Origin of the sequence: Streptomyces sp. TP-A0356 (assembly GCF_001417775.1) — a bacterium.
In the GTDB taxonomy this organism is placed as follows: domain Bacteria; phylum Actinomycetota; class Actinomycetes; order Streptomycetales; family Streptomycetaceae; genus Streptomyces.
The window spans coordinates 1-55654 of record NZ_BBZJ01000023.1 but is presented as its reverse complement, the minus strand read 5'-3'; the positions used below and the strand labels follow the sequence as shown (position 1 = coordinate 55654).

Sequence of the window (55654 nt, the reverse complement as noted above, 5' to 3'; positions counted from 1 at the left end):
GTCGTCCCCGTCACCGCCTATGCCGCGTCCGACGCGCATGCACGTCCCTCTGCACAACTGCTGGCGGCCCTATCTGCGGGCCTGAAGAGGAAGTGGCCCGATGCCATCGCCTACCCCCAGGCCGGGTGACCCGGCCGTGGTGCTGCGGCCGTCGTCGCGCCCGCGTACCGGTGCACCGACCGTGCTGAAGGTCGTGATCGCTGGCGGTTTCGGCGCGGGCAAGACCACCGCCGTGGGTGCCGTCAGTGAGATCACGCCGCTGAGCACGGAGGAGTACCTGACCGAGGCGAGCGCGGACGTGGACAGCCTGGCGGGCGTCGAGGCCAAGCAGACCACCACGGTCGCCTTCGACTTCGGTCGCCTCAACCTGCCCGACGCGCCCGTGCCCCTGGAATTGTTCCTGTTCGGCACGCCCGGCCAGGACCGGTTCGTCGACCTCTGGTACGACCTCTGTCGCGGAGCCGTCGGCGCGGTCGTCCTGGTCGACACCCGCCGCCTGGAAAGCAGCTTCACCCCCGTCGGCTTCTGCGAGGACATCGGCCTGCCCTTCGTCGTCGCGGTGAACCAGTTCGACGGAGCACATCGTTACCACCCCGATGAGGTCCGCACCGCCCTCGAACTGCCCGCCTCTGTGCCGGTGGTCACCTGCGACGCCCGCGATCCGAACCACGTCGCTGGCGTCCTGCTGACCCTCGTTGGCCACGCCTTGAAGAGCGCATCGGCAAGCCCCGCTCGCCCCGCATCCACTACCACCTTTCAGGACGCCTGATGTCGTATCAGCCCAACGACCCCTACCGCGCGCGGCAGACCGCCCCCCTCACGCAGTCGCTGCCGCGACGTACCATGCGGGACGTCACCCATGGGCCATCCCTCCCCGCCAGCGCCGCCGTCCCCGTCCCGCAGGCCCAGCAGGCGACCGAGCTCGCGCAGCGGTACGAGCTGCTGGATCGCCTAGGCGTGCCCACCGCTGCCAGCGAGGACTTCGACGAACTGGCCCGCGACATGGCCACACAAGCCGGGTTCCTGTACGGCTTCGTCAACCTCTTCCTGGAGGAGCAGACCTTCGTCGGGCTGCACCAGCCGCCCGCGGACAGCGGGTACGTCATCGTCGGCCGCACCATGAGCCGCGACCACGGCTGGTGCCCGGAGGTCATGGCCCGCAAGAAGGCCCTTCCGCTGCACGACGTGCACGCCAGCCCGCGCTTCAGCGGCAACCCCGTGGTCGACGCGGTCGGGATCCGCTCCTACTTCGGTGCCCCGCTCATCCACGACAGCGGCACCGTGCTGGGCACGGTGTGCGTCATCGACCCCGAGAAGCGGCCCCTGAGCGAGGCCCGACGGCTGAGAGACATCGTCATCAACGCCGGCGTCCGGGTGATGGACCACATCGCCCGCGCGCCCGTCCGCTAGTCCGTTGCACGACCCCCCACCCGGGAGCCGCAGGCGATCCCCGGCCGCTCCACCGTGCGACCTTCATCCAGGGAGAGGGAGAGGACCATGCCCGCCACACCCACCACGCCGCCGCCGGCGCTGCGCCCCTATTTCAACGCCCGCCACGAACTGCTGTGGGACGAGGCGGACGCCTTCGCGGCCGAGCACATCGCGCCGCGCGCCGCACGCATGGAGGCCGCCCCCGGCAGGGTGGAGCGCAAGGTCGCCGACCTGATGGCCGCACGACGGTGGTTCGCCGTCACCGTCCCGTCCTCCTTCGGCGGGCTGGACGCCGGACACGTGGCCAAGACAATCCTCGTCCACCGCATTGCCCGCGTCTCGGCAGCTGCGGCGGCCATCCTCCAGGCCACGCTGATCCCCGTCGGCGCCCTGCTGCACTTCGCCACCTACGAGCAGAAGGGCCGCTGGCTGCCCCGCGTAGCGGACGGTTCACTGCTCTTGTCGATCGCCGTGACCGAACCGCGAGCCGGCGGACACATCGGCGGCATCGAGACCATCGCCGAGCACGTCGGCAACCAATGGGTGATCACCGGCAGCAAGATCCACATCGGGAATAGCCACCTCGCGGGAGCCCACCTCGTGGTCGCCCGGACCGCCAAGGCAGGCGTGAGCACCTCCCAGGCGCTGACCGCGTTCATGGTCGAATCCAAGCGCCGAGGGCTCTCAGTCGCCGACCACCGTCCCGGCCTCGGCCTGCACGGCTTCTCCGCCGGCCGCCTCGACCTCGATCACGTCCGCGTCCCTGAGGAAAACGTGGTCGGAGAGATCGGCCAGGGGCTGGGCGTAGCGCAGAGCAGCAGCATCCTGTACGGCCGTCCCAACCTGACCGCAGTCAGCCTGGGAATACACGAGGCAGTCGTGGCCACCTCAACCGCTTACCTCAAGACGCGCTCCCGCTACCGGGGCGCCCTCTCCGATCTGCCGGTTCTGCGGGACCGCATCGGTGACATGGAGGCCCGCCTGCGCGCCGGGCGAATCCTTGCCTATCAGTCCGTGCACCTCCTCGACCAGGGCCTGCCCTGCGACACCGACCTGATCAACGCCAAGTACCTCGGCCACCAGTGGGCGATGCAGTCAACCCAGGATGCCATGGAGCTGCACGGCGCCCAGGCCCTCAACGGCGACTACATCCTCCAGCGCCTGTGGCGCGACATCCAGTTCACCTACCCACCGGCCGGAACCGGCGAAGTCCAGCGCATACGCCTCGCCGACGCCGCCTTCGACGAGGCCCACATCCAGTGGTCAGAACGTCTCGCCGCCGAAGCGGCGTGGGCCCGCCCCGACCCGACAGCCGCATGAGCCCCCGTGTGCGGCGCCCCGTGAATCCAGACCGCCGCGCACGGGCCCGTGTCGCCGGCCCCCGTCCCCCGCGGGGTCCGGCGACACCCCACCCGATATCCCTCAACCCAGCCGCGAAAGAGACACCCGTGACCCCGCGCATGACGACCAGCGCACCGATCACCCCCCTGACCCCGACCCAGCAGCGCGTCGCCCAGCACCTCGTGGACGGCCTCAGCTCTCAAGAGATCGTCACGAGGACCGGGCTGTCGGCCGTGACCGTCCGCCAGTACGTACGCGACATCCGGGAGAGCCTCCACTGCCCGCCCCGCTGCAAGCCCCCGGTGATCGTGCACTTCCTGTGCAACGCCCGGCAGGTCGCTCCGCCCACAACGGACAGGCCAATGCCGGAACTCAGTCCAGAGCAGCAACTGTTGCTGCGGGCGGTCGCTGAGCACAGCAATCCCAGCGACATTGCTGCCATAGCCAAGATCGCGCCCGCCGACGTGCGAGCCGCACATGACGAACTGCTCGACAAGACCGGGGCGGCCAACATCACCCAACTTGTCGTCTGGGCCCATGCGTGGGGCCTGCTGGGCGCCAGGCGGGCCACCACGATGGAGAGCGGAGCGAGCCAGTGAATGCCTCACCCGCTTCTGCGGCCATCGAGTCCTCCCCCGCGCCTCGAAGCCAGTGCGCGACAGGGTTACCGGCCGTGTACGAGATGCGGTCGTTGCGCACCGACGCCGAACGGGACGAGGCCGCGGCCCTCGTCCAGGGCCGTCAGCGCTGGCTCGCCATGCGCGGCGTGCCGACACCCGCCCGGTCCGATATCCCGGCCCTGTTCCGCGCCCCGCAGGTGAAGCCGGCTGGACTGTTCGAGGACGGGCTGCTGCTGGCCTGCATGATCCCGCAACGCGGGCCCGACCTCGGATGGGGCGAAGGCCCGTGCCTCTTCCTGGACTGCGTCCACACCCTGCCCGGTCACTCCGATGACACCGTCCGGCTGATCACTCTGTGGGCCTCCGACTTCGCCGCCCGGCTCGAAGTACCGCTTGTGCGGGCCGAGGCCATGGCCCGCCATCCTCTCGACGTCGATCCGATCGCCACATTCCTTCGTCGGCTCACCGACATGGGCTGGGACGTCCGTGGATCGGGCACCGGACAGCACCATGAGCGAGTCGCGCGCCTCGAACTCACCGCCGAGCTTCGGCCTGGGCTGAGCGCGCTCATCGGCTGCCAGGTCCACGAGCCGCAGTCCGCCGCCGACCAGCGGAGTATCGCGTGAGGACCGCGGAACCGCTGCGGCCGGACCTCGCCCGCGAACTCATCGCCCGCGCCGCACAGTCGGCAGCACGCCGGGCAAGACGCGTACGCAACCAGCTCGACGCCGTCCACCTCGGCCAGGACCGTCACGCTGAGCACGCCGACACCAAAGTGCTGCGCCGCATCCTGGCCGAACATGACTGGCCCGGCCACCGTCTCGTGGGCCCCGACGCAGCATGTGCCGCCTGGAGCATCGCTCTTCACGCCGACGACGAACCCGACTTCCAGCGGGCGGCCACCACCCTTTTGAAACGTGCGGTCCAGGACGGCGATGCGCGCATCCAGCACTGGGCCCACCTTCACGACCGCGCCCTGGTCAACAGCGGGCGACCCCAAGAGTTCGGGACGCAACTCGTCCTCAGCGCAGCAGGGGTGGAGCTGTGCCCACTGCGTGCGCCGCAGTTGCTGGACCAGCGAAGGGCCGCCGTCGGACTGCCGCCGATCGCCGTCGCTTTGGACACTGTGCGCCGCCGGTACGCCCTGGATCGCATTGACGGCGGCTCACCGGCCGTCGTGCTAGCGGGGGTCGCATGACGCAGCGAGCCCCGCAGGCTTCCACAGACCCGCCCTCGCCCCAGATCACTTTGCGTGAAAGGACCGTTAAAGCATGAAGCTCACCACCGCCGTCCTCGCTGCCGGCGCCGCGGTTTCCCTCGCCACCGTGGTGGTCGGAGCCGCCCGGCTGAGGCAGGACGCGCGGCACCAGGCCGAACGAAATGAGGCGACCGTAACGCGCAACCAACTCGACTGGCTGACGCAGATGTCCGCCAACCCTGACCTCGCCAAGCTCTGGACGCCCGAGGACCTGGATGTCGAGGAGTACATGCAGCTGCTGAAGGCCAACCAGCTCATCTGCATGCTCAGCCTGCGCGACCGCCTCGGCTTCGTCCGGGACGGGCGTCTGCCGTTCTACGCCTCGAAGCTGATGGAGAGGGACGTCTGCCGGCGGTACTGGGCCCGTTTCGGGGGCCTCCGCGCTCAGGAGGCCGAGGGCGACGAGCGCGCCAAGCACTTCACCAAGGTGCTCGACAAGGCCGCGAAGAACCACCTGGGGGCACAGCCCGTAGCCGCCTGAAGAGGCGGCTGCCCCACCCCGCCCGAATCAGCCACACCCTCACCTCTCGGAGAAATCGAATGGGCTTCACTGCTGTTCCACTACCGCCCGGCAATTTCACCATCGGTAAGAAGTTCGCCTTCGAGGCGGGCCATCGGCTTCCCCAGCTGCCGCATGAGCACAAGTGCTCCCGCCAGCACGGGCACAGCTACGAGGTTGAGGTCATCCTCACTGCATCCGCGCTGGAGGATCCCGGCTTTGTCACGGACTTCGGTGCGCTCGCCCCGTTCAAGTCGTTCCTGGACACCGAGCTCGACCACCACAACCTGCACGAGATCCTGCCCTTCGAGCCCACCTCGGAGCGCCTGGCCCAGTTCCTGGCCGGCTGGTTCGTTCAGAACCTCCAGTCGGAGATCCCCGGCCGCCTTGTCGCCGTCCTAGTCCGCGAGACCGCAAGCAGCTGGGCCCGCTTCGATGTGGTGGGCCAATGACCACAACCAAGCCGCTCAACCTCGAACCGGAAGCTGCCGAAGGCGAATCCCTGATCGTCGCGGAGTGCTTCGGTACCGAGGTGCCGACGTTTCAGGGCGAGGGCCCAAGCTGCGGACACCCGGCCCTGTTCATCCGCCTGTCCCGGTGCAACCTCACTTGCACCAGATGCGACACGAAGTACACCTGGGACTGGTCCCGTTTCGACCCACACGAGGAGTCGACGAGGCAATCCGTCGCGGGACTGGTGGCCTGGGCCACGTCTTCACCTGTCGAGCTGGTCGTGATCACCGGCGGCGAGCCGTTGATCCAGCAGGCGCGACTGGTGCCTCTCGTCCGGGGACTGATAGCAGCCGGCAAGCGGATCGAGTTCGAGACGAACGGCACCATCGCGCCCACTCCCGAGCTGGTGGCCGACGGGGTCCGGTTCAACGTCTCGCCCAAACTTGCCAGCTTCGGCGTGAAGGAGACCAAGAGCATCGTGCCAGCCGCGCTGGAGGCGTTTGTGGCCTCCGGGCGGGCGGCGTTCAAATTCGTCGCTTCCACGGTGGACGACCTCGACCGGATCGCCGAGCTGGCCGACGCCCACCGACTCGCGCCGGTGTGGGTGATGCCGGAGGGCACCACCCCCGAGGTGATCACCGCGACTACCCGGGCCCTCGCGGACGGGGTCGCGACCCGGCACTGGCACTTCACCACCCGCCTTCACGTGTTGGCCTTCGCGGACGCCCGAGGCCGCTGACCGCACGCGACTCCACGCCCCATCCGTTCCCCAGTCCCCGGAAACGAGAGACGCCCATGACGACCTCTATCACCAGCCCTGCGGCGGCGCCGACGGCTGCCGTCGCCGGGCCCGCTGCGGTCATCGACACCGGCCGGGTCGCCGGCCTGATCCACCAGCTCTTGGTCGAGCTGGGCGAGAACCCCGCCCGCGAGGGGCTGACCGGCACCCCGGACCGCGTCGCGGCCTGGTGGAGAGCCTTCCTGTCCCCGGACGGCGCCGAAACGGCCACCTGCTTCACCGAGTCCCAGCTGGGTGGTCAGCTGGTCATCGTGGGCGGCATGAGCGTGTGGTCGCTCTGCGAGCACCACATGCTGCCCATGAACTTGCAGGTCACGGCCGGATACGTGCCGGATGGCGAGGTGGTGGGCCTGTCGAAGTTCGGGCGGATCGCCCAGCACTTCGCCGGCCGACTGCAGGTCCAGGAACGCTTCACCCGCCAAGTCGCCGAATACCTCAACGGCGTGATCGGACACGAGAACATCGCCGTCGCCGTGCGCGGCGTGCACCTGTGCATGAGCATGCGGGGCGTACGGATGGAGGAGGCTCGCACCACCACGGTGCACTCGGGCGGGCGCTTCGGCACCGACCCCGTCCTTTCCCAGCAGTTCCTCACCCTCACCACCGGCCTGTGGGGGGCGTCGTGATCACCACCGCGGGCATCGACTTCTCCGTCATCGCTCCGCCTGCCTACCTGAAGAACTTCGTCGCCCAGGAGCCGGCCCGCGTCCACCACGTGGCCGCCCAGCACGTGCTGTCCGACGAGAGCTACCGGGCCTTCTTCGCTCACGAGGCCGAGCGCGGCGCCGAGATCATCATCGACAACGGGCTCTTCGACCTCGGCTACGCCCTGCCGGCGAAAAGCCTCGTCGAAGCCGCGCTGGCGGTGTCCGCGAGGGAGATCATCCTGCCGGACGTCATGCGGGACGGGACCGCGACCTTGAAGGTGAGCGAGAAGGCCGCGCGAGAGATCCGGAAGCTGTCCGGCGACGCATTCCGGCTGTGCGCGGTCCTGCACGCCGCTGACGACGACGAGTGGCTGCGCACCTACGACGCCTTCGTGACCAGCGGCTGGGCCGGGGCCATCGCCCTGCCGGCCTCGCGTCGACCGGATCCCGACGAGCAACTGTGCCGCACCCGCTGGTTGGCGACCGCCTACCTGCAGGATCGCGGCCTGGTCGACGATCTGCTCATCTACCGGCTGCTCGGTCTGGGCCGGACCGGGCACCTGGAGCTGATCGAACAGCGCGAGCACGAGTGGATCTCCTCCGTGGACGGCGCAGCCCCGGTCATCCTCGGCGCGATGGGCGTCGCCCTGCTGCCCGAAGGGCCATACGAGAAGCCCTCCACGCCCCGCATCGAGAAGCTCGGCCCGATCCCCGAAGACCGGTTCGACCTCATCCGGAAGAACATCTCCGTCGTTCGCGCGGCGGCCGGCAGCACCGTGACGATCGCCGAGGAGCACCGATGACGCCTTTACTCGCCGACCCGACCCCCGGACTCCTGCGCGCCGCCCCGATCGAGCCGGCCGGGCACACTATGACCCACGCGAGGCTGCTGCGCTACCTGGAGATCAAGGTCCACCACCTCATCCAGGACCAGGACTGGGACAGCATCCGCGTCATCGGCGGCTACGACCGCACGGCGGTGATCTCCCGGTACGAGAAGACCGGGAAGCTGTTCAACATCGAACGGCCCACCGCAGAGATCCACGGCCGTGACCTCATCGTCAAGGCGTTCCCCGGAGCCGACTACGTCCAGCACTACGCCCTGATCATCGCCACGTATCTGGCCATGACCGGCCGCCCCGTCGGCACCGTCACCTATCAGCCGCCCGAGCAGGAGGAGTGCCGAACGGCACTCGACGCGCTCGACCTGGAACTGGACGGCGACCTGGTGATCGTCGGCTGGGGCCTTCAGTACCTCGCTCCCGAGAACGGAGTGTGGACCCGCGGACCCGGCTACGCCTGGCAGCGCCTCGACGTCGCCGGCCGTCGCGTGGTCTACCTCGGGTTCCTCCACAGCATCTGGGGAGACGTGGCCGGACGGGTCGTCACGCGCCTTGCCGAACTCGGCGCAGGCGACGTCGTCTACGTCGGCAAGGTCGGCTCGCTGACCCCCGGCGTCGAACCGAACGCCTGGCTGGCGACCGGCAACACCAGCCTGGTACGCGGGGCGATGGTGAGCTGGGACGACTTCTTCGGCGACTACGCCGCCGCCCACGATGGGGTGCGCAGCGGCCTGCACGTGTCCTCCCCGTCGATCCTGCTGGAGAACCGCGACTGGCTGGCCCAGCACACCGCCTCGTACGCCTTCGTCGACCCGGAGATCGGCCCCATGGGGGCGGCGGCGCGCCAGGCGGGGATCAGATTCGGTTACCTCCACGTCATTTCCAACAACCTCGCCACGCACTATCCCGCCGACCTGTCCAATGAGCGTCACAGCGACGTCCTGCGCCAGCGCGCCGTCCTGGCGGACCGCATCCGCACCATCATCACCGGCCGCCTGACCGCCAGCCCGACCCACCCCCTGGGAGAATCCCGATGACGGCGAACACGCCGGCCACCACCGCAGCCGGGAAGCTGATCACCTTCGTCGGTGGTGACGGGGCCGGCAAGTCCACCCTCGCCGCCCGCCTGCACCAGGCCCTCAACGACGCCGGCCACACGGCAGTCCTCATCGGCAAGCACAGCACCGACGTCCCCCAGGACCCGGAGCTGTCCGGCTACCTCGACCGCCTCAACGAGCTGGTCTACCGGCGCGACGCCGGCGTCGCCCAGGCATGCGGCGACCACTACTGGCTACTTGCCCTGGCCTCCTGGTACACCCTGCAGGACCGGCTCGCCATCCAGCCGGCCCTCGCCGCGGGCACCCACGTGATCCTCGACAACGCGCACCACAAGATCCTCGCCCGCTATGCGGTCAACCCCGAGGTCTCTCCCCGCCTGTGCGAGCAGGTCTTCGCGCATCTGACAAAGCCGGACCTGGTGTTCTTCCTGGACATCGGGGCCCGCGAGGCTCTCGTCCGCAAGGGCTCTTTCACTTCCCTGGAGGCCGGCCACGCCGGCGGCGGTGACGAGGACTTCATCCGCTACCAGGACACCGTCCTGGACCAGATGCGCGAACAGGCGGAGCGCGGCGCCTGGCTGACGCTGGACGTCGCCCAGTTGGACCGCGACCAGGTCTTCAAGGCCGCCGCCGCTGCCCTGGCCGACCGTCTGCGCCTGACCGTCTAAACCGGCCCTCCCTCCCCGATCGACAAGGAACGCACCATGGACCAGGCCCTGCCCGCCAGCGGGACATACGTCTGTCACGGCATCACCTGGGCGAGCGCAGACCCCCGTCTTCTGCTCGCCCCCGTGACCGGCGGACCACTCGTCTACGCCCCGGTCATGGGCAGGCGCCTGAGTTACCAGGTGAGCGGTACCGGCCGGTGGTGCACCGGCCGGTACCGGTTCGCCGACCGCGTCCGCGTCGAGGCGGTCGCCTGCCCTGACCGGGCCCCGGCCGAGGCCGGCGGACAGTGCCCGGCCTGCGCTGGGCGGGACGACTTCCGCTTCGCCCACCGGTTCCACTCCGGCGGGCATGTTCCCGACGCCCTGGCGGCGTACATGGCCCAGCCGCACTGGCTGTACCTGGCGACGTTCGCCGACGGCACCACCAAGATCGGCACCGCGGCCGAACCCCGTAAGCGCTCCCGCCTCGACGAACAGGGTGCCCTGATCGCTACCTACCTCGCCCGGAGTGCTGACGGCCGCGCCGTGCGGTTCCTGGAGGATGCCCTCACCCGCCACCTCGGCCTGACGCAGACCGTGCGGGCCGCGGCCAAGCTGACGGCCCTGGCCGAGCTGCGCGACCTCGCCCCGGCCGGTGCCGCCCACCATCAGCACCTCAACCGCGCCACCACGGCCCTGAGCGGCCTGAACGTCCCGGCCACACCGGAGCCGTGGACGCCGCCCGGCGAAGGCGAACTGCTGCGGACGCCGAAGACCGGGCGCGCCTTGTACCCGCACGACCCACGCTCCGGTGAGCACGGGCTGACGGTGCTCTCCTGCCTCGGCTCCCAGGTCCTCGCCACCCTCGACGGTGACGGTGAACAACTGCCCTACCTGCTCGACCTCGGCACCCTCAAGGGCCGGCGCATCGTCCTCGGCGCACAGTTCTCCTCACCGCCCGCCGCCGTACAGTCCGTGCTCTTTTGACCCTGTCCGAATGCCCGGCCTGCACTGCCGGGCCGCTCTGAGAAGCGAGGCCACAGCAACATGGCACCCCAGGACGCCATCCTCGGCTGGGACGAGGACAGCAACGCCGAGGCGTACGACGCCTTCACCCGCGCCCACCCCATGTACGACGCGACCAGCCGCGACCTTGCCCGCCGAGGCCATCTGGCCAACGGCAGCCTGGTGGTCGACCTGTGCGGCGGCGCCGGCGCGACCGCCCGCGCGATCCTCGACCTGATCCCGGCCCGCGCTCGGGTCGTCTCCGTCGACAACGCCGCCGCGATGCAGCGTGTCGGTCGCCGCACCCTGACCGACGCCCGCCTGACCTGGATCACCTCCCCGGCCGAACGGCTCGCCGACCACCTGCACGCCAGCAGCGCCGACGCCGTAGTGTGCAACTCCGCGATCTGGAAGACCGACACCGCCGCAGTGTTCGCAGCCGTCGCCTACATCCTGCGCCCAGGCGGGCACTTCGTCTTCAACATCGGCGGCGGCTTCGCCGGCGTCCGGCACCCCGACGAACTGTCAACCCGCACCGAGCCTTCCCTAAACGCCCTCATCCGCCAAGTCGCCGCTGAGACCCACGGATACACCCCACCGCCGCGCGACGCGGACAGGCCACCGAAGCTGCCGCTGAAAACAGTCACCGAGCAGCTGACCGCAGCCGGACTGACGGTCGTCGGCACAGAGCTCACCGCCCAGCACAGCACCATGGCCGAGAAGAAGGCGTGGCTATCCATCCCCGTCTTCGCGCGGCCCGAAGGCGACTTCACCCACGCCCAGCGGATGCAGATCCTCGACACCGCCTACGCCATGACCACCCCCGATGCCCCGGCCGTGACGAGCTGGCTCGTCGTCGTCGCCCAACGGCCAAAGGCCGCCGCATGACTCCGGCCGCCCCGGCTCCCGGTGGCGGGGCCCGCCTCTGTGACCACGCAAGCGTCGGGGTACTGATCTCCTCCCCGAGCGGCCTGCTGGTGTTCGAGCGGGCGATTCCTCCGGCCGGAATCGCCCCGGTCGCCGGCCACGTCGACGAGCATGGCGGCCCCGAGCAGGCCGCGCGCGACGAAGTCACCGAAGAGGTCGGTCTCACCGTCACCCACCTGCACCTGCTGCTGGACCAGTGGCGGCCCAACCACTGCCACCGCGCGCCCAGCGGTCCGGTCGGCCACCACTGGTGGATCTTCCAGGCCGAGGTTTCCGGGTCGCTGTGCCCCTCGCCCCGGGAGGTCCGCGCCCCTCGGTGGATCCACCCGGCCCAGCTGCAGCAGCACGCGCTGCGGACCACCGCGCACGCCAACGGGTACCTGGACCGTGAGGAGTTCGAGCGCGAACCCGGCCTGGAGCCGGTGTGGTGCCGCTTCCTGCACGACCTTGAGCTCGTCAGCCTGCCCTCGGCCGACCTCGACCGGATCGAGGCCCTCCTGTGAACGGCGGCCAAGGGCCTACCTCAGTGGGAGCCGACCGCCCGGCCGGCTGCCAGACGGCGAGCGTGCGCACGGATCCGCTCGCGGTCCTCGGGGAAGACGCTGTCCCAGCTTGTATCCAGACGGAACCATGCCGCCGGCTGGTTCTGCTCCCCGGCGAACGGCACGTCGCGTCCCACGATCGCGGCGTAGGACAGGCCCAGCGTCGGAGACCAGTCGGCCCGGTAGGAACGCACCGCCACGGCCGCGGGCTCGGGCAGCAACTCGGTGCGCAGGCCGGTCTCCTCCAGCAGCTCTCGTGCCGCCGCCGCACGCGGCGCCTCGCCCGGCTCCACCTTGCCACCGGGCGGCACCCATCCGCGCACGCGGTGCTTGACCAGCAGGACGTGCTCGAAAGCAGGGTCGGTGACCCACACCTCGGCCGCCAGCGGCTCCATGGGATGCCGGCGGGCTTCCTCCAGCCAGGCCCGTGCACCGTCGAACTCCCATGCGGCGAGGCGGGCATCCGCAACAGCCTCGTCCAAGATCACCTGACCAACTTCACCATGACTCACCCGCCCCACCCTAGGCCGACGAACCGGGCGGACGTCGCAGCGACGAGCAGGCAGCCATACGGGGATGTCCGGCCGACCCGGTGGCCCCTTCGGGCTGCAGGGCGATCACCCGTGGCACCCGCTTCACACGAAGGAGACCAGCGTGCACGATGAGCAGCCCTCGTACCGGGGAGCCTGGGTCGTCCTCGGCGGCGTCCACCTCCTCAACCGCACCGCGCCACGGCGACCAGACGAGCCGATCGTGCTCGTACGGGTGCCACCGCAGGAGGTATGCCGGCCGGCCACCACCGTGATCGTCCGCTGGAACGCGCTGGGGCCCTGCCCGGCCGAAGCGCTGCAGCCCGGCGGCACCCGGCTCGGGGCGGCCAGGATCGACGGCGGCGAACTGTTCCCCGACGCCATCGCCGGCCCCGCCCTGCGCGGCCTGGTCGGTACCGAGGCCGCCCCCGGCCTGGTGCCGCTGTGCTACCTGGCCGAACACCCCGGCGGCGGCTACCACGCGTACGCTCAGATCCGCTTCCACCCCGAGGACGCCTGCTTCGTCCGCACCACCCGGGAACCAGTCGGCCACGGCCCGGTCGAGGAACTGCGCTGGTTCGACCCCGTGCTGACGGCGCACGCAGAGTCGAGTACGGCGCTCAACAACCATCTGCGGTACTTCCGCAAGCACTTCTCCGGCACTGAGCTGGAGATCAAGTACACCCTCGACCCGGCACCGGACATCTGGTCCGCGTCCATGGAACTGCTCAAGGCACTTCGCGACGGCAAGCTGGAAGGCTGCCGTCCGGAGTACCGGGAAGAGTTCCAGATCCACCACACCGAGAACCATCTGTTCGACGTCACCGGCCCCGAGCCCGAGATCGGCTACGCCTCCTTCATCCCCACCGTCACCGCCGGGCACGTGCTCAAGCGAAAGTGGTTCACCGAGGACGCCTTCGCCCGCCGCGAGGAACTCACCCCTGGCCTCGACATCACCCCCGACCGCTTCGAGACGTTCCTGCGCGAAGACCTGAACCTCCAGGTCCGGGCCATGCCGCCCTTCCAGCGCGTCCGCTACGACATCCAGTGCGAGTCGCTGCGCACCGGACACGTCTACGGCATCTTCCTCGACCGCTGCGCCCTCCTGGCGGCCCCCGACGTGGTGCTCTCCCAGTGCGAGCTGGAGTACCTCCGCTCACGCAGCATCCTCGACCACCACCAGGACGAGATCCTCATCGAGATGAAGCGGATCGACAGCTGGCTCTGCGAGTACCTCGCCAGTCACGGTTGGACCGCCGAGCCCACCTTCTACTCCAAGCGCAGCTTCCTTCGCGACGCCATCGCCCTCCGCCCGGACCTCGCCACGCCATGACCGACCAAGCGCCCCCCGGCAATCCCCCGCAGGAGGTACCGCAACCCACATGAGTGATCGAACACTGCATCACAGCCCGCCCCACCCGACCACACAAGGAGAGAGCCCGGTATTCGAAATCACGCTCTAGATTTCGCCCTCCTCCACCCGTTACGGCTACAGCAGGACCGCCGTTACCCGATCACCTGTCCGCATCTCGCCCCGAGGAGTCCCCATGCATCCCGTACGCCGCCCTGGACTCGTTCATCCTGCGTTCGAAAATGCCGCTACCTCCTCGGGCGGCGCCAGCCTTCGCCTCACCTCCGGTCGCGCAGCTCTGCTCGACGACGGGTCACGACCGGATACGAGGTACCTGGCATGACGCAGCCCGCACCTCTCCCGTCCTCCGTTCTCACCCATAGCTTTCGGCACGGCGGTGCCCTCGTGACCAACGGTCGGCACACCGTAGAACGCCTGGTACAGGAGGGCCGCCCGTGAGCGACTCGCCTCACCAGCTGATCGCCGACGTGGCACAGGTCCTGCTCCGTACGAACGGCGCCGCCCTGTGCGTACGCCGCGCACTGGACGCCGCCCTCGCACCGGGACAGCTCACTGTCGTGGGCGGTCACCTGGAAGTCGGTGAACCACTCGACCATGCTGCGCGACGCGAGGCCATGGAGGAGGTGGGGGTCCTTATCACTGCTGAGCAGCAGGAGTTCTGCGGGCTAATCCACCACCACGACACCGACGGTGGCCTGGACCGGATCACCGCCGTGTTCGTGGCGCAGTCGTGGACGGGTGAGCCGTACAACGCCGAGCCACACAAGCACGAAGGGCTCTTCTGGGTGCCGATGGAACGACCGTCGCCGGACTGTCACCCCTACACCGCCACCATCTTCCACATGCTCACCCACGGCCCGTCCTACCGGGCCATCAACTGGCCTGCGGGAGGCGCTCGGTGAAGAGATTCTTCGGCCCGGTCACGATGGCCGATCCGCAGGTCTCCGACGCCGAACACGAGCTGTTCGGAGGCCCCCTGCGCTACGACATGGGCTGGTCCCAGCACGAGCACGCGACCTTGGACCTGACCATGATGTCCGCGCTGCGCTCCATGCCCACACTCGTCGGCGCAACGCTGCGCATGGCGTGGCAGGCCGACCGGCGTGCTCTGCTCTCGGTCGGGGTCAGCGAGATCGGCCAAGGCATCGCCGCAGCCGCCGGCCTGCTCGCCGTCAACGCCGTCATGCACGCTCTGCTCGCCGGCAACGGCAGCGCTGCCGAGCGGCTGCACGCCCTGTTACCCGGCCTGTTGGCCGCTGCCGCTATCGGCGTCATCAACTCCGCCCTGTCCGCCTGGTCCACCTCCCGCGCAGGGCGGCTGGAGCCGAAGGTCGAGCGGATCGCGACCACGCAGTACCTGGCCGCCGCAGCCAGCGTCGAACTGGAGGCCATCGACGATCCCGATTTCCGGCGGCTCGTGGACATCGCCCAGCATGGCCCGGGTTCGGCCCGCCGCATGATCAGCGCCTGCGTCGCCGCGCTGAACGGCCTCATCTCGCTGATCACCACGGCTGGCGTCCTCGCCGTACTCCACCCCGTGCTGCTGCCCATGCTGATCCTCATCGCCGCCCCTCGCGGCTGGGGGGCCATGCGCGTGGCCCAGGAACGATACGTGTCGGTGATGAGCTGGATCGAGCACGTGCGGGCCAGCCGCCTGATCGGCAACCTGCTCACCGAACGCACCGCCGCCCAGGAAGTGCGCCTCCACGCCGTCGGCGACTTCCTCCTGAGCCGCTACGAGCAGATGGCCGAGAGCGCCGAGGCCGAACAGGAACGCCTCGCCTCCAACAAGGCCCTGACCGAGTGGGTCGCCTCCGCGCTGTCCGGTCTGGCGATGGCGGCGACCTACGGGGCCATGTTCTGGCTGATCATGGCCGGGCACATGAGCCTCGCCGTCGCCGGGACCGCCGTCATCGCGGTACGCACCGGCTCGGCGAGCCTGGGCGCGCTGGTCATGAACATCAACCAGCTCCACGAGGAGAGCCTCTACGTCCGCGACCACGGCCGCTTCCTCACCCAGGCCGCCCAGCGGACGCTGCCCGCTGGCGGTGCGCCCGTACCGGAACGCGTCAGGGAAATCGTTCTGGACCAGGTCACCTACCGCTACCCTGACCGGGACACCGCCGCCCTGGACAGCGTGTCACTGACCCTGCCCATGGGATCGGTCACCGCCGTGGTGGGTGAGAACGGCTCCGGCAAGAGCACCCTGATGAAGATCCTCTCGGGCATGCTGCTTCCCGAGGCCGGCACCCTGCGCTGGGGCGACGCGGACCTCACCGGTCTCGACCGCGCCCAGGTCTTCGAGCGCGTCTCCCTGCTCACCCAGGACTTCCAGCGCTGGCCCGTGACCGCCGCGATGAACATCCGCCTCGGCCGCCCCGACCACCCCGCTACAGACCAGGACCTCAAGCCCTCGGTCGACTACGCCGTTGCCGGCCCCGTCATCGCCAAACTCCCCGACGGCCTGCGCAGTCTGCTGGCCCGCATGTTCCGCGGCGCCATCGAACTGTCCGGCGGCGAATGGCAGAAAGTCGGCCTGGCCCGCACGCACTGGCGCAGTTCAACATCACAGGCAGACGGCGTCCTCATCGTCGACGAACCGACTTCCGCCCTCGACCCCGAAGCCGAAATCGAAGCCTTCGACCGCATCCGCCGCCTCGCCGCACCGAACCGAGCCGTCGTCCTGGTCACCCACCGCATGTCCGGCGTCCGCCACGCCGACCACATCTACGTCCTCAACAACGGACACCTCGCCGAGCACGGCACCCACGACGAACTCATCGCCGCCCGCGGTCGGTACGCCGCCATGTTCGACGCCCAGGCCGCCCAGTACGCCCCGACCGCGACCATCCCGAACCCTGCAACGCCCACCGTCTCGGACCAGGTATGACCCGCACGACCGAAAGGCCCGCCGTGACCACACGCCCCACCACGGACCTCGACGAAGCCACCGCTCTGCGCCACCAACTGGCCGACGAACTCGCCGCCGCCGGACACATCCGCACCCCCGCGGTCGACCGCGCCCTGCGCACCGTGCCCCGGCACGCCTTCGCCCCCGAAACGCCCCTCCATGCTGCGTACGCCAACGAGATCATCGCCACCCGCCACAGCGACGACGGCACCGTCATCAGCTCCATCTCCGCGCCCTGGCTGCAGGCCGACATGCTCGAAGCCGCCCGCGTCCAGCCCGGCCACCAGGCTTTGGAGATCGGCTCCGGCGGCTACAACGCTGCTCTCATCGCCGAACTCGCCGGCCCGACTGGCCACGTCACCACCCTCGACATCGACCCAGCCGTCACCGACCGGGCCACCCGCTTCCTGACCCAGGCCGGATACGGCCGCATCCGCGTGGTCACCGCGGACGCCGAGCACCTGCCTGCCGAGGTGGTGCCAGACGGCGGATTCGACGCCATCGTGGTCACCGTCGACACCTGGGATCTACCCTGGATCGACGCCCTGGCCGAGGGCGGCCGTCTCGTCGCGCCGGTGCGTCTGCACGGGTACCACTGGGCCATCAGCTTCACCAAGCACGACGGGGCCTTGCACAGCGACGAGCCGCTCATCGTCTGCGGCTTTGTCGCCATGCAGGGCGACGGCGCCTGGCACAGGAATCGCCGCACCGTCCCAGGCACCGGCGTCCACCTGTCCTGGGAAGACGGCAACCCGTTGCCCGTCGACGAACTCGCCTCAGCCCTCACCTGCGAGCCGACCGTGACGCACACCCACGTCACCGTAGGCGGCCAGGAACCCTTCGACGCCCTCACCCTCTACCTCGCCGGGGCCCTGCCGGGCTTTTGCCGCCTCTCGGCCGACTCCGACGGCGACAACGGGGTCCTGAACCCGCCGCCCAAGCACTGGCCCGGCGCCGCGATCGTCCGCGGCAACTCCCTCGCGCGACTGGCCACCGAGCGCATCGGCGACGGAGACGACGGCAAGGGCCTGTACGAGTTCGTTGTCCATGGCCACGGCACCCGAGGACACCTCGCTGCACAGGAGATGGCCGAGCAGGTCCGGCACTGGCAGCACAACCACCGCGGCGCCCTCTGCCCCCGCATCACCGCCCGACCGGTTGCCAGTTGCGCCCCGCCGACCAGAGACCACGAACTGCACGTATTTGCCAAGAAGCACACCCGCATCACCGTGGACTGGCCGATCGTTCCCGGCCCCGCTGCACTGTTCACCGGCCGAGGGAGCTGCAGCGCCGGATGAACGGCCGTACCTCCTGATCACCGCTCCCGGCCCGTGCCGAACCCATGCCCGCCCCACCGATAAGGAAGGCACCGCCAAGTGACCACTCCCGTCTCAGGTTCGGATGATGTCGCACCGCGTGCCGCCCTGTCCGCAGGGCAGCACGCCGTCCCCCGGCACACGGTGTGGGTCGGCGCCGCCGCGCTCGTCACTGACCAAGTCGGCCGCGTCCTGCTCGTTCACCCCACCTACCGCGAGGACGACCGGTGGCTGCTGCCCGGAGGAGTCGTCGAACCCGGCGAACACCCGCACGTCGCCTGCCGGCGCGAGATCACCGAGGAACTGGGCCTGACAAGCCTCCCCCTCTCGGGCGTGCTCGCCGTCCACTCCCTCTCCCCGCACCACCCGGACAGCCAGCACAGCACGCGTTTCCCCGGAGAGATCCGGTTCGTTTTCGATGGCGGAACGCTCACTCCTGACCAGGCGGAGGCCATCCGCCTCCCGCGCGAGGAGCTGTCCGAGTACGCCTTCCTGGAGACCCGGGACGCGGTGCAGCGGCTGCGCCCCGTGGACGGGCAGATCATGCTCGCCGCCTACCGTGCACGGCTCGGGAACACAGCCACCGCTCACCTCGCGGATGGCCGGCACATCCTCGACGTCCCGGTGCTGGACCGTCATGACGTGCACGTTCGCTACCGGCCTCTGTGGGAGAGCCCCTTCAACCGCGACCCCGTCCCCGAACGGCTCCCCGTGCAGCAAGCCTGGGCGTGGTGCTTCGTCCCGGACGGCCGGGTCGTCCTCTTGGCCGACCCCGGCCCGCAAGGCGCGCTGCCGATGCTGCCCGGCGGCACGGTGGAGAAGACCGACGCGACTCCCGAGGACACCCTCCGCCGGGAAGCCGCCGAGGAAGCGCAACTCGCTCTGACTGACCCGGTGCGACTGGGCTGGGTGCTGGACGAAACCGGTGAGGTCTACGGCGGGGTGGGGCCCAACGCCCGGCTCCGCTTGGCCGCCCGGGTCACCGCCGTCGGGCCGGCGGCCGTCGACCCTGCCACCGGCCACCCCTTCGCACGCCTGCTCGCCTCCCCCGCCCAAGCAGCCGCCCTGCTGGGATGGGGGCCGCCCGGAGCGCGGCAAGCCCTGCTTGCCGCTGAGACGGCCCGGGAGCGGTGGGGTCTGCCTGCCGCTCGGCCCGCTGCCATCGAGGAGATCCCTGCTGAGGGGATGCGGCTGAGCTGACACGAACGACTACCCCGCCTCCATCTGTCCCGCTTCACGCTCCTCTGAGGTAGCCGAATGCCGCTGTCACCCGACCACATCCGCACCACCGTCGAGACCTACCTCGCTCGCCACCCTCACGAGCTCGCGCAGCTTGCCTGCCTCCTGGGCGCCCTCGACCGTCCCACCGATATCGCCAGCCGCTCCACCTTCACCGGACACGTCACCTGCGGCGCGATCGTCATCGATCCGCTCGGCCGCGTCCTGCACGTGCTGCACCTGGCGAGCGGCAAAGTCCTCGCTCCCGGCGGACACACCGAGCCCGAGGACGAGTCCCTGGCAGGGGCGGCTCTTCGGGAGCTGCACGAGGAGACCGGGATCCCGCCCCAGGCCGTGGCACCGTGGCCCGGCTACGAGACTGTCCCGTTCGACATCGACATACACGACATCGACGCCCACCCGGGCAAGGGGGAACCCGGCCACCGGCACTTCGACCTCCGGTTCCTCTTCCGCCTGCAGACCGCGGCAGAGGTGCCGCTGGTACTGCAGGAAGAAGAGGTCGGCGGCATCGAATGGCGTCCCGCGCACAGGGTGGCCTCCCCCTCCCTGCGCCAAAAGCTGCTCAAGCTCCCGCCCGGAACCGGACCGGCGACCGCCAACGCCTCGGCCCTGATCTACAACGACCGTGGCGAGTACCTGCTCCACCTGCGCGACTACTTCCCCGGCCGGATCTGGGAGCCGGGGATGTGGTCACTGCTGGGTGGCGGCCGAGAGCCCCAGGACGCCACCCTGGAGCACACTGTGCGGCGCGAACTGGCCGAGGAAGCCGACCTCCACATCGCCGACCTGACCCCGTTCGGCATCGAGGAAGCAACCGACGACGCCGGCGTGACCGTACCCATCGCCATCTACGCCGGCCGCTGGAACGGTGACCCCCGCGAACTCCACCTGACGGAAGGGGTGATGCTGGCCTGGTTCGCCCCCGACGACCTCCACCGCCTCCGCATCGCAGACACCACCAGCGCCCTCGTACGGCGCCACGCCACCAGCCGCCCGGCCGGCGCATCCCGCACCACGTCGCAGAGCGGGCCCGCATCGCACGAGGGGTGCCGCCCGGCCGCTCCGCACGGCACGGTTCCCAACATCATCGGCGTTCACCTCTACCTGGAACGGCCTGACGGGACGGTGCTGCTCGGGCTGCGCCACCCCGACTCCAACTTCGCGCCTTCCACCTGGCACGTCCTGGCCGGCCACTGCGAGCAGGAGAGCGCCATTACCTGCCTGATCAGAGAGGCATGGGAGGAGGCCGGTCTGCGCATCGAACGACAGGACGTCGAACTCGTCCACGTCGTCCACCACATCGACCGGGCCGGGGGCCGGCCCCGCATGGGCCTGTTCTTCCGCGCTCGGACCTGGGGCGGCGAGCCGGAACTACGCGAGCCGGACAAGTGCACCCAGTGGAAGTTCTGGGATCCGGCCGCCCTCCCCGAGGACCTCGTCCCCTATACCAGGGTCGCCATCGAGGGCATCCGGGCCGACCGCTCCTACTCCGAAACGGGCTGGGTGTGAACATGGCCGCTTCCATGCACCCGGACCTCCCGCCCGAGGAAGTGCGGCAGCTCGCCGAAACAAGCAGTGGGCTACATCGCCAGCTGGTCGGACACCTCCGCGGCCCGCGAGAGCAGCCGGGTGTGACGGGCCGACGGAGCAGGGGGCGGGACATGGTCCACCCTGAAGATTCCGTCACGGAGCAACCCCCGTTCACCTTCCATGGGCCGCTGAACGCAACGAACCACACCGCATCTATCGGAGGCATGTGTGCCTGACGACACCCAACAGGCGATCCCAGCCGTACCGAGTCCGGCGGCCAGAGAGGAACGGCAAGAGCACCACATGCGCCTGCTCCCTCGGTACTACCGCCTAGTGGAAGCAGGCCGCAAGACGATCGAAGTGAGGGTGGCCACCCCGCGGAAGCGCGCCGTTGCCGTCGGCGACACGGTCGTCTTCCACGACCGCGACACCGGCCGCGAGCTCGACGTCATCGTGCAGCGGATCACCCCGTACCCCTCCTTCGAGGATCTGCTCAGTTCAGAGGACCCCGCGCGCATCGACCCGAACGGGCCGCCCGGAGAACTGCTCGCCAACCTGCGAAGCATCTACCCGCCAGCCAAGGAGGGCCTCGGCGTCCTCGCCTTCGCATTCGACCACCGCCCTGCGCGGCCAGGCCGACCGATGCCGATGACGCCCGCGCAGTACGCGCACACCGTCCCCCACCACACGGTGTACGGCTGCCTGTACATCCGCGACGAACACGACCGGCCGGTTCAACTGCGCTCGGTCTACGGCTCGCGCCTCTGGCAGTTCCCGGGCGGCAACCTGGACGCCCAAGGAGAGGACCCGCTGCAAACCGCTCGCCGCGAAGCAGTCGAAGAGACCGGCCTCGAACTGGGCCTGGATACGCCGAAGCTTCTCCTCACGCACTTCCTGCACGCCGGGCCCCGCCTGCCGCTGAACAAGGTAGGGCTCATCTTCGACGGAGGGCGGCTGACCGCAGAGCAGCTCGGTCGGATCCGACTCGATCCCGCCGAGCACGACATGTGGGCCGTGCACGACCTCGCCACCTGGCAGGGACTGATGGCGCCGCGCGCCTTCGCCCGCCTCGACGCCATCGAACAGGCCCGTCGTGGCGAAGGCCCCGCCTACCTCACCACGCACACCTGATCCCCAGCGCACCCACCCAGGAGGCAATCGTGGCCGCCGAGGACACCAACACACGGGCCTGGCATATGTATGGGCAGCGACAACTGGCTCGCGCCTACACCCCGCCCGTCCCCGACCAGCTCACCTGGACGCCTTGGGAAGGGGTCGGACCGGGAGCAGAAGTCCTCGGTGACGTCACCGGCCGCCGCGTCCTGGACATCGGTTCGGGAGCTGGCCACCACGCCGTCCATCTCGCCCAGGCGCACGGAGCCCGCGTCACCGGAATCGAGCTGTCCCCGACCCAGCACGAACGCGCCATCTCCGCCCACACGAACGTGGAGGGCGTGGAGTTCGTCCAAGGAGACGTGGCCGAGTACCTGGCTGGCACCGCGCCGTTCGACGCCGCATACGCGATCGGGACGCTCGGGTTCATCGATCCGCACCGCTCCCTGCCCGCGCTGCGCGACGGACTGCGCCCCGGTGCCCCTCTGATCCTCTCGCTCCTCCACACCGACTTGCACGGCCGCGGCCCGTCCACGGAGGTGGCGCCGCGCGAGCAGATGATCCTGCTGCGCGACGATCCGCCCCTGCCGACGCAGATGTGGGTCCTGTCACCGCAGCTTTGGGAGGACCTGCTCACCGAGTACGGCTTCCGCGTCGAGGCCATCGACCTGCTGCCTCACCCCGACGAGGGCGCCACGGTTATCCAGCAGCTCATCCACGCCCGGCGCCTTCCCGACCGGCCGGCGCGAGTCTCCAGCCGGCCCCGCAGCACCCGAGCGCCAGCAGCCCACGCAGCTGTCGGCGTCGGAGCGATCCTGCTGAGCGAACAGGGCATTCTGCTGGGCCGACACCGACGCGGCACCCTCGAACTGCCCGGTGGGAGTGTGGAGGCCGGGGAATCCTTCGAGGACGCGGTGATCCGAGAACTCGGCGAGGAAACCGGTCTGGTCGCTCGGACCGGCGACGTCCAGCTCCTGGGCACGCTGGTCGACCACGTCGAAGGTGTCCTGCGGGTCACCGTCGGCGCACTCGTCCACGCCTGGCAGGGGCAGCCGACCACGCAGCCGGACGAAAGCGTCGGCGACTGGGCTTGGCACCCGCTCGATCAGCTGCCCGACGGCCTGTTCGTGTGCAGCGCCCAGATCCTCACCGCATGGCGGCCCGACCTGGCCATCGACCACTCGCCAGCGCACTTCACGCATTTCGCATCCGGACCAGCGGCCACGCCTGGCGACGGCCTGGCCTGACCGCCGACACCGACGTACACCTGTCGCGCCGCTCCTCTTTTAGCGTCGAAGGAGACGTAGTTGAAGATCGTGCTGATGTCCGACCCTCGGGTCGCCGCCATCCCTGTCCAGGAATGCGGCGAGGAACTCATCGACACACGGGCGTCCGGCCTGTTTCTCGTCGATCAACGCAAGCAGCACCCCGGCGGCCACTTCGCGCACCTGCGGCACGGGCTCATCGAGCGCCTGGAACACGCCCAGCGACTGCTCCCCACTGAGTTCCGCCTGCTCATCGTCGAGGGGTACCGGCCTCCGGCGCTCCAGCGGGCGTACTTCGAGGAGTACGCGACCGAGCTGCGTCGCGGAAACCCCGACTGGAGCGACAGCCGCGTCCACGAGGCCGCAAGCCGCTACGTCTCCCCACCGGAGATCGCGCCGCACAGCGCCGGCGCGGCCGTCGACCTGACCCTCGCGGCCTCGGACGGCCAGGAGGTGGACATGGGGACGAGGATGAACGCCTCCCCAGAGGAAAGCGACGGCGCCTGCTACACCCGCGCGAACTCGATCAGCGGCGCTGCCCGGGCCCATCGCGACACGCTCTGCCGCGTCATGTCAGCCGCCGGTTTTGTGAACTATCCAACGGAGTGGTGGCATTTCAGCTATGGAGACCGATACTGGGCCCTCCACACCGGCCAGGCAGCCGCGGTCTACGGACCACGCGACCGCACGTAAGCAGCAGCTATCAGCAGTACCGCGAGGGAGCGCGACATCGTGAGCAAGCCGACCGCCGTCCTGCTCATCGGGATCACCGGCTCCGGCAAGACGCACCTTGCACAGGCCCTCGCCGCGACGGGCCTTGTCCGCCTCAGCGTTGACGAGGAGGTCCACCGCCTCCACGGCCGGTATGGGGTCGACTACCCCGAGCACGGGTATTTCGAGCGCGAGGCTCCTGCGGTCGAGACGGTACGTGCGCAGCTCACGGAGCACCTGCGCGCGGGCCGTGCCGTCGTCCTCGACCACGGCCTGTGGCGTCGTTCCGATCGCGAGGAATGGAAGAAGACAGTCCGGGCCGCGGGCGCACTCCCGCTGCTCGTCTACCTGCCGGCCTCCAGGGAGGAGCTCCTGCGGCGCCTCGCCGCGCGCAACCAGCGCAAGGACGCCAATGCCTTGAACGTGACTTCCGAAGCCTTGGACGACTTCTTCGCTCGGTTCGAACCGCCTACCGACGATGAAGGTGCCGTCATCACCTACAACGGCGACGCAGAGGTCATCCGCTCCATGATCCGATGACGCCCCCGGCCGTCGCGCCGAGCAGAGGCGCCAGGTGCTCGGCCATCACGAGCAAGGACCGCTCCGAATAGGCCGGTCCTACCAGCTGCACACCGATCGGGAGGCCATCGGCGCTACGCGCAGCAGGCATGACCAGGCTGGGCAGACCGACGTGGCTGGTCAGGTTGGCCCAGCCGGTCTGGTCGAAGAAGCTCCGCTCAACGCCGTCGACCACGAGAGAGCGGCTCCCGGCCGGGATCGCCGCCGTAGGAGCGGCGGGCGTAATGAGGACGTCGTGCTGGGCGTCGGCGAAGAACCGGTGCCACGTCTGCCGGAGGCGGTGGCGCTCCTCGTTGGCGCGGAGCCAGACACGGTGTGTCTGCGTTCGGTGGCGGAGGAAGGCGGCTCGAGGGCTCGCATCGTCCGTGTGCAGGTCACGGGCAGCGGCGAGTTCGGCGGCGCCGGCGTCGTCGTCGGTGGCTGCGGTCGTGGTGGCGTAAAGGAGCTGCTCGAAGAGGCGCAGAGAGTCAGCGAAGCCGACCGGCCCCGTGGTGTGGCGGACACTCGCGCCGGCGGAGGTCAGCGTCCGTTCGACGGTGGCGAGAGCATCGGCGGTGTTGCGGTCGACTGAGCAGCTCGCGTCGTCGGCCCACACTGCCACGCGGAGCTGGCCGATCTCGCGTTGCGCCGTGGGCAGCGTGACGCTCCAGGGGTTGTTCTCGTCGGGTGACGGTGTCGTCAGTGCGGCGAGGAGCAGGTCGAGGTCTCGGGGGTGCCGGGCCAGGGGGCCGGGGGTGACCATGTCGCTGCTGGTGATCCACCCCGGCGGGCGAGGGACGTGGCCGCGGGCTGGGATGAGTCCCTGCGTGGGGCGCAGGCCGTAGACACCGCAGTAGTGGGCGGGGAGCCGCAGGGAGCCGGCGAGGTCGCTGCCGAGGTCGGCGGGGGTCAGACGGGCGGCGACTGCTGCGGCGGGGCCGCCGGAGGAGCCGCCGGTAGTGCGCTTGGGGTCATGCGGGTTAAGCGTGGGACCGAACAGGACGTTGTCGGTGTGCAGGTCTTGGCAGTACGCCGGGGTATTGGTCTTGCCCATGATGACGGCGCCTTGGTGGCGGAGCCGGGCGACGGCGTCGGCGTCGTGTGCGGGAACGTGATCGGCGAGGTCTTCGGCACCGCTGGTGGTGCGCAGGCCGGCCGTCTCGAAGCTGTCCTTGATCGTGAGGGGAAGGCCGTCGAGGATGCCGGTGCTCTCGTTGCGGGCGCGGCGTTCGTCGGCTGCGTGTGCGACGGCTCGGGCAGCGCTGTCGTCGCGGGTGACGACAGCGTTGATCTGGCTGGCGTCGATCTGCGCCAGGTGGAGGTCGAGCAGTTCGCGGCTGGAGATCTCGCGGCGATCCAGGGCCTGGAGCTGGACGTGGGCGGGCTGGTGGGTGAGGTCGGTCGTCATGCAGAGACCTGCTCAAGGTGGGGGGCTCGTGCGGGCTGGCGGGGCAGGTGGCGCGCGACGTCGAGGAGAGCGTCGATGTCGTCCATGGGCCTGCTGGTCTGGCGTTCGGAGTCGGCGAACTCGGTGAGCTGGTCGGTCTCCGGGCGGGTACCGGCTGCCCGGGCGGCGATTCCGGCGAGGATCTGGTCGGCGGTGACGGCCGCGGACAGCTCTTCTCCGTGAAGCCCTCGCGCCCGGTGGCGGGCTTCGCTGGCTTCGCGGACTGCGGCATCAAGGTACTGACGGATCACGAACCGTCCGTCTCTGATCTCGACTGCTCGGCGGTAGAGCCGGATCGAGATGCTGCGGAAGCGGCGCCTCTGGGCCGGGTCGACTCGGTCGATCGGCAGTGCGATCTCGGGCGCCTCGCTGTAGAACGCCAGCCACAGAGGGCGTAGGCCGTAGTAGCTGCGGTATTGCTTGATCCGGTACTGGAGGCTCTGAGCCTGATCGTTGATGGTGGGCACTAGCCAGCCGATGAGCGTGAGCATGGCGCCGACATCGCCGCAGGTCCACGCGAAGCCCTCCCACTCTGCGAGCGACGCGTTGAAGGCACCGGCGATCACGTTCCCGATGCGCACGGCGCTGTATCCGAGAGTGACGGTCGCGCCGAGGGCGACGATGCGCAGGCCGATACGGACGGACCCGCGTGTGCTGCGGTGGGCCAGGCGCCAGCAGGCACGGGCTAGGGACAGTTCACCGATGGTGTAGGCCGTGACGTACAGGGTGAGATACGCGGCGTACCAGCCATCATGCGCGTAGTACAGCGTGAAGTTGATCGGTCGCGGCGCGTTCGGCGTCAGCAGGGCGAACAGCACCAGCAGCCCTGCGATCACAGCGAAGCCTGCGGCTAGCCACTCCCGTGCCCTCCTGCGGGCAACTTCGGGGGGTGATCCCCAGTAGGTGAGGACGATCTGCTGGCAGGCGAGCAGCGCGACCACGCACCCCATCGCCAGGGGTACGGAGAGGTTCACCACGCCCAGGACATGGTCGAGGTACTGCCACATCAGTGTGATGGAGAACAGGAACGACAGCCCTGACAGCAGGAAGACGGCGGCCAGCGCGGTGAAGGCGGGGTCTCGGCGGCGGGTCGGCACGTCCCGCAGCAAGCAGAGGAAGCCGAGCGTGGCGACGACGAGGCTGATCGGGTGGAGCAGGTCCTTCACGGCCGGGCCTCCCGTCGGCGCAGCAGCGTGTGCGTGACCCGGTCCTGCACTTCGTCTCCGGAGGACTCGTCGCTGCGCAGCCACCGGTCGATGATCCGGCGCTGGATCAACGAGGCGAGGAGTTCGGTGTCCCGCTCCTCGTCCTCGTCGTACTTGGTACGGCCCAGCATCATCTCGACGGTGGCCGAGCCCACGCTGGTGAAGATCGTTGAGGAGAGCGCGGACGCCGGGCGGTTCTCGTGGTGGCCGAGCAGCAGGTGGCTGAACTCGTGGGCGATGATGTGGTCCTGGTGCAGGGAGCTGGTCCGCGGGTCGTAGTACACGTGGAAGGCACTCTCCGTGACGGCGCATGCCCCGCACACGGAGGGCGCCTGCTCACGGGCCTCCAGGACCACCTTCCGTCCCGTGCGGCGTGAGACCTCGTCGCTGAGGTCGCGGATATTGGTGACGTGCGGGAGCTGCAGCTCGGCCAAGAGGTCAGGCCGGCGCAGCCTACGTGCGGACCACATTGCTTTTCCTTGATCACTTACTGAACGCGGCCGTTTTACGAGCCAGTTGAGGGTGGCAACCCCTCGGATTTTCGTACGCTCTCGACGATTCCCAGGACGGCATCCTTTCCGTCTGCGGAAACGTCGGACAGGCGAAGGAGCACGTTTTTGATCTTCGTGTCGCGAAGCAGTGCGAGCAACTCAAGTTCCTGCACGGTCTTTTCGGCGACGACGTCGTCGAACCAGTATGCGGGGTCCACGCCGAAAAACCCTGCTAGCGCTTCGAGGTGACGCTTCGTCGGGTTATCGCGCTGCCCGGTCCGCAGGAGCCAGAGGTACTGGGCCGACAGTTTGCCCAGCCCGCGCTTCTCCATGAGTTCGGCCACCTCGGCGTTGCTGAAGGGGCCGCGGTCGGGCGGGTGCACTGTGTCGAACAGGCGGTTTAGGCGGTCCATGAGCCCCTTGGGGCTCACCTGGCCTTCGGTCGAGTCTTTCATGATCCTTTCCTGGGTGGACTTCGTCGTCACTTCAAGCACCCTACCCCGCGATAAACGTGAGTTGACGAGCTGATCCACTGTATGGAAAGTTCTTCCTCACCAGCACGTTTCCGTGTGACGCCTACCGCCTGTTTCAGGTCGGCCTGTCCGTTTCTACCGGCAGGAGTATGCCGGGTGAGTGGAACAAGCCACAGCCAGCGACATAGGTCACGTCTGGCACGCAGGATTTTATCTTCGACCGGAAAGCGCGGAGGCGGCAGTGGAAACACCCCATCCGCCTCGCATTTCCACTGCAGGGAATAACAGACACCCGTTCCAATTCGGACACAGTGACACGCTCTCGGCGTTCGAGGCAACCGCGGCAACGGTGCGCTTCGACGCGGGGGTGCGCCCCAGGTCGCGCCGTACGGACACTTGCGGCACACGATCATCCGATGACTCTCTGCAACCAGTACAGAGTTTAAGAACCAAGTCTGGATCTTGATACGGGTCCGTGCGTATGTTCGTCGTCCCCGGGCAGCCCGCCCGCAGCGACGGACATGAGGAGAGCACGAGGACGGACCGGACCGCGAAGGTCCACAAACAGCGACGGCGCCCGGGAGCGGTAACTCACGGACGCCGAACGCTAAGCGGCATACCCGCCCCGGCAAGGGCGGAGATTGCCCACCATCACCACGCTGAGTCCTTCCAAGGGGCGCGTCAGCGTGGCAACACTGCAAAGGGGAGTATCGCATGTCTCCTGCCCTGCGCAAAAGGCCCTTTCGCCTGGCCTGCGCGGCAGCCATCTCCGCCTCGGCGCCTCAGCGCCCCGAGCCGGACCGCACGTTCATGGCCCCGCCGAGCTGCGGGACCCGCCCGCTCGTCGGGAGCTGCCGATGAGCAGCGAAGCCCGCGACTGGGTGTGGGAGCACAGTTGCAGCCGGGGGACGGCGCGTCTGGTCCTGCTGTCGATCGCCGACCGGGTGGGCGACGAGCAGTGCGTTTCCTGGGCCTCCCTGTCGAGCCTGGCCAAGCGCACCCGCGCCTCCGTCTCCACGGTCCGTGAAGCCATCGACCGTCTGGTCGACGCCGGTGAGCTGGAGCAGCTCGAAGAGCTCACCGGCCCGCAGCGCAGCACCGTCTACCGCCTCCCCCTCGCCGCCAAGGTCCTGGCGGAGACCGTGGACGACAAAGACCCCGACCAGACGCCGGCGGAGGGGACCGAAGCCACCCCGGCGCTCCGGATCTCGGCCCTGCGGCGCTACAACATCCGCCCGCGTGAGGTGCCGGAATCCCCTGCGAGGGCCCGGAAACCGGCAGTACCGGAATCCAGCAGGTCCGGACGGAAACCGGCACCTCGCTGTGCCGGGAACCGGCACAGCGATGTACCGGAAACCGGCACACAGAACCGTAGTGAACCGGATTTGAACCGGAGGTACAGCAGTGGTGGTGCTGCCGTCCTCTCAGCTGCCGAGTGGCAGGTCGACCCAGCCACCCACACCTGGGCCCGCGAGCAGGGGCACCTCGACCGTCTGGGCGAGCAGGGCCTGCAGGCGGCCGACGCGAAGTGGCGTGCCCACCGCTCCGGCTTCAAGCCGAGGCCGGCGGCTGCGTGGGCTGCCGACTGGCGTTCCTGGGTCGCCCGGGAGCACCCCCCTGGCCGCCCGAACCTCTACGCCGTGCCCGGCACGGGTCCCGGCCAGCCCGGCGGCATGACGCGGGCAGAGGCCCACACCGCCGCACTTCTCGCCGCCCTGAACGAGCCGACCGGAACGGAGCAGTAGTCGTGGACCGCCGTGAAATCGCAGCCCTGCTGGCCTACATCGGCCGACTCGACCCCCGCACCATCCGCACCAACCAGGGCGAGGCACGCGACCAGCTCGCACAGTGGCACGAGCTGCTTGGCGACGTGCCGATGGCCACTCCGCACGGCTGGGACGCCCGCGTCGCCGCCCGCCAGCACATCAGAGTCTCGCCGTACCAGATCCTGCCCGCGGACGTCGCCCGCCCCTGGGAGAGCTACCGTCGCGACCGCCTGGCCCGGCACTCCGATCCCACGCCGTCCGCCGACCCGGACGACCAGGCCGCCTGGACCGCCGAGCTGGTCGGCACCCGCCGCGCCGTCGCCGCCGGCACCGCGCAGCCCGCCCAGGCCAGAGCCATCACCAGCGGTCGCGACCGCATCGACCCAAGGCTGGAGGCGAGGCTGCGGCAGATCGGCTCCTGCATACCGCCCGCCGCCCGCGCAGCCCTCGCCCCCTATCGGCCCGCTCGCGCAGCCCGCGAGGCCGCCGTCGCTCAGGGGCTGCCCGACGCCCTGAGCGTCAAGTGCGAGTGGTGCCTGGCCCAGCCCGGTGAGCCGTGTCGTCGCCGCCGGATCGGTCCCGACGACGGGGTACGCACGACCGCCCCGCGCGCCACCCCGCACCCCGGCCGCGTCGACCTCGCCGCCGCCCGGCAGGCCCAGCCGAGCGAGCAGGTCCAGCAGCCTGCCGTGGCCTGACCGGCGCATCGGTCGCGTGCATCCCGCCCGATGCACCGCTACCCCCTATCACCGTCCCGCCCCGGCTGCGGCGCACGCCCGCGCGCTGCGGCCACCCGACGCCGCGCCCAGCACCGCCCCAGCCGGCCGACGCGGCAGCACATCGGAGACCACCCTTGCGTCACATCACCACCCACGACGCGCCGGCCACCGGCCTGCGCAGTATCGGAGACACCAACTGGCACACCCAGGGAGCGTGCCACGGCATGGACGTCGAGGACGCTGACGCCGTCTTCTTCCCGCTCCCGCGGGACCACGAAGCCATCGCCGAGGCGAAGGAGCTGTGCGGCTGGTGCCCGGTACGCAGCGACTGCCTCAACTTCGCCCTGGAGAACGTCCTCAAGGAGGGCATCTGGGGCGGCCTCACCGAGGGCGAGCGGCGTCCCTGGCACGACGGACTGCACCAGCGCCTCGACTACCGACGCGTAACCTCCTTTTTCCTGGGACGCGACGTGCATCTGACCGAGGCCGAGCGGCAGGTCGTCATCGACCACGCCTACGTACGCGGCTGGCGGCCCGACCGGCTCGCCACCGCCCTTCAGATCAGCCACAAGCACGCACGCGACCTGCTGCGGCAGGCGGCCAACAAGGTGTTCGACCGCGACCGCACCTACGGCGTGCCGCGGCCCAAGAAGAAGCGGAAGAAGACCGCCCCAGCAGCAGGCGGCCCCCCGCCCGCCTCAGCACCCGGCACACAGCAGCCAGCAGCCCGCCCGGCAGCGTCGACTCCGGCGCACGCCTCTCTCGGAAAGGCCGCATGATCCACCCCTTCCTGTCCCTCGGCGCCGCTCCGGACCTCTCTCTCCTCCTCGCCGCCGTGGTGCCCGCCGCCGTCGTGCTGGTGCTGACCGCCTGGACGATCCGGCGCCAGGGCACACGCCCGCAGAAACGTCTCAGCGGTCCGGCGGTCAAGGTCGCTGCCCTTGCCGCCCTCGGCTGTACTTGCTACTCCGCGGACACGAGCTGGCGGTTCGCCGCCGACTACCTCGACATGGCCGGCACCGCCGAGCGGGCCGGCATGTTCGCCGCAGCCGAGCTGGCGCTCTTCGCGACGGCGCTAATGGCACGGCAGAACCTGGCCACCGAGGGCGCCCCCGGCCTTCCGGGCACGTTGGTCTGGGTGATCACCGGAGTGCAGGTGATCCCCGCCTATGCCGAGAGCGGTCCTATCGGCGGCACGGTAAGGGCCTTCGTCGGGCCGGTCATGGCGGCGATGCTGTGGCACCTCGCCATGGGGATCGAGCTGCGCCTGCGCACCCCGGGTGCCGCCTCCCACGGACTGATCGCCGTCCTGGGGCGGGAAGCACGCGAGCGGCTGCTGTCCCGCCTCGGGATCGCCGCACGCGACCGCGACGCCGCACAGATCACCCGGGACCGGGCCACCGCCCGCGCAGTCGCCCTCGCCGTCCGCCTCGCCGAACGCACACCCGAGCAGCAGCAGAGCCGACGCGGCCGGCGGCTGACGCGGCGCCTGTCGAAGGCGGTCGGCAGGGCCTCGGTCGGGACCGACGCCCGCCAGCGCGCACAGCTGCTCGACCAGCTCGCCGCACGCCGGCACGCACTCGCGCTCGCCACGGTCCCGCTTCCCTCGCCCTGGTCCCCGGCGCACATCACCGCGAGGGCAGCCGCCGTCCCCTCGCATCCGGCCTCGACGGCGCCGGTCCCCGCAGCCGATCCCCCCGGCCCCCACGAGTCGTACAGGGACCGGGGACCGAGCGCCCCGAGGGGACCGGTCCCCAAGATTGCGGACTCTAAGGCGTCGGATGGCGCGGGGACCGGGGTCGAGAACGCGGGGACCAGGGTGGGGACCGAGGTTCCAGCCACAGGTGTCGTCCCGGGGACCGGTCCCACCGACTCGGAAGCCTCACAGGGGGACGCCGGAGGCGTGGGGACCGACCGTACTACGCGAGAAGTACCTGCTCAAGGCCCTGATTCGCATCCAGGACCGAACGCCGCCGAGTCGGGGACCGAGCCCACCGGGGACCGGGGACCGAACGACACCGACACGGGGACCGAGCCCACCGGGGACCGGGGACCGAACGACACCGACACGGGGACCGAGCCCACCGGGGACCGGGGACCGAACGACACCGACACGGGGACCGAGCCCACCGGGGACCGGGGACCGAACGACACCGACACGGGGACCGAGCCCACCGGGGACCGGGGACACACGGTGCCTCTGCGGAGCAAGACGGCCACGAAGCCCCGGACTAAGACCAAGGGGAAGCGCGCCCGGTCCCGCAGCCCGCAGACGCAGCGCGCGCCGCGGGAGCTCGAACAGTCGGTGGACCAGCTCGTCCAGCAGGTCCGTCCGCACGTCTCTGCCCTGCTCGAACGGGACGGCAACGAGTCCGTCACCCGGGTCCAGCTGCGGGAGATTCTCCGCCGTGAGGGCCTGAAGGGCGGCCGGAACGACCGGCTGAGCCTCGTCCTCCAGGAACTGCGGAGTGACGCCACCACGACGACAAGGAGCTCCGCCCGATGAAGACCTGCCACCAGTTCGACACCGTCCGTGCGGAGTACGAGCGGGAGATCGGCTTCATGCTCGCCCACTCAAAGCGGCACGAGGGCAGGCCGGCGGCGAAGTCCAGCGCGAAGCAGGCTGCCTCGACAAAGCAGCGGATGGCCCGCGCGCTCAACAGCCACGTCGGTCGCTGCCCCGAGTGCGGCTGAACCGGCAAAACCCCGCTCCAGGCCCCCTAATCGCAAAGGGTGGCCCGGCTCCGTGCCGGGCCACCCGCCCCGCTTGAGGAGACACGCCTTGATTCCGCGTCCTGTTCGCTCATCCGAGGCCACGGTCGTCGAGGCCAGCGCCTGGGCGGACGTCCTGGTCCGCCGGAGACTCCTGCACGCCGCCGTCCTCGCGCCTACCGGCCAGTGGCTCGTCCAGGGCCACTCATAAGGATCCGTCCGCGTCCTTACGGGACCGGCCGACGTCCTCGCGCTGGCCGCGAGCATCCAACAGCACACCCGCTCCACGAGGCCCGAATCCTGATGACGAACCCCACCCAGACCGGCACCGCCCCGGAACCTGCTCCCAACTCCAACTCGGTCTCGGGGCGAGCAAGTTATCGGCCAAGACACTCTTCCCCGTCGGGGAAGCGCGCCTTGGCCAAGCCCGCCCCGGGGGTGGCGAGAGCGGACCAGCACCGGGGGGTGCTGGTCCGTGAGACAGCGACCGAGGGCGGATCGCAGCCGGAGGAGACGCCTTCACTGCACAAGCCGCGCGCCGCGAAGAAGACCTCGCGCAAGCGCTCGCCCAAGCCGCCCTCGCACAAGCGTGATTACGTCTGCAGCGTCCGCCTGAACGGCGACGAGAAGACCCTGCTCTGCGCTGCCGCCACCGCGACCCGTACGAGCCTGCCAGGCTTCCTCGCCCGCAGCGGGCTCGCCGCCGCTCACGACCTCGACAGCACCGCCGCCGCCATCGCCGGCCACCGCGAGCTGATCGCCGAGCTGTTCGCCGCACGCCGGCACCTCGGACAAGTCGGCAACAACCTCAACCAGATAGCCCGGGCCATCAACTCCGGCGGCCAGCCAGCGGAAATCGACGCGGTCGTCGCGGCGGTCCAGCGCGCCGTGACCCGCGTACAGGCAGCCACAGACCGACTGCTGGAGCAGCGCTGAGCTGGCTCCCCTTACCGCCCCGCATCCCGCCACTCCCAGCAACGACCTCGGACAGCAGCATGATCCCCCGGATACAAAAGCGCGGGCAGCGCACCATCGGTCTCCTCTACTACCTCTACGGGCCCGGGAAGCACGAGGAGCACATCGACCCGCACCTGGTCGCCTCGTGGGACCACAACGCTCCCGACCCCGGCCGCCACCCGTCTGCCACCCTCAAGCAGCTCCAGCAGCTCCTGGACCAACCCGTCGAGAACATCGACCAGGCTGACCGGCCGAAGAAGCACGTGTGGCATCTGTCCGTCCGCAACAGTGCCGAGGACCGGATCCTGACCGACGAGGAGTGGGGCGAGGTGGCCCGCCGGATGGTCGCCGCCACCGGTATCGACTACCCCGAACAGGGCGCGGGCTGCCGGTGGGTGGCCGTCCGGCATGCCGACGACCACATTCACATCGTCGCCACGCTCGTCCGTGAGGACGGCTACAAGCCCGACCTCGACCACGACGCCGCTCGCGCCCAGGCCCAGGCCCGCGCCTTGGAAGCGGAGCTCGGCTTGCGCCGGCTCAACAAGGGCGACGGCACCGCAGCCCAACGCCCCACCAGTGCCGAGCGCCACAAAGCCGAACGTCAGGGCCGCGAGCGCACCGCGCGGGAGGAACTGCGCGAAACCGTGCGCCGCGCGGTGGCCGGCGCCAGCAGCGAGACCGAGTTCTTCGACCGGCTGACCGCCGCCGGCCTGATCATCCGTAAGCGCGTCGCCCCCTCCGGCGACCTGCTCGGATACAAGGTCGCCCTGCCCGACGACCGCAACAAGGACGGCGAACCGGTCTTCTACCCCGGCGTCCGCCTGGCCCCCGATCTGTCCCTGCCCCGTATCCGGGAGCGCTGGTCCGCCGACACTCGCGACCAGGACGCCACACCGGCAGATGTGCCCGCCCCTGCGGCGCCGAGCGACCCGGCCGCCGCCCGCCGACGCACGGCCTCGGCCGCGTGGAACGCGGTGCTCGTCATCGAGCACGGCGACGACGCCATCGCCGCCGCGTACATTGCCGCTGCCGGCGAGGTCCTGGACGCGCTCGCGAAGACCTCCGCGGCCCGCACCAGGCGCGAACTGCGTGACGCCGCCTTCGCGTTCGAGCGGGCCTCCCGCTCCCACGTCCGCGCCGAGCGTGGCCACGACCGAGCGCTGCGGCAGGCCGCCCGTGACCTCGTCTATAGCGGTCCGGCGTTGGGCCGCGGCGAGGACGGCGCGACCACCGCGATGGCGATCGACATGCTGTTCTTCCTCATCACCGCCGCCGCCCACTGGCACGCGAAGAAGAACCACGCCCAGCAAGCCGCCGCCGCCCGCCAGGCCGCCGAACATCTGCGCGCCGCCTACCAGGCCGCCGCCGCCCAACCCCTCGGTGCCCTCTACCAGCGAGGCCGGCGCCTGGGCCGGGCGCTGCGGCAGCGGCAGACGACGGTGCTGCGCACAGCGCTGCCGGAGTTGGCCGAGCAGATCCTCGCCGAGCCCGGCTGGTACGCGCTCGCCGCCACCCTCGCCGACGCCGAAGCCGTCGGCCACGACCCAGCCGCCCTGCTCGCCGACGCCGCGGGTCGGCGGAAGCTGGACACGGCGGAGTCCGTCAGCGACGTCCTGGTGTGGCGGCTGCGCCGGGCAGCGGACCTGCCTGCGGATACCACCGGCATGGTGCCCGACGCTCACGCCGCACAGCGCTCGGCACAGCGCGCCGGGCAGCACATCCCCGGACAGGCCCGGCCTGGGCGTGGCCGGTCGTGACTGTGGACTTTGTGAATTGAACAGGTCAGCGGACTTCGCGCACGATCATGACGCGTGCAGGACGAGACGAGGGAGGACACCGGGTGTTTCACCGGATACGACGACGCCGCCGCGCGGAAGAGGAAGAGTTCAGTGAGGTGCAGCGCCAAGCGTGCGAGGCGTGGCTGCGGATGGCCGACCAGGTGCCGCCGGTCCTGCAGATGCAGGAGGAGCATCAGCTCGCGGAGCCGGCGCCGGTTGTGGACGACTTCCTCCCGCCGGAGCTGCGCGTCCCCAGCCACGACCAGCTCGACGGCCGGGTGATGCCCTGGCCGTGGCCGGTCGTCCTGGCCGGCGAGGTCGTCGCCTGCGCCGAGTGCGGCGCCTACCGCGAGTGGCTCATCCTCTCCACCCACGACCAGGTCTGGCTGCGCTGCCAGGCCGGCCACGAGCAGCACGAGACCCGTCTCGACACCGCGTGGTTCAACCGACACTCCGGCCCGGGAGATGCCATCCACGCCACGTTCGAGGACTGCCTGCGGCACCTCGGCCACCGCTGACCTCCACTCCTTCGGCCCCTTCTCGGGCCCACGGGCCCGCACTGTCCAACCGTCACCGAGCACCACAGGGGTCAGTTCACCCATGCGCGTTCGCCTCACCATCACCGCCCTCGGCCTCACCGCCGCCGCCCTCACCCTGCCCGCCTGCTCCGCCGGCACCAGCCAGGCGAAGTCCACCTCCCCGTCCTCCGCCCCCGCAGACCACCCGGCCACCACCAAGCAGAGCGACGCCCCGCTGTCGTCGGCCGCGCTTCAGCCCCGCCTGCTCGACGAGAGCGACCTCGGGTCCGACTACACCCGCAAGCCGGAGGACACCTCCAGCCACGACGACGTCACCGTCACCGGCTGCCCCACCCTGGAGAAGCTGGGCGGCGACGCGGCGGCCAGCGGCTCCCTCGACTTCCCCAACAAGGCGAAGGTGTCCTTCACCTACACCGGCGGCAGCGCCGGTTCGGAGGTCTCCGAGGAGCTGTACAGCGACACCTCCACGAAGCTGTCCGACGGCATCGATCGGATCTTCGACGCCATGACCGGCTGCCCGACCTACCAAGTCGTCTCCGGCAGCACCGTCATCAACGTCACGTCACAGAAGACGACCGCGCCCCGGCTCGGCGACCAGCAGTGGAGCCAGCTGATGACCTTCACCTCCGGTGGGCAGGACAGCGTCGTCAAGCAGACCGCGATACGTGAGGGAAGCCTGCTCCTCATCGTCTCCGGCGCGCCAGCCCTGGTCGGCCAGCATCTCGACAAGGCCCTCGCCAAGGCGACAGCAACCCGCTGACGCGCCCGCAACGGCGCCCTCGACCACCACGGTCGAGGGCGCCGTGTCGATCCGAGGATTCAGAGCGGGGCGTCGCCGAGCAGCGGCCGGCCTAGGGTGGCGGGTCAGACGGCCCTCGACTTGAACCGCCATACCGCGTGCTCCATCCCGCCCGGTTCGTGTCCGAGGGCGGCGGCGGCCTCCTCGTACACAGCTCGCAGCTCCTCGTACTGCAGGCCCGTGACGCCGGCATCCGCAGCGAAGGCCCGCAGGTGTACGTCCACAGCGACGTGCGATCGACCGACAAGGTTGCCCTCCACCAAGAGCAGCCTGCTGGTCGCCGTTGAGGAGCTCACGGCCGTCCACAGCCGGTACGACAGTCTCCGGTCCGACAACGCTGGGTCCTCCGGTGATGCCCCGCGGCCGGGTGGGGACGGCAAGCTGGACATAGCCCGTGCGCGACGCGACGAGGGCGAGAGCGTCACCAGCATTGCCAAGGCGCCGGGAGTCCACCGCGCCACCCTCTCCCGCCACCTGGCAGAGAGGGCCTGAGAGAGGCGCGCAGGGGCGCAGTCAGGCGCTCACCTCGGAGTGCACCGGAACGGGCGGGCGCACTCCCGTGAGTGCCTCCGCTCGGGCGAGAAGGTGGGGCGCAAGGTCGGGGTACCAGCCACGGGCCACGGCTTGCAGCATCTCGGCCAGGGCCGCGAGTTCCCCGATTCGACCGGCGGGGGTGTCGAGGATGGCCGCGAACTCTTTGCGGATGCGGGCGGCTACGTCGGGCACAAGCAGGCTGTTGGCGTGGAGAAGCCCCGCGTCATAGCCGAAGGGCACCAGGCCCCACCGCTCCCAGTCCAGCAGGCACAGGGGCTCGGCGGTGAGGTTGCCCCAGTGCAGGTCACCGTGACCGGTCACCCGCTCCACGTTGGCGGGGGCCGGGATGCCGAGGAACTGGGGGAAGGCTCGTTCGATCCATCCGTCCCGGACGGTCGTCTTCACACCCTCCGCTTCAGCGAGCAGGACAAGGGCTTGGCGAAGGTCCGCCCACCATTCGTCAGGCAGCGCCGGATCGTGGTCGATGTCGGCTCTGTCCGGGGACACCACAGGTTGCGTGAGGTAGTCCAGGACTTCGGCCTCGAAGGCCCACTCGCCGTCAGTCCAGTCGTGCACCCCGTGCAGGCGGGGGCGCGGGATGCCTTCGGGTAGGAGCTGGGAAGCCCCGACGATGCCCTCCCCCTGCTTTCTGCCCGCGTTCCTTTTCGCCGTCCGGCTCACCCGTAGCCACCGGTCCTCCGCTCGGCGTCCGAGGGTGACACCGAGGAAGCCCCACGCCAGCGGCCCCGTGCAGCTGAGGCCCAGTGCCTTGGCCGCCCGGTCGTGGGCTGCCTCCATCAGGGCTCGCACCTCCTCATTCACCGGCGAGTTCATCCGTCACCCTCCTGAGTTCCTGGGCCGTCAGCGGCGCAGCCAGAGCCTTGGCCACATCGTCCCAGTGCTCGCGGGTGCTCGCGGAGGTGAGGACGACATCAAGGCCGGGGCACGAGCCAGCGGCCAGCAGGGCAGCGGCTGCGGCCGACAGGCCGGGGCGGATGAGGTTCACCAGTTCGAGTGTCATGGCGTCGAGGAGTTCACCCCCGTGCAGGGGCGCGGAGCCGAACGTGATCAGCCCGGCGTCCTTCGCCTGTACCAGTGGTCCGCCGCCGTTCAGGGCCTGTGTGATCGGGGCATCCATGATCAGGCTGACGGGCATCTGCATGCCCGTGAAGTGATGCTCGGCGGAACCAGCCGCCTGGCGTGCGAGCGCGAGCAACTCGGCGACACTGAACGCTCCGGAGGTTAGGCCCGACCAAGTGGCGACGCCGTACCCACCGATCCTGCCCGCATGGGCGAACTCCTCCAGCGCCGTGAAGGCTTCCCGCACACGGCCGTGCAGAGCGGCGCGGTCAAGGCCGTGCCCGTGGTGCTCGGGGTTGTGCACGAACACCAGGTCCACGCGCCCGAGCGCGGCCAAGGATCGCTCCGTCTGCCAGCGGACGAAGCCTCGCTCAAGGCTGTGCCTACCGGCCGCCTCTTCCCGGGTGAGCACGCCCTCAGCCAGCGCGCTGCGGCCTTGCTCCTCCGTGAAGAACCCCGTCTTCGTGGCTACCCGCACGGTCGGGTATCCCCCCCCGAGCATCGGGCGCAGCTCCTCATGCGCCTGACCACGACCATAGTTGGGTGCCGTGTCCACCCAGGGGCTGCCTGCGGCCAGGGCAGCGCGTGCCGCCTGACTGACGGCACGCACGCGGTATGTCCCCAGGCAGAGCGCGGCGGTCACAGCGCCGTCCCCACGACTGCGACGGCGTGGCCGTCGATGAGGACGGAGACCAGTTCGGCCACCTCCTTGACCTCAAGCCCGGCGGAGTCGGCCACCTCCCCCAGCGTGGTCGGCTGGTTGGTCAGCAGCGTGCCCAGCGCGGGCGCCGCGGACTCAGCGAAGTCCCACGCGGTACCCGCCGCGGAGAAGGTGACCGTGCCCTGTTCGCGGTTGGCCGTCAGGCGACCTCTCGGAGCGGTGAGCTTGACCGTGATCTCTCTCCGTGCGGGGAGTCCGTCCACGTAGGGCAGGGACGGAATCGCGTGGCCCAGGTCTGTCGTGTCGATCGACTCCGCCCACCGCTCCACGAGGCGGGGGTCCGCCATCATGTCGGCCACCTCACGTCGTACGGCGTCGATGAAGTCCGACTGTTCCGCCAGCGAGCCGAAGCGCGGGATGTCCCGGCGCAGCGCGAGGGACGCCCGGAGCTGATCGACGACCCACAGCATCAGGTCAGCGCCGGTGTGCGGGACCATGCCGAACGTGAGGTGAAGGGATTCCGTCCCCTGATCGGCGGTGACCGAGTGCCACCACCCGCGCGGCAGGTAGAGCACGTCACCCGGGGACAGAACGAGGTCCGCCACCGGGTCGCCCTCCGGCTCCTCCGGCGACTCCACGTCCCGGAAGGTGGGCGCCTCACGGGTCATCCCCCACAGGCGCCACCGCTTCGAGCCATGCAGTTGCACCACGACGACATCGTGGTCGTCCCAATGCCGGCCGAAGCCCTCCCGCTCGGTCCACGAGGCGTACACGTTGGCCTGCACGGAAGTCCCGAGGAAGCGTTCCAGCCCCTCCGCAGCCGCCCCCACGGCGGGGTGGATCTTCTCCACCGCGTCGAGGACCAGCGACGCCCCGTCCCTGAGCTGGGCGTGGAAGTCGGACGGCTGGATACGGGACCAGGTGACCGCGCGGCGGTTCGTTGTCGGGATCGCGTAGCGGTGCAGCGGCACCATCTCGCCGTCAGCCGACAGGCGCAGCCGGGGCGGCTCCAGCCGCTGCGCGGCAATGATCCGGTTCAGGTCGTCCCAGGAGAACAGACCCGCCACGTCGGCGACCCCGGGGAAGTGCGCGTACGAGCGGTGGTACGTCTGGGCGAGGAACCTGTCCCCGCCCAGACGCCCCGCCCACGAGGCTGCATCACGCAACGTGGGCGCTCCCGTCAGTCGTTGCCGTCGGAACGGCCACTGCTGACGTCCGACTCCTGCTCGGCACGCGTGCGCGCGGCCACGATCTTCCGCTTCGCGACGAGCAGTCCACCCCCCTCGGGGGCGGCCGACGTGGTGTTCTCTTCCACCATCGGACTTACCTCTCTCTTCTCGGGGACTCCCACCGGGATTCCGGCAGGAAGCAAAGGGACAGCGACGAGCGCGGCGGACGCCGACCTTGGCGACGACGGGCGCCCCGTGCACCGCGGGCACCCGCACGGCGGGGACTTGGTCGGCGAACCCGAGATCACTGCGTTGCGGTGGTTCACCCGCACCATGCGCACCGAGTCGTACATCCGGCCCCCGTCGTATGACACCCGGAGAGTCATGCACCCGGTCGTCATGAGCGCACACCAGCGTCAGGGCCGAACCTCCGCCGGTACCCCAGCCGCCACCCCACGCCGTAGCGGACCCACTTTTCGTTTCGCCCGGTCGCTGCCATGGGGGAAATCATTGGCCTACAAAGCGACGGCTGTGTAGTTCTTTCCCGTCATGGACTAAAGATCATGAACGGCAGGCGGCGGACCACTCCGCCAACAAGGCTCGCGCTTCGTCCCCGAACAGCGCATAACCCTCAAGCGTGGAGAACAGTTCCAAGTGCATTTCGATGTCACGTGGATCTCTCAGGATCACGACACCGGTGGTGTTCTCCACGGTGGCCAGGGTGTCGTCATAGATGGTGAAGGTGTCCATCGGAGCCATGGGCTTGTATCCCGCGATGGGGATGACGCCGAGCTTCACGTTCGCAAGGTGGGTCAGTGAGGCCAGCCGGTCAATCTGCATCGCCATCGCAGCCGGGGGCAGGAGTGGCCACCTCACAGCCTGCTCGGCGAGAATGAAAGTGAACCGCTTCTTCGTGTCGTAAAGAACCTCCTGCCGCTCCAGCTTCCTCGCGATCGTCTTAGTGACATCGGCCGGAGAATAGGCAAGGCTGGCGCGGATGTACTCAGGGGTGGACAGCAGTCCTGTAATCATCGAGAGCAGGAAGAAGCGGAACTCCGTGGACGAGGATTCAAGGGCGGCAAGTTCAGTCTGCTTCTTCTCCAGGCCCCTACGCCGGAGCGAGCGCAGGTCTTGCCATTCGGTGTTGGCCAGCCTCGCGAGGGCAACGACCTCCTCGATGACCTCGGGCGGAGCCACCACGGCCCGGAGGATCCTTTCCAGATCCAGCAGACTCGGCTGAACTTTCCCATTCTCGATCCGACTGATCTTCGATTGGGACATGTTGCAACGCCGAGCGAGCCGGTCCCCAGTGAGGCCGGCTCGCTTGCGTAGTTCTTTCAGCAGGGCCGCCAGTTCCTGTTTCGGCTGCCCCAGCTGCTCAGGATCGAACGTCACCCGCTGCTCACGTACTCCAGGAACGGCACGGATTTGGCAATGGCAATCCGCTTCCACTGCCGGTAGGGCTCCGGGTCGCCCTCGTACAGCTCCCGGTTTATCTGTGTCCCGTCCGCCCGGTAGTTCATCAGGACCACCTTGGACTCGTCGAACATCCAGAAGTCCTGATCTGGAAGTCCCGGGTTCTCCCGGTCGGTGAGGTCGAGGATACGGATATCCTCGCCCGCCTTCACGTGGTGCCGGTAGTAGTACTCGAATTCGAACCGAAGGTAGTCCGAGAGCGGGCGGGTCACGACGTGCACCCTGCCGACTCTCTTTCCTTCCGAGGCCCACTGCCGGACCTCATCCATCCAGGCCGATGTGTAATCGTCCGGCGACTTCTCCCCGGCGAGGAATCGCTTCAGCTTCTCCGCTTCCTGGGGCATGGTGTAGACGGGCAGCGTCTCCAGCCTCCACGCCTCACGCTCCATGGAATCGAAGCAGTCGTTCCAGGCGTCACCATCCAAGTGCACGGAACGCCTCCCTGAGAACCGCCTCCGGGATTTCCACAAGCCCTTCCCCGGCGGGCGGGGTGAAGGCGTCGGACACGTCACCCTGCACCACGAACGACCCCGCGGCCGTGCGGTACACGTTCGGGCAGTCCTTCTCTCCGCACTCGCCGTTGCCATTGCCCGTGAGCCGGGTGAGTGCCGAACGCTCGGACATGCCAAACCCCCTTGCTCTGGCCCCGATTGGGCCGCCTGCCCATGACGTTAGAGGGGGCCGGGCGCAGCGTCTATGCACGAACACGACTATGCGTGTCCTCGCATAAACCCGTGCGGCCGGAGGGGCGCAGCCCAAGGGGAGCGAGGGGAGCGGCAGGGTGCGGGGGCTGACTGAGGGACCCCGTCCTACCTGCTCCCGGCAGCAGGCCACCCCGGTGCAGGCTGCCTTCAGGGCCGCCTACCACCTCCCGCCCGTGAACGCGGTAGCGGTCGGCACCCACAACCCCGACCACCTGCGAGAGCTGACCAACGCCCAGAGCTTCGCGGCGGACGAGGAGGCCGTCCGCCACTACCGCAGCCTCCTGCGCAATCGCCGTCAGGAGTGAAGCTCGGCGATGAGCCGCGCCGCCTCCTTCCGGGCAGGCTCCAAGCGGGGATCCTGGGGATGGGCGTAAGGACCTACGACCTTCGCACAGAAGAACAGGGCCATCAGCCGGCCAGACCTGCTCTCCAGGTCTGGCCGATGCTCCGCCCACACTTGTTGGGCCAGGGCGGGGACGGCAAGGGAGTTCCCCCAGAGGGTGGCCGCGTCCAGTCCGCGCGGCGCCATCCCCCAATCCTCCCAATCGAGGATGCAGAACTCGGGCCCGGTCACGTTCGCCCACGTCAGATCCGCATGTGCCGGCGTCCACTCATCCACGGTGGCGTCTACTTCGGGGAAGACTGCTCGGATCGTCCCAGTCACCAGTTCCTGGGTGGCCGTCTCGGTGTCCGGAGTGGCGATGCGGTGCGTGCGCTGCGCGGCGAGTGCGTCCAGCGAAGCATTGAGTGCCGCCCACCAGCCGTCCGACAGTTTAGGATCCTCGATCACCAGGGCGGCTTGCCCAACGGGCGGGGCGGTGACCAGCGCCATTTCGTCTGCCCGCCACATCACCGGCTCGTCCCGCTCGCGCCACGCCAGCCCCGCATACCACTTCGGCATAGACACTCCATGCAAGACCGCTGCGGCCTCGGTGCCGTTCCAGCCCTGTGCTCCGATCCGGTCGAAGCTGCGCCGCTCAACCCTCACCCACGTTCCACGGTCCGTCCGCGCCCCAACCGAGCGCCGCTTGCACACCACGGTGTCACGGAGCAACTGCATTTGAAGGGACCGCTCCACGTGTTCGAGAACGTCATCAACCGGCTCAACACGCAAGTCCACGGCCCGTGCACCAGGCGAAGAGAGCGTCATCTGGACTCCTTGGGCCCTCGCTGTGGGGTAGGGGCGACCTGCCGTCAGGTGAAAGCACCCGTAAGTTGATTAATGTAGTGGGTGATGTGCGGCATCCTGTGCGGCAGTTGATCGAGCGGGAAGAGGCGGAGCGCCTGGCATTCGCCAAGGACGAGGTCGGTTGCGGCAACTTCTCCCCTCTACGGAGCGAGGAACAGCTGCGGCGGGATGATCTGCGGCAGGAGGGACCGCGACGGCCCGCGAGACGCTGGATTAGACGGGCGTGTGCTGTGCTGTACGGCGCGGTCTGGTTGAGCGGATCCATCCGGCGACGGGTGTCCACTGCGTGTACCTGGCAGGGGACGCAACGAACAATGATGCGGTTGAAGAGCGGCTTGGGTGGCGAAGAATGCGGCGGGCCTGTAGGTTCTCAATTTCAGTGTCAGGCGCCGACCCTGTGACCTGGATATTTCCCTTGAGTCTCACGTTGTGTCGGCAGGCGGCTGTCTCAGATCGGTGTCATTTCCTCAGGCTGTCCAGCAGGCTGCAACGCGGCCCGGGGCGTCACGAACCTGCATCGGCAACCATCCGTTCCACCCACTCACACACCTTCGTTGCACACGAACGTCCCGAGCGTCGTCGCTGACAAGCGCCTGCGGGACTACGGACGGGTTGATCAGCCCATAATTGGAGTCAGTGCCGAGCGACCCGGCGCATCGCACCCGCCCCGGGTGCACTCACCGCGATCGGAGAGCATCGTGAAGAACAGCGCGTTGTGGCGAGTGGTTGACAACGAGAGTGGTACCCAGTCCATCGTCAGCTCGCCCTCCGAGGCGGTCGCGTTCGTCAACAGCCGGTTCGACACCGATGACGACGACGAGCCGTTCAGCATCACCGAGGTCGGTCCTCTCCTTCCGAAGCCGCTCGGGGTCATCACTGCATGGGCTGCCGAGAAGGACGGCGAGCGAACCGACGGGCGTACTGCCCCGATCACCATCAGGCCGGTTGTGACGGACAACGCCAGCGAGTGCGATGACGTCGTGCTCTGGGGCGACGTGTACGTCTCCTGGGACCACGACATGTACACCGTCGAGGAGCCGGACAGCTCCGAGTACAGCGAGGCTTACAGCGCAGCCGAGTTGAGCGCGATCCTCGACGAGTACGCCGATGACTACGAGTACGCGCCTGAAGGGCCTGAAGGGCCCGACAGCCACAGGTGGCCGAAACCGGAAGAGTTGATCACCTACGGCGCCCAGGAGTGCGCCAAGCGGTTCGGGCACCTCGACGACGACGCCCTGCTGTGGCTCGCTGCCACCCGCATCACGCTCGCCGTGTGGCGCAACACACCCGTCGAGAACTGGCATGCCGGGAAGAGTCCGCTGCACGACGGCACAATGATGCGGATCAACGCGGCAACCACCCGACTCGTGCGCTCGATGCTGTCGTTCGACCATGTCGACTGGATCGGTCTCGGTCTCGCGATCGTCAACCCGTCCCGGGTTCTACCGACCGGGCAGTCTGTGCTCGAGCTCGGGCTGGCCTGCCACAACCCTGACGACCCGGCACACGAGGATGATCCGCGCGTAGAACTCGCGGAGATGGCACAGGTCGCGATCTCATGGGGGCGAAGGTACTGCCTTAGCGAGAAGGAGTTCGGTCTGCGAACCCTGGTCGAATCCTTGTGCGCGTTCGACAACGGCTGGTTCGGAGCACCGAGTTGGGGGCGCATCGTCGATCGGTTCCTTACGGCTGTCGACGACCGGGAGAATGCGCACTGGCGCATACACCGGGACAAGCCTTGGTTCGACGAGTGGTTCACCAACCGGCCGGCCGACATTGCGGACACCACGGAATTTCGTCGGCTGCTCCTTGCCGGGCCCGACCTGCTGTCCGAGGAGGCCGCCGAATGGTGCGTGGATGGCGCCATCGGCTACGTCTGTCAGGACGACCACGCAAACGGCTGCCCGCTGTGCGGTATCCCGCTGGCAACGGAGTCCTCAAACGAGTGACGGCAGTGGCCAGCGATTCTCAATCCCGTGTCAGTTCGGCCAGTCACATGACATCGCGACTGAGAAAATGACACGGGATCTGAGAACCTACAGGGCCGCTTCATGTCCGTCGACACGATCTACCCGCCGATGCTGGCAGCACTGGAGGAAGACGTATGACCGAGCAAACGGCACAAGAGCGACCGGGCATCGCAGCCGCGATCGTGGTACAGGACGGCGCCGTGCTCATGGTTCGCCGCCGGGTCGCGGAAGGTCAACTGTCTTGGCAGTTCCCGGCGGGCGAGATCGAGGGGACGGAGACCCCTGAACAAGCAGCCGTGCGAGAGACGAGCGAAGAGGTCGGCATGGAGGTGACCGCTCTCAAGGTCCTCGGAGAACGGGTTCACCCCAAGACTGGCCGGAAGATGACCTACGTGGCCTGTGTCGTAGAGTCCGGCGCTCCTTACGTGGCGGACGACGATGAACTGGCTGAGGTGGCATGGGTCCGGCATGCCCAGATTCCCGCGTACGTGCCATACGGCCTCTTCGACGCGGTGCAGGTATATCTCGACGCCGCACTGAGCCGGTAACACCTCGGTGCGTGCTGCGGACGGAGGACGAGGCAGCTTCGGGTAATCAGACCGCCCTCCCGACGAGCTAAGGAACTGGTCGTGGACACTGAAATCGGCCTGATCTGCCTGCGGTTGGTTAGCGTGGCTTCGCCATTGCCTCGTCGACCAAGTGTTCACTCACGGAGTGCCAGAGCTTCAGGTTGTATAACTCTCGTGCCACCTTCGTGTCTCCCGCGGACCGCGCTCGGCGGCCGACGTCTCATTTGTGTGCGTCCGGTGGCGTAAGACGCTGCCGCCATGGGTGGTCCGGCACGGTTACTGCGATGGCGTTCGCCAACCAAATGCGCTGAGGTTCGCCGAGCAGCGGCAGTACCGCTTCGAAGTCTGTCTCATCCTTCTCCCGTGTCGCCTTCGCCTTGTAGTAGAGCTGCACCTCGGGCGCCAGGTAGGGGATACCAGTCCCGCTTCTTCGTCCCAACCGCTCGATCGGAAGCCGGATCCGTGGGGTACGCCGAGAGACCCAATGGGTGCCCTCCGCCTCGTCCAGCATGAGCTGCACGGACCAGGGTGCCTCAGGCGTGCGTCGGCACCAGGTGTCGTGGAGGGGCGGCTGAAGAGTCTCCCCAGAACGCCACGGGCGCAGCCGCCCCATGCCAGGTGGGTCCGCCACGTACAGGTCCCAGTCGGTCAAGAGATCGCGCACGCGAGCTTGGTCCCGTCGGAGGACGAGGACATCGAGATCGCCGTGCGGGCGTAGCTCACGGCCGACGGCGAGTTCGATCGCGTACCCGCCAGCGATCCACCACGGGAAGTCGGCCGCAGCGAACATGACAGCTAGATCTTCGGGACGAGCCGGCACCCAGCGCCCCACTCCCTCAATACTCACCTGTCCATGCTCTCAGTGAACGAGGCCCCGGAAGGGAAATCCGACGTAGGCCAGCCATGCACAGAGGCCAGCTATGGGGTGAGCCGGTTCGGTCCGCGGAAGAGGAAGGTGGCCTCGCGGATCGACTCCAGACCGAGCAAGACCATGAGTACGCGTCCAAGGCCCATGCCCAGCCCGCCGTGCGGTGGGCACCCGTACCGGAACGCGTTCAGGTAGTCCTGCATCGGCTCCGGACTCATGCCCTTCTCGGCGGCTTGCTTCAGCAGCACGTCGTAGCGGTGCTCGCGCTGGGCGCCGGTGGTGATCTCCAGCCCCTTCCAGAGCAGGTCGAAGCTCAGGGTCACGCTCGGGTCGTCGGCCGGCCGCATGTGGTAGAAGGGCCGGATGCCCACGGGGTAGTGGGTGATGAACACGAACTCGTGGCCGGTGGCCTGCTGGATGTGGGCGCTGATGCTCCGCTCGCCCTCCGGGTCCAGGTCCTCCTTGGTTCCTTCCGCGTCCCATCCGCCCTTGCGCAGGATGTCGTGCGCCTTGGCCATGGTGATGCGGGGGAAGGGCGTCGTGGGGACGGTGATCTCCACGCCGAACTGCTCCCGGACCGCATCGCCGTGTGCACCGGCGACCTTGGTGATGGCGTGGGCGAGCATCTGCTCCTCGAACGCCATAACGTCCTCGACGCCGTCAATCCAGGCCAGCTCGACGTCGACGCCGGTGAACTCGGTGGCGTGCCGGGAGGTGAACGACGGCTCTGCACGGAAGACGGGGCCGATCTCGAAGACCTTCTCGATTCCGGCCGAGATCGCCATCTGCTTGTAGAACTGCGGCGACTGGGCGAGATAGGCGCTGCGATCGAAGTAGCCGAGTTCGAAGACCTCGGCGCCAGACTCCGAGGCGGTGCCCATGAGCTTGGGGGTGTGCATCTCCGTGGCGCCCTGGGCATAGGCGTACTCGCGCATCCCCTGCTCAAGGGTGGTCTGCACGGCGAACATCAGCTGAGCGGCGGGACGGCGGCGTACGTCCAAGAACCGCCAGTCCAGGCGGTGCTCCAGGCTGGTGTGCTCGTCGATGGGCAGCGGTGTCGCGGCCCGGTTCAGGACCTCGACCCGCTCCGGGATGATCTCCAGGCTGTGGAGCTTCACGATCGGGTTCTCGACGACGCGGCCGGTGATCCGCACCGCGGACTCCGGCGAGAGCTGCTGCAGGGCGGCCTCGATGTCGTCGCCTGCGCCGCCGCGCCGGTGGGTGACCTGCACCATGCCCGTGTGGTCGCGTACGACGACGAACTGGACCTTACTCAGCAGGCGCAGAGTGTGCGCCCAGCCCGACACGGAAACGGTTCGACCCAAGTGCTCGTGCAGGTCAGATACCAGTACACGATCGGTCGTATGGATCATCGCAGCCCTCCAGGGCGTCATGGTGATCCCTTGGGGGCGCGGGCGAGAAGGGGACTCGCGGTTCCACCACGCCTTCACCACCACTCGACAGTGGCGGCCTCATTCGTGGCCGGTAACGGGGCCAGCCGGCGGGGCATTGGACCACATGGCCGTTCCTCCTCGCACTCAGGAGGGTCTTCACCCCGGGGCGCGAGGCTGCCTTCCCAGCTGCCAGCAGCTCTCTCGGCTCGCGTGATCCCGGGCTACTCGTCTCCGTCATCGCGTTGTGACGGAGGATAGCGAGCCAGGGCTCGAGACGACAGCGAGATTTCTGCTAGGTCGTGATCGTGCCAGTGGGCAGGTTCGGAAGCAGGTGCGGCCACCTGACGATCAACGGCGCCAGGAAGGAGGAGGTGTAGTCGCGCTGATGATGACGCTACCCGGGGCACAGCCTACGAGGCTCAGTCAGCGAATGGACGGACACGGATCCGCGTGACAATTTCGTGGCGCCGGGAAACACAGCTCCCCCATCCTGACGGAATGCCCGACATCATCACCTCGCGCCTTCAGTACAACGCCACAGCGGTACGCCCAGACTGGAAGGACCTCCCACAAGACGTTCGCCAGCTCATCACCCGACGCCTCGGAGGCTCAGTACAGGCCGGGCGCAGCGCAGGGAGCGGATTTACCAGCGGCTTCGCCGCTGTACTCCGCGGGGCCTTCGGACCTCTGTTCGTCAAGGCGGTCAAGAGCCTGGACAACAGCGTGGTGGCCGACTCCTACCGCAGGGAAGCGTTGATCAACCAGGCGCTCCCGGCAGAGATTCCGGCGCCACGCCTGCAGTGGATTGAGGAGCACGACGGATGGGTCGTTCTCGGCATCGACGCTGTCCCCGGTGGCCGCATGCCCACCACACCGTGGAAGCCTGATGAGCTAACGGCCACTCTCGACACGTACAGGATCACAGCAGAGGCACTCTCCACCCCACCCACAGCACTCCAGCATGTGGGCCTCAAGGCGGTGGGTGACGGCGGTGACTTCGCCGACTGGCGCAACCTCGCCCGAGGCGCCACGCACACGAACGCCCTGCCTTCCTGGGTACCACTCGACCTACTGGACGTGCTGGCCAGCCTGGAAAGCGGATGGCGGGAGGCCGTCGCAGGCAATGCCGTCCTCCACCACGACCTACGACAGGACAACGTGCTGATCGATGCGTACGGCGCCGCGTGGATCTGCGACTGGAACTGGCCCTGCCTGGGTGCAAGCTGGTTCGACCTCGTCCTGCTCCTGGCCACCGCCTACGCCGACGGCCACGACGCCACAGCCCTGTTCACCCAGCACCCCACCGCCCGCGGAGTCGCCGACGAGCAACTCGATGCGGCGCTCGCCGCGCTGTCCGGTTTCTTCCTCACTTCAGGCAGACAGCCCGCAGCAGACTGGTCACCGCATCTTCGCCAGCACCAGACGTGGTGTGGAGAGGTCACACTGCGATGGCTGGTCAACCGGCGTGGTTGGGCACTCTGACCTGGGGCCCACCCGTTCAGTGTTCGACAGACAGCCCGCTCAACTCAGGCCGAGGGCGGTGCTGTCAGGACGCCGCTCGGGATCCACTTGCGCAACACCTCGGGTACCTCCACCGTGCCGTCGGCCCGCTGGTGCTGCTCCAGCAGCGCGGGCACAAGCCTGCTCGTGGCCAGACCTGATCCGTTCAGCGTGTGGACGAACGTCGACTTCCCCTGTTGCGGCCGGTAGCGGATGTTGCCACGCCTCGCCTGGTAGTCGCGGGCATTCGACACCGAGCTGACCTCGACGTACGCCTCGATGCTCGGCAGCCACACCTCGACGTCGTACGTCTTGGCCATCGCTGCGCTGGTGTCCCCGGCCGCGAGTCGCGTGATCCGATAGTGCAGGCCCAGTCCCTTTACCAAGTCCTCCGCTCTGCCGAGAAGCTCCTGGTGTGCGGCGTCCGAGGCGTCCGGGTGGGTGAACTGGAACAGCTCGACCTTGTTGAACTGGTGACCGCGCAGGGTCCCCCGTTCAGCCGTGCGGTAGCCGCCGGCCTCCTTGCGGTAGCACGGCGTGTACGCGACGTACTTCCGAGGCAGCTCCGTCTCGGGCAGCGTCTCGTCCCGGTGCAGATTGACCAACGCTGTCTCCGCGGTCGGTAGCAGGAACCGCTCCGGACCTTGCTCCCCCTGCTCCAAGGCGAAGACCTCGTCCGCAAACTTGGGGAACTGGCCCGCCGTGTACCCGGCCGCGAAGGTCAGGATGTGCGGTGGCAACACGAACTCATAGCCGTCCCGCACATGGGCCTCCAGGAAGTGGTTCAGCAGCGCCCACTCCAGGAGCGCGCCGTCGCCCCGGTAGATCCAGAAGCCGCTGCCGCCGAGCTTCGTGCCCCGCTCATAGTCGACCAAGCCCAGAGTTCGAGCGAGCTCCACATGGTCCCTGGGCGTGAAACCGAACTCCGGACGCTGGCCGGCTTCACGAATGACCTCGTTGTTCTCCTTGCCCCCGGCCAGCACGTCCGCGTCGGGTAGGTTCGGCAGCGGATCAAGGAAGACCTGACGCGCCTGCTCCAGTTCGATGAGCCGCGCCTCGACGGCGGTCAGCTGCTCGCCCACGGCCGATGCTTCACCGTGCAGACTTGCCACGCCCTCCCCAACCCGCTGCCGTTTCGCGATCTCGCCCGAGATCCTCTTGCGCTCCCCACGGAGGCGTTCCATCTCAGCCCGCACCTGTCGGTAGTCGTCGTCCAGTCGAAGAAACTCGTCGAGGTCGACGTGGACCGCCCGCTTGGCTAGCGCCTGCTGGACATGGGCTGGGTTCTGGCGAATCAGGGTGACATCGATCATCCTGCCGTGCTCCGTTCGATCAGTCATCATGACGTGATCCCTTGGGAGCGCGGGCGAGAAGGGGCAACTCGCGGTGCCACCGCGCCTTCGCCACCAGCAGAGGGTGGCCTCATTCGCGACCCGGTCACGGGGGTCAACCGGCGGGGCATTGGACCTTCCCTAAGGCCGTTCCTCCCCGCACTCGGGAGGGGATTCACCTGGGGCGCGAGGCTGCCTTCCCAGCTGCCAGCAGCTCTCTCGGCTCGCGTGATCCCTGGCTACTCGTCTCCGTCAACGCGTTGCCGGGAAGGATACGTACGCCGCGATCGGGTCTGCAATCGAGAAACGCTTCGGCGGCTCCCGCAACGTCCAGGCTTCCCCTTTGCGCACGGCCAGGATGTCCTCGCCGTTGCTGCCATATCCTCCCCAGGTGGCAACGACCAGGGTTGACTGGGCGTACGAACTGGCTGGTGAGCTGCTAAGTAGCAGCCTCCCGCGCAGGTGGGCACACTCGCAGGGCGTTGCCGCTTGCGCCCAGACGCTGGCGCCGCTGGCCGGTAACAGCGCCGAGGTGCTGGAAGCGGCTGCGGTGCTGCATGACATCGGCTACGCGCCCCCGCTCGTCTCTACGGGATTCCATCCGCTGGACGGAGCACGGTATCTCCGGAGAGACGGGTTGTCCGCCTGGTCGCGAACCACTCGTATGCGCTGCTCGAAGCCGAGGAGCGTGGCCTCCGGACTGAGCTGGCCGACGAGTTCCCCCTCCTGGATGATCCGCTCCTCGTGGACGCGCTGGTCTACTGCGACATGACCACGACGCCGGACGGCCGACGGACGACGCCCCATGAGCGGCTGCAGGAGATCTTGGCCCGCTACGGCGAGGACAGCGTGGTCGGGCGTTTCATCCGCCGGGCCGCCCCGCACATCCACGCGAGTGTGGATCGGGTGCGGGCGGCTGCGGTCGAGGCCGGCGTGGAGCTGTAAGTCCGAGCGGTCAGCCGAGGTAGGGGTAAGCCCCGGTCAGGTAGTGGCCGATCTGCTCGTGCATGCTCGGGTGGATGTCGAGCTTATCCAGGTCGTCCGGGCGAACCCAGCGCACGCCGTCGGCCTCCTCATTGACGGTAGGCTTGCCCCCTACGGGGCGGCCGATGTACACGGCCTCGTACTGCTGCCGGATCTCGCCGTCGGTGTACTCGATGATGTGCTCCGGGTTGGAGTAGACGCCGAGGAAGCCGGTGACCTCCGCGACGATGCCGGTCTCCTCCTCGCACTCGCGGACGGCGCACTGCGCCGGGCTCTCACCGATGTCCTGGGCTCCTCCGGGCAGGGCCCACTGGCCGGTGTCGCGGCGTCGCTGGAGAAGGATGGCGCCTTCGTCGTTGACTACGAGCAGGTTGCTGGCGGGGATAAGGGTGTTGGCCTTGGGGGCCTTGGGGTCGTGGTAGTACTCGGTCCTGCCCACGGCAGTGCTACTCCTGTCTGTCGGGCGCCTAGGGGCGCGCGGATGCCCGCACGGCCTCGAAGCTGTCGCCGTACCGCTGGCACCACTCCCCGCCGTCTATGTTGCGGAGCTGGAGTAGCGGGTTGGCGCTGGCCGGCTGACCCCAGATGTGCGGGTTGACCATGAGGTGGTCGTCGTAAGGGTGAACATGAACGAACGATGGCACTCCGGTCTGACAATCGGGGCGAGATCGTGGAACGCATCGTCTGGGCAGGCAAGATGGCGCTGCTGGTGGGGATTACGGGCTCTGTCGCCGCTGTCGTCACATACTGCCGTCACGGTCCGAACCCCTCAGCGCACCGGCAAACACAGCAGCATGAAGCCCGCCCTTCCCGAAATCGGGGAGGCCGGGCTTCATGCGTCGAATGAAGGACGGACACCGGCGTTCAGCCAGCCGGGGCGCGCAGGAGCCGGTCCCGCGTGCTCGCCGGCAGCACCCGGCGCAGGACCGGTGCGGTCGAGCTGAGCGAGGCGGCGAACGCGGCGACCAGGTCGTGCGGGACGCTGGCTGCGAAGGACGCCGCCCACAGGCACTGCGTGCCCAGCGCGGGCTCGGCCCATGCCTGCCATCCGGCCGGTCCCGCAGCGTCGGCCTCGGCGACCAGGGTGCGCGGGTCGGCATCCTGGATGAGGGGCGGGACCTCGCCGAGGCTGAGGTGGGAGGTGAACGTCGGGTCCGTCGCTGCCGCGTGGGGCTGGTCGATGTCGCGGAGCCAGCCGTGGGCGGTGACCGCGTCGAGGACCACCTCGGGCCCGGCGAAGGACACGGCGGGCTGGTCCCGGGCATCGAGCGCGACGAGGAAGTCGGTGAGGACCTCGCCGGGGACGTCTGGGGTGAAGTAGGCCGACCACTGCGCGAGCGGACTGTTGGTATCGGCGCGGGCGCAGACCTGCCAGGAGATCGGCAGTTCGCCGAGGTGGAACGGCTCGTCCGCCAGGACCCACTGGGCCCACCGGAGGGTGTCCTGGCTGATGTGCAGGACGGTGCTGCGCAGGACCTGACGGTCCTCCGGCGCCTCGTCAGGTTCCTGGCGTCCGCGGACGATCGCAAGGCTCGACCAGCCAAGGCCGGCGAGCGTATCGGCGACGGAGTCGTAGAGGCGTCCGTCGTCCCCGGCCAGGTGCCGGGGACCGACCCAGTAGGCGCGCTGGGCGCTGTTGCTGGCCGGCGGATCGAGGGGGGTGTCGGGGTTCAGGGGCGCCTCCAAGGGCTCGGTGCGGGTCTACTTGCCGCGTGCGGTGCGGCGTTCCCGGCGAGGGGGTGCCTGGACGGGAGAGTGCCAGGTCAGGGCGACGGCGACCTCGGGCGGCAGATGACCAAGCTGGGCGCCCGGATCCCGGCCTTCGGCGAGGTAGACGACGGGCCGCCCGGTCTCGTCCACGCACTGCACGACCTGCGCCAAGCGGTGTGCCATCGGGAAGAAGGGATTCATGGCCTGGCGTACCGGGGCACTCCGGTCGCAGCCGGACAGCAGGTCGATGAGATCGCCGACAGTCATCTCCGGGGTCGTCACGAACAGCCTCCTGGGGTAGAGGGATACGGGGAGCAGTGGAAACGTTCGGCGGCGGCAGACAGACGACCGCGTGCGGGGCGGGGACTATCTGTCTGTGTCCGCGCTCTCATAGGGGGCGTGAGGTCTCCAGCACGCGCGCCACAGCGGCGGCGACGATGTCCGCCGGCGTCTCGGTATCGAACGACAGGTGGTAGCCACGCACCTTGGCCGTGCCGGTGACGGCGATCTTCCATCCCTCGCCGTCCGTGCCGGGGCGGCCGAGCGGGAACCAGCCGAGGTAGAACCGGCCGTCCTTGGAGCTGACGTGCACGTCCGCGCGGTCATCCACGATCAGGTGGAAGTCCTCCGCGGAGAACTGGTCCATGACCAGCGTGGGCTTGCCAGGTCCTAGCAGCCACTCGCGCAGCCGCAGGGCCTCGACGGTGGTGGAGAATCCAGGTCTCATGGGAGCTACGGCCACGACGATCACCTCTCTGACCTGCTAAGTTCCGGGGAAGGTCGTCTAGGTTGACATGCCCCTGCCCGCAGTTCCAGTCATTCGTAGAGCTTTCTCGTCTGCTCCCGGCGAACTGCGAGGGCCGCCTTGCGACACCAGAGACGCACCTGGCCGTCAGCCGTTATGACCTGCCACCGGTACGCGGCTAGATCTCCAGCGGATCGGCGTCGAAAGACGCCAGCAGGCCCCCGGAAGGCGTTTCCTGGGGGCCTGCTGGCGGTGGTCGATCTTCGG

Annotated in this window: 63 protein-coding genes and 1 pseudogene (1 of these 64 cut by a window edge); 42 read left to right on the top strand and 22 right to left on the bottom strand. The window is 69.0% G+C overall.

Features of this window, described 5'->3' with window-relative positions:
* The 17 genes from ASC56_RS24565 to ASC56_RS24485 all read left to right on the top strand — a co-directional run.
* Positions 1–129 carry the 3' end of a DUF742 domain-containing protein gene (locus ASC56_RS24565; protein WP_006143017.1) on the top strand. The gene continues 276 nt to the left of window position 1, outside the view, so the window shows 129 of its 405 coding nt (coding positions 277–405); its start codon lies beyond the left edge, outside the window; its stop codon occupies positions 127–129.
* A gap of 7 nt (positions 130–136) precedes the next feature.
* Positions 137–769: an ATP/GTP-binding protein gene (locus ASC56_RS24560; protein WP_079102684.1), complete on the top strand. Its 633-nt coding sequence runs from the start codon at positions 137–139 to the stop codon at positions 767–769.
* Positions 769–1410, top strand: coding sequence for a GAF domain-containing protein (locus tag ASC56_RS24555; protein ID WP_055493700.1), 642 nt, complete (start codon positions 769–771; stop codon positions 1408–1410). Before ASC56_RS24560 ends, ASC56_RS24555 begins: the two co-directional genes overlap by 1 nt.
* 87 nt (positions 1411–1497) lie before the next feature.
* Entirely contained in the window at positions 1498–2751 is a 1254-nt protein-coding gene (locus ASC56_RS24550; RefSeq protein WP_055493699.1) for an acyl-CoA dehydrogenase family protein, read from the top strand.
* 128 nt (positions 2752–2879) lie between these two features.
* Entirely contained in the window at positions 2880–3371 is a 492-nt protein-coding gene (locus ASC56_RS24545) for a LuxR C-terminal-related transcriptional regulator (RefSeq protein WP_234377043.1), read from the top strand.
* Between the two features lie 74 nt (positions 3372–3445).
* The gene (locus tag ASC56_RS24540; protein WP_055493698.1) at positions 3446–4018 is read left to right on the top strand and encodes a hypothetical protein; all 573 of its coding nucleotides are present in this window, start codon (positions 3446–3448) and stop codon (positions 4016–4018) included.
* A complete protein-coding gene (locus ASC56_RS24535) occupies positions 4015–4590 on the top strand; it encodes a DUF6624 domain-containing protein (protein WP_055493697.1) in 576 nt (191 codons plus the stop codon). Before ASC56_RS24540 ends, ASC56_RS24535 begins: the two co-directional genes overlap by 4 nt.
* 73 nt (positions 4591–4663) lie before the next feature.
* On the top strand, positions 4664–5131 hold the full coding sequence (locus ASC56_RS24530; RefSeq protein ID WP_055493696.1) for a DUF6082 family protein: 468 nt from the start codon (positions 4664–4666) through the stop codon (positions 5129–5131).
* A gap of 59 nt (positions 5132–5190) precedes the next feature.
* Positions 5191–5601, top strand: a complete 411-nt coding sequence (locus ASC56_RS24525; RefSeq protein WP_055493695.1) for a 6-carboxytetrahydropterin synthase — start codon at positions 5191–5193, stop codon at positions 5599–5601.
* Positions 5598–6341, top strand: a complete 744-nt coding sequence (locus ASC56_RS24520; protein ID WP_055493694.1) for a 7-carboxy-7-deazaguanine synthase QueE — start codon at positions 5598–5600, stop codon at positions 6339–6341. Before ASC56_RS24525 ends, ASC56_RS24520 begins: the two co-directional genes overlap by 4 nt.
* Before the next feature lie 56 nt (positions 6342–6397).
* Entirely contained in the window at positions 6398–7027 is a 630-nt protein-coding gene (gene folE, locus ASC56_RS24515; RefSeq protein ID WP_055493693.1) for a GTP cyclohydrolase I, read from the top strand.
* Positions 7024–7851, top strand: coding sequence for a hypothetical protein (locus ASC56_RS24510; protein WP_055493860.1), 828 nt, complete (start codon positions 7024–7026; stop codon positions 7849–7851). The genes folE and ASC56_RS24510 overlap by 4 nt, the downstream gene beginning before the upstream one ends.
* On the top strand, positions 7848–8927 hold the full coding sequence (locus ASC56_RS24505) for a hypothetical protein (RefSeq protein ID WP_055493692.1): 1080 nt from the start codon (positions 7848–7850) through the stop codon (positions 8925–8927). The genes ASC56_RS24510 and ASC56_RS24505 overlap by 4 nt, the downstream gene beginning before the upstream one ends.
* Entirely contained in the window at positions 8924–9616 is a 693-nt protein-coding gene (locus ASC56_RS24500; protein ID WP_055493691.1) for an AAA family ATPase, read from the top strand. The genes ASC56_RS24505 and ASC56_RS24500 overlap by 4 nt, the downstream gene beginning before the upstream one ends.
* A gap of 36 nt (positions 9617–9652) precedes the next feature.
* Positions 9653–10582, top strand: coding sequence for a DUF2797 domain-containing protein (locus ASC56_RS24495; protein ID WP_055493690.1), 930 nt, complete (start codon positions 9653–9655; stop codon positions 10580–10582).
* A 60-nt stretch (positions 10583–10642) separates the two neighbouring features.
* On the top strand, positions 10643–11488 hold the full coding sequence (locus ASC56_RS24490) for a class I SAM-dependent methyltransferase (RefSeq protein ID WP_055493689.1): 846 nt from the start codon (positions 10643–10645) through the stop codon (positions 11486–11488).
* A complete protein-coding gene (locus ASC56_RS24485; protein WP_055493688.1) occupies positions 11485–12030 on the top strand; it encodes an NUDIX domain-containing protein in 546 nt (181 codons plus the stop codon). The genes ASC56_RS24490 and ASC56_RS24485 overlap by 4 nt, the downstream gene beginning before the upstream one ends.
* Positions 12031–12050: 20 nt before the next feature.
* Here the strand turns inward: ASC56_RS24485 and ASC56_RS24480 are convergent, their stop codons facing one another.
* Positions 12051–12551 (bottom strand): NUDIX domain-containing protein, encoded by a 501-nt coding sequence (locus ASC56_RS24480; protein WP_055493859.1) that lies wholly within the window; start codon positions 12549–12551, stop codon positions 12051–12053.
* A 172-nt stretch (positions 12552–12723) separates the two neighbouring features.
* Here ASC56_RS24480 and ASC56_RS24475 point away from each other — a divergent pair, with 172 nt between their 5' ends.
* The 10 genes from ASC56_RS24475 to ASC56_RS24430 all read left to right on the top strand — a co-directional run bounded on the left by ASC56_RS24475 (position 12724) and on the right by ASC56_RS24430 (position 24596).
* A complete protein-coding gene (locus tag ASC56_RS24475; RefSeq protein WP_055493858.1) occupies positions 12724–13932 on the top strand; it encodes a hypothetical protein in 1209 nt (402 codons plus the stop codon).
* A 473-nt stretch (positions 13933–14405) separates the two neighbouring features.
* The gene (locus tag ASC56_RS24470) at positions 14406–14873 is read left to right on the top strand and encodes an NUDIX domain-containing protein (RefSeq protein WP_055493687.1); all 468 of its coding nucleotides are present in this window, start codon (positions 14406–14408) and stop codon (positions 14871–14873) included.
* Complete coding sequence (locus tag ASC56_RS24465) at positions 14870–16861, top strand: ABC transporter ATP-binding protein (protein ID WP_079102683.1); 1992 nt, start codon at positions 14870–14872, stop codon at positions 16859–16861. Before ASC56_RS24470 ends, ASC56_RS24465 begins: the two co-directional genes overlap by 4 nt.
* 23 nt (positions 16862–16884) lie before the next feature.
* A complete protein-coding gene (gene fxlM / locus ASC56_RS24460) occupies positions 16885–18180 on the top strand; it encodes a methyltransferase, FxLD system (protein ID WP_234377042.1) in 1296 nt (431 codons plus the stop codon).
* A 78-nt stretch (positions 18181–18258) separates the two neighbouring features.
* The gene (locus ASC56_RS24455) at positions 18259–19398 is read left to right on the top strand and encodes an NUDIX hydrolase (protein ID WP_055493685.1); all 1140 of its coding nucleotides are present in this window, start codon (positions 18259–18261) and stop codon (positions 19396–19398) included.
* Positions 19399–19455: 57 nt separating this feature from the next.
* On the top strand, positions 19456–20946 hold the full coding sequence (locus ASC56_RS24450; RefSeq protein WP_055493684.1) for an NUDIX domain-containing protein: 1491 nt from the start codon (positions 19456–19458) through the stop codon (positions 20944–20946).
* Positions 20947–21270: 324 nt separating this feature from the next.
* On the top strand, positions 21271–22098 hold the full coding sequence (locus tag ASC56_RS24445) for an NUDIX domain-containing protein (protein ID WP_055493683.1): 828 nt from the start codon (positions 21271–21273) through the stop codon (positions 22096–22098).
* Positions 22099–22127: 29 nt separating this feature from the next.
* Complete coding sequence (locus tag ASC56_RS24440; RefSeq protein ID WP_055493682.1) at positions 22128–23327, top strand: bifunctional class I SAM-dependent methyltransferase/NUDIX hydrolase; 1200 nt, start codon at positions 22128–22130, stop codon at positions 23325–23327.
* Between the two features lie 75 nt (positions 23328–23402).
* Positions 23403–24038, top strand: a complete 636-nt coding sequence (locus tag ASC56_RS24435) for a M15 family metallopeptidase (protein WP_055493856.1) — start codon at positions 23403–23405, stop codon at positions 24036–24038.
* A gap of 39 nt (positions 24039–24077) precedes the next feature.
* Positions 24078–24596 (top strand): ATP-binding protein, encoded by a 519-nt coding sequence (locus ASC56_RS24430; RefSeq protein WP_055493681.1) that lies wholly within the window; start codon positions 24078–24080, stop codon positions 24594–24596.
* Here ASC56_RS24430 and ASC56_RS24425 read toward each other — a convergent pair.
* Genes ASC56_RS24425 through ASC56_RS24410 form a run of 4 tightly spaced genes read right to left on the bottom strand, consistent with a single transcriptional unit; the run spans position 24574 to position 28242 of the window.
* Entirely contained in the window at positions 24574–26022 is a 1449-nt protein-coding gene (locus tag ASC56_RS24425; protein WP_055493680.1) for an amidase family protein, read from the bottom strand. The genes ASC56_RS24430 and ASC56_RS24425 overlap by 23 nt on opposite strands.
* A complete protein-coding gene (locus ASC56_RS24420; protein WP_055493679.1) occupies positions 26019–27227 on the bottom strand; it encodes an MAB_1171c family putative transporter in 1209 nt (402 codons plus the stop codon). Before ASC56_RS24420 ends, ASC56_RS24425 begins: the two co-directional genes overlap by 4 nt.
* Positions 27224–27736, bottom strand: coding sequence for a hypothetical protein (locus ASC56_RS42115; protein WP_234377041.1), 513 nt, complete (start codon positions 27734–27736; stop codon positions 27224–27226). The genes ASC56_RS24420 and ASC56_RS42115 overlap by 4 nt, the downstream gene beginning before the upstream one ends.
* 35 nt (positions 27737–27771) lie before the next feature.
* Complete coding sequence (locus ASC56_RS24410) at positions 27772–28242, bottom strand: XRE family transcriptional regulator (protein WP_234377040.1); 471 nt, start codon at positions 28240–28242, stop codon at positions 27772–27774.
* 845 nt (positions 28243–29087) lie between these two features.
* Here ASC56_RS24410 and ASC56_RS24405 point away from each other — a divergent pair.
* From ASC56_RS24405 to ASC56_RS24360, 10 genes are all read left to right on the top strand, one after another.
* Positions 29088–29975, top strand: a complete 888-nt coding sequence (locus ASC56_RS24405; RefSeq protein WP_055493678.1) for a helix-turn-helix domain-containing protein — start codon at positions 29088–29090, stop codon at positions 29973–29975.
* 2 nt (positions 29976–29977) lie between these two features.
* Positions 29978–30694 carry a hypothetical protein gene (locus ASC56_RS24400; RefSeq protein WP_055493677.1) on the top strand — a complete coding sequence of 239 codons (717 nt, stop codon included), beginning with the start codon at positions 29978–29980 and terminating at the stop codon, positions 30692–30694.
* A 155-nt stretch (positions 30695–30849) separates the two neighbouring features.
* A complete protein-coding gene (locus ASC56_RS24395; RefSeq protein ID WP_055493676.1) occupies positions 30850–31494 on the top strand; it encodes a WhiB family transcriptional regulator in 645 nt (214 codons plus the stop codon).
* Positions 31491–33221 carry a hypothetical protein gene (locus ASC56_RS24390; RefSeq protein WP_055493675.1) on the top strand — a complete coding sequence of 577 codons (1731 nt, stop codon included), beginning with the start codon at positions 31491–31493 and terminating at the stop codon, positions 33219–33221. The genes ASC56_RS24395 and ASC56_RS24390 overlap by 4 nt, the downstream gene beginning before the upstream one ends.
* Positions 33218–33409 (top strand): hypothetical protein, encoded by a 192-nt coding sequence (locus ASC56_RS24385; RefSeq protein WP_055493674.1) that lies wholly within the window; start codon positions 33218–33220, stop codon positions 33407–33409. Before ASC56_RS24390 ends, ASC56_RS24385 begins: the two co-directional genes overlap by 4 nt.
* An 88-nt stretch (positions 33410–33497) precedes the next feature.
* On the top strand, positions 33498–33638 hold the full coding sequence (locus tag ASC56_RS42110) for a hypothetical protein (protein ID WP_234377039.1): 141 nt from the start codon (positions 33498–33500) through the stop codon (positions 33636–33638).
* Positions 33639–33844: 206 nt separating this feature from the next.
* Complete coding sequence (gene mobC, locus ASC56_RS24375) at positions 33845–34363, top strand: plasmid mobilization relaxosome protein MobC (protein WP_234377038.1); 519 nt, start codon at positions 33845–33847, stop codon at positions 34361–34363.
* A 59-nt stretch (positions 34364–34422) separates the two neighbouring features.
* Positions 34423–36144, top strand: coding sequence for a relaxase/mobilization nuclease domain-containing protein (locus ASC56_RS24370; RefSeq protein WP_055493673.1), 1722 nt, complete (start codon positions 34423–34425; stop codon positions 36142–36144).
* An 83-nt stretch (positions 36145–36227) separates the two neighbouring features.
* Entirely contained in the window at positions 36228–36683 is a 456-nt protein-coding gene (locus ASC56_RS24365; RefSeq protein WP_055493672.1) for a hypothetical protein, read from the top strand.
* 82 nt (positions 36684–36765) lie between these two features.
* Positions 36766–37464, top strand: a complete 699-nt coding sequence (locus ASC56_RS24360; RefSeq protein ID WP_055493671.1) for a hypothetical protein — start codon at positions 36766–36768, stop codon at positions 37462–37464.
* A 104-nt stretch (positions 37465–37568) separates the two neighbouring features.
* Here ASC56_RS24360 and ASC56_RS38365 read toward each other — a convergent pair whose 3' ends face one another.
* The 8 genes from ASC56_RS38365 to ASC56_RS24325 all read right to left on the bottom strand — a co-directional run bounded on the left by ASC56_RS38365 (position 37569) and on the right by ASC56_RS24325 (position 43047).
* On the bottom strand, positions 37569–37838 hold the full coding sequence (locus ASC56_RS38365; protein WP_234377054.1) for a hypothetical protein: 270 nt from the start codon (positions 37836–37838) through the stop codon (positions 37569–37571).
* Between the two features lie 178 nt (positions 37839–38016).
* Positions 38017–38871, bottom strand: a complete 855-nt coding sequence (locus ASC56_RS24350) for a hypothetical protein (RefSeq protein ID WP_055493669.1) — start codon at positions 38869–38871, stop codon at positions 38017–38019.
* The gene (locus ASC56_RS24345; RefSeq protein ID WP_055493668.1) at positions 38852–39760 is read right to left on the bottom strand and encodes an aldo/keto reductase; all 909 of its coding nucleotides are present in this window, start codon (positions 39758–39760) and stop codon (positions 38852–38854) included. The genes ASC56_RS24350 and ASC56_RS24345 overlap by 20 nt, the downstream gene beginning before the upstream one ends.
* Positions 39757–40944, bottom strand: coding sequence for a cupin domain-containing protein (locus ASC56_RS24340; RefSeq protein ID WP_055493667.1), 1188 nt, complete (start codon positions 40942–40944; stop codon positions 39757–39759). Before ASC56_RS24340 ends, ASC56_RS24345 begins: the two co-directional genes overlap by 4 nt.
* A gap of 14 nt (positions 40945–40958) precedes the next feature.
* Positions 40959–41096 (bottom strand): hypothetical protein, encoded by a 138-nt coding sequence (locus ASC56_RS41280; RefSeq protein ID WP_006143122.1) that lies wholly within the window; start codon positions 41094–41096, stop codon positions 40959–40961.
* A 412-nt stretch (positions 41097–41508) separates the two neighbouring features.
* Positions 41509–42342, bottom strand: a complete 834-nt coding sequence (locus ASC56_RS24335; RefSeq protein ID WP_055493666.1) for a helix-turn-helix transcriptional regulator — start codon at positions 42340–42342, stop codon at positions 41509–41511.
* Positions 42339–42854, bottom strand: coding sequence for a DUF6879 family protein (locus ASC56_RS24330; protein WP_055493665.1), 516 nt, complete (start codon positions 42852–42854; stop codon positions 42339–42341). Before ASC56_RS24330 ends, ASC56_RS24335 begins: the two co-directional genes overlap by 4 nt.
* Positions 42838–43047, bottom strand: a complete 210-nt coding sequence (locus ASC56_RS24325; protein WP_055493664.1) for a hypothetical protein — start codon at positions 43045–43047, stop codon at positions 42838–42840. The genes ASC56_RS24330 and ASC56_RS24325 overlap by 17 nt, the downstream gene beginning before the upstream one ends.
* Positions 43048–43300: 253 nt before the next feature.
* Here ASC56_RS24325 and ASC56_RS42850 point away from each other — a divergent pair, with 253 nt between their 5' ends.
* Positions 43301–43432, top strand: coding sequence for a hypothetical protein (locus tag ASC56_RS42850; RefSeq protein WP_267887634.1), 132 nt, complete (start codon positions 43301–43303; stop codon positions 43430–43432).
* Here ASC56_RS42850 and ASC56_RS24315 read toward each other — a convergent pair.
* Positions 43423–44277: a hypothetical protein gene (locus ASC56_RS24315; RefSeq protein WP_055493662.1), complete on the bottom strand. Its 855-nt coding sequence runs from the start codon at positions 44275–44277 to the stop codon at positions 43423–43425. The genes ASC56_RS42850 and ASC56_RS24315 overlap by 10 nt on opposite strands.
* Before the next feature lie 737 nt (positions 44278–45014).
* Here ASC56_RS24315 and ASC56_RS24310 point away from each other — a divergent pair.
* Both ASC56_RS24310 and ASC56_RS24305 read left to right on the top strand, forming a co-directional pair.
* The gene (locus tag ASC56_RS24310) at positions 45015–46265 is read left to right on the top strand and encodes a hypothetical protein (RefSeq protein WP_234377037.1); all 1251 of its coding nucleotides are present in this window, start codon (positions 45015–45017) and stop codon (positions 46263–46265) included.
* 155 nt (positions 46266–46420) lie between these two features.
* Positions 46421–46834: an NUDIX hydrolase gene (locus tag ASC56_RS24305; RefSeq protein WP_040896670.1), complete on the top strand. Its 414-nt coding sequence runs from the start codon at positions 46421–46423 to the stop codon at positions 46832–46834.
* Between the two features lie 241 nt (positions 46835–47075).
* Here the strand turns inward: ASC56_RS24305 and ASC56_RS24300 are convergent, their stop codons facing one another.
* Together ASC56_RS24300 and aspS are read right to left on the bottom strand one after the other, a co-directional pair.
* Positions 47076–47645: a nucleotidyltransferase domain-containing protein gene (locus ASC56_RS24300; protein WP_055493660.1), complete on the bottom strand. Its 570-nt coding sequence runs from the start codon at positions 47643–47645 to the stop codon at positions 47076–47078.
* A gap of 128 nt (positions 47646–47773) precedes the next feature.
* Entirely contained in the window at positions 47774–49096 is a 1323-nt protein-coding gene (gene aspS / locus ASC56_RS24295) for an aspartate--tRNA(Asn) ligase (RefSeq protein ID WP_055493659.1), read from the bottom strand.
* A 519-nt stretch (positions 49097–49615) separates the two neighbouring features.
* On the opposite strand from aspS, the gene ASC56_RS24290 reads away from it, so the two are divergent.
* Positions 49616–50599: a phosphotransferase gene (locus ASC56_RS24290; protein WP_055493658.1), complete on the top strand. Its 984-nt coding sequence runs from the start codon at positions 49616–49618 to the stop codon at positions 50597–50599.
* Positions 50600–50643: 44 nt separating this feature from the next.
* Here ASC56_RS24290 and serS read toward each other — a convergent pair whose 3' ends face one another.
* Positions 50644–51960 (bottom strand): serine--tRNA ligase, encoded by a 1317-nt coding sequence (gene serS / locus ASC56_RS24285; RefSeq protein WP_234377036.1) that lies wholly within the window; start codon positions 51958–51960, stop codon positions 50644–50646.
* Between the two features lie 346 nt (positions 51961–52306).
* On the opposite strand from serS, the pseudogene ASC56_RS24280 reads away from it, so the two are divergent.
* Positions 52307–52893 (top strand): annotated as a pseudogene (locus ASC56_RS24280) (HD domain-containing protein).
* 10 nt (positions 52894–52903) lie between these two features.
* Here the strand turns inward: ASC56_RS24280 and ASC56_RS24275 are convergent.
* The 5 genes from ASC56_RS24275 to ASC56_RS24260 form a co-directional block, all read right to left on the bottom strand.
* Positions 52904–53371 carry an NUDIX hydrolase gene (locus ASC56_RS24275; protein ID WP_055493656.1) on the bottom strand — a complete coding sequence of 156 codons (468 nt, stop codon included), beginning with the start codon at positions 53369–53371 and terminating at the stop codon, positions 52904–52906.
* A gap of 28 nt (positions 53372–53399) precedes the next feature.
* Positions 53400–53534, bottom strand: coding sequence for a hypothetical protein (locus tag ASC56_RS42845; protein ID WP_267887633.1), 135 nt, complete (start codon positions 53532–53534; stop codon positions 53400–53402).
* A 262-nt stretch (positions 53535–53796) separates the two neighbouring features.
* A complete protein-coding gene (locus ASC56_RS24270) occupies positions 53797–54618 on the bottom strand; it encodes a DUF317 domain-containing protein (RefSeq protein WP_055493655.1) in 822 nt (273 codons plus the stop codon).
* 15 nt (positions 54619–54633) lie between these two features.
* Entirely contained in the window at positions 54634–54924 is a 291-nt protein-coding gene (locus ASC56_RS24265) for a hypothetical protein (protein ID WP_055493654.1), read from the bottom strand.
* A 106-nt stretch (positions 54925–55030) separates the two neighbouring features.
* Positions 55031–55369, bottom strand: coding sequence for a DUF317 domain-containing protein (locus ASC56_RS24260; protein ID WP_055493853.1), 339 nt, complete (start codon positions 55367–55369; stop codon positions 55031–55033).
* Between the last annotated feature and the right edge of the window lie 285 nt (positions 55370–55654).

What these genes read in the sequence shown, in the direction of transcription:
- ASC56_RS24490 (WP_055493689.1), top strand. Translation starts at nt 10,643, where the DNA reads ATGGCACCCCAGGACGCCATCCTCGGCTGGGACGAGGACAGCAACGCC.
- ASC56_RS24500 (WP_055493691.1), top strand. Translation starts at nt 8,924, where the DNA reads ATGACGGCGAACACGCCGGCCACCACCGCAGCCGGGAAGCTGATCACC.
- ASC56_RS24300 (WP_055493660.1), bottom strand. Translation starts at nt 47,645, where the DNA reads ATGTTCGCTGCGGCCGACTTCCCGTGGTGGATCGCTGGCGGGTACGCG.
- ASC56_RS24305 (WP_040896670.1), top strand. Translation starts at nt 46,421, where the DNA reads ATGACCGAGCAAACGGCACAAGAGCGACCGGGCATCGCAGCCGCGATC.
- ASC56_RS24385 (WP_055493674.1), top strand. Translation starts at nt 33,218, where the DNA reads ATGAAGACCTGCCACCAGTTCGACACCGTCCGTGCGGAGTACGAGCGG.
- ASC56_RS24290 (WP_055493658.1), top strand. Translation starts at nt 49,616, where the DNA reads ATGCCCGACATCATCACCTCGCGCCTTCAGTACAACGCCACAGCGGTA.
- ASC56_RS24450 (WP_055493684.1), top strand. Translation starts at nt 19,456, where the DNA reads ATGCCGCTGTCACCCGACCACATCCGCACCACCGTCGAGACCTACCTC.
- ASC56_RS24350 (WP_055493669.1), bottom strand. Translation starts at nt 38,871, where the DNA reads ATGAACTCGCCGGTGAATGAGGAGGTGCGAGCCCTGATGGAGGCAGCC.
- ASC56_RS24530 (WP_055493696.1), top strand. Translation starts at nt 4,664, where the DNA reads ATGAAGCTCACCACCGCCGTCCTCGCTGCCGGCGCCGCGGTTTCCCTC.
- ASC56_RS24485 (WP_055493688.1), top strand. Translation starts at nt 11,485, where the DNA reads ATGACTCCGGCCGCCCCGGCTCCCGGTGGCGGGGCCCGCCTCTGTGAC.
- ASC56_RS24520 (WP_055493694.1), top strand. Translation starts at nt 5,598, where the DNA reads ATGACCACAACCAAGCCGCTCAACCTCGAACCGGAAGCTGCCGAAGGC.
- folE (WP_055493693.1), top strand. Translation starts at nt 6,398, where the DNA reads ATGACGACCTCTATCACCAGCCCTGCGGCGGCGCCGACGGCTGCCGTC.
- ASC56_RS24505 (WP_055493692.1), top strand. Translation starts at nt 7,848, where the DNA reads ATGACGCCTTTACTCGCCGACCCGACCCCCGGACTCCTGCGCGCCGCC.
- ASC56_RS24325 (WP_055493664.1), bottom strand. Translation starts at nt 43,047, where the DNA reads ATGTCCGAGCGTTCGGCACTCACCCGGCTCACGGGCAATGGCAACGGC.
- ASC56_RS24425 (WP_055493680.1), bottom strand. Translation starts at nt 26,022, where the DNA reads ATGACGACCGACCTCACCCACCAGCCCGCCCACGTCCAGCTCCAGGCC.
- ASC56_RS41280 (WP_006143122.1), bottom strand. Translation starts at nt 41,096, where the DNA reads ATGGTGGAAGAGAACACCACGTCGGCCGCCCCCGAGGGGGGTGGACTG.
- ASC56_RS42115 (WP_234377041.1), bottom strand. Translation starts at nt 27,736, where the DNA reads ATGTGGTCCGCACGTAGGCTGCGCCGGCCTGACCTCTTGGCCGAGCTG.
- ASC56_RS24435 (WP_055493856.1), top strand. Translation starts at nt 23,403, where the DNA reads ATGTCCGACCCTCGGGTCGCCGCCATCCCTGTCCAGGAATGCGGCGAG.
- ASC56_RS24550 (WP_055493699.1), top strand. Translation starts at nt 1,498, where the DNA reads ATGCCCGCCACACCCACCACGCCGCCGCCGGCGCTGCGCCCCTATTTC.
- ASC56_RS24525 (WP_055493695.1), top strand. Translation starts at nt 5,191, where the DNA reads ATGGGCTTCACTGCTGTTCCACTACCGCCCGGCAATTTCACCATCGGT.
- ASC56_RS24315 (WP_055493662.1), bottom strand. Translation starts at nt 44,277, where the DNA reads ATGACGCTCTCTTCGCCTGGTGCACGGGCCGTGGACTTGCGTGTTGAG.
- ASC56_RS24370 (WP_055493673.1), top strand. Translation starts at nt 34,423, where the DNA reads ATGATCCCCCGGATACAAAAGCGCGGGCAGCGCACCATCGGTCTCCTC.
- aspS (WP_055493659.1), bottom strand. Translation starts at nt 49,096, where the DNA reads ATGATCCATACGACCGATCGTGTACTGGTATCTGACCTGCACGAGCAC.
- ASC56_RS24445 (WP_055493683.1), top strand. Translation starts at nt 21,271, where the DNA reads ATGCGCCTGCTCCCTCGGTACTACCGCCTAGTGGAAGCAGGCCGCAAG.
- ASC56_RS24405 (WP_055493678.1), top strand. Translation starts at nt 29,088, where the DNA reads ATGAGCAGCGAAGCCCGCGACTGGGTGTGGGAGCACAGTTGCAGCCGG.
- ASC56_RS24260 (WP_055493853.1), bottom strand. Translation starts at nt 55,369, where the DNA reads ATGAGACCTGGATTCTCCACCACCGTCGAGGCCCTGCGGCTGCGCGAG.
- ASC56_RS42845 (WP_267887633.1), bottom strand. Translation starts at nt 53,534, where the DNA reads ATGGTCAACCCGCACATCTGGGGTCAGCCGGCCAGCGCCAACCCGCTA.
- ASC56_RS24555 (WP_055493700.1), top strand. Translation starts at nt 769, where the DNA reads ATGTCGTATCAGCCCAACGACCCCTACCGCGCGCGGCAGACCGCCCCC.
- ASC56_RS24390 (WP_055493675.1), top strand. Translation starts at nt 31,491, where the DNA reads ATGATCCACCCCTTCCTGTCCCTCGGCGCCGCTCCGGACCTCTCTCTC.
- ASC56_RS24360 (WP_055493671.1), top strand. Translation starts at nt 36,766, where the DNA reads ATGCGCGTTCGCCTCACCATCACCGCCCTCGGCCTCACCGCCGCCGCC.
- ASC56_RS24495 (WP_055493690.1), top strand. Translation starts at nt 9,653, where the DNA reads ATGGACCAGGCCCTGCCCGCCAGCGGGACATACGTCTGTCACGGCATC.
- serS (WP_234377036.1), bottom strand. Translation starts at nt 51,960, where the DNA reads ATGATGACTGATCGAACGGAGCACGGCAGGATGATCGATGTCACCCTG.